This is a genomic window from Amycolatopsis sp. MJM2582 (genome assembly GCF_000754115.1).
GTDB lineage: Bacteria > Actinomycetota > Actinomycetes > Mycobacteriales > Pseudonocardiaceae > Amycolatopsis > Amycolatopsis japonica.
Genome location: NZ_JPLW01000010.1, coordinates 55,507 through 110,785, shown reverse-complemented (window position 1 = coordinate 110,785; position 55,279 = coordinate 55,507). Strand labels below are relative to the sequence as shown.

The following is a 55,279-nucleotide window of genomic DNA, read 5'->3' as shown; positions in this document are numbered from 1 at the left end:
GGTCTGCTGATCGGCGTCGCCGCGGCGATCAAGCTGACGCCCGCCTTCTTCATCCTGTTCTTCTTGTTCCGCAAGGACTTCCGGTCCGCGGGCCGGGTGGTGGCCGGTTTCCTCGGCGCGGGCGCGCTGATGTTCCTGACTGCGCCGGGCGCGTCGGCGAGGTTCTGGACGGACATCCTGTTCGACACCAGCCGCATCGGCGATCGCGGCTACGTCGGCAACCAGTCGCTGCGCGGGATGCTCGCGCGGTTCGGGTTCGGCTCGGCGGAAGACGTCGTCTGGGTGCTGGCCTCGATCGCCGTGGTCGCGCTGACCGCGTTCGTGATCGTGCGTGTCGCGGAGCCGGTGGTCGCGCTGACCGCGTGTGCCGTCGGCGGGCTGCTGGTGTCGCCGGTTTCGTGGACGCACCACTGGATCTGGTGCGTGCCGATCCTGGTGTTGCTGATCCGGGCGCGTTCGGTCGTTTCGTACGTGCTCGCCGTCGTGACGGTGGCGTTGTTCGTGATCGCGCCGATGTGGCTCGCGCCGCGGCCCGCCGGGAGCTTCGGCTGGTGGCTGGCGACGGAGTCCTACGTGCTGTACGGCCTGGTGCTCCTGCTGTATTTCGCCCTGATAGCGCGTGAAGGCCCCCTTCCCTCGGCTGAGCCGAGGGAAGGGGGCCTTCACGCGCGAAAAGAGTCCTAGCCCAGGCGCTCGACGACGTACTCGATGCTCTGGGTCAGCTTCGTGATGTCGTCCGGGTCGATGGCCGGGAACAGGCCGACGCGCAGCTGGTTGCGGCCCAGCTTCCGGTACGGCTCGGTGTCGACGATCCCGTTGGCGCGCAGCACCTTCGCCACCGCGGCGGCGTCCACCTCGTCGGCGAAGTCGATGGTGCCGACGACCTGCGAGCGCAGCGACGGGTCGCTGACGAACGGCGTCGTGTAGCCGGTCTTCTCGGCCCACTCGTACAGCCGGGTCGACGAGTCGCGGGTCCGCGAGGTCGTCCACTCCAGACCGCCGTTCGAGTTCATCCACTCGATCTGGTCGGCCAGCAGGAACAGCGTCGACACCGCCGGGGTGTTGTACGTCTGGTCCTTGCGGGAGTTGTCGAGAGCCGTGGTCAGCGACAGGAACTCGGGGATCCAGCGGTCGCTCGCGCCGATCTCGCCGATGCGTTCGACGGCCGCGGGCGAAGCCAGCGCGATCCAGAGGCCACCGTCGGAGGCGAAGGACTTCTGGGGTGCGAAGTAGTAGACGTCGAAGTCCTCGGCCTTGACCGGCAGACCGCCCGCGCCGGAGGTGGCGTCGATGGCGACGAGGGCGCCTTCGCTGCCTTCAGGGCGACGGACCGGCACCGCGACACCGGTCGACGTCTCGTTGTGCGCCCAGCCGACCAGGTCGGCGCCGGCTTCGTAGGCGATCTCGGGCGCGCTGCCCGGGTCGGCCTTCACGACGATCGGGTCGGCGAGGAACGGGGCGCCCTTGGTCACCGTGGCGAACTTCGAGGAGAACTCGCCGTAGGTGAAATGCTGCGCACGTTCCCGCACGAGTCCGAACGCGGCGGCGTCCCAGAATGCGGTCGTCCCGCCGTTGCCGAGGACCACTTCGTAGCCTTCGGGCAGGGAGAACAATTCGGACAGACCCGCACGCACGCGGCCGACGAGGGACTTCACCGGCTTCTGACGGTGCGAGGTGCCGAGGTAGGTGGCACCGGATTTCGCCAGGTTGGCGAGCTGCTCGTCACGGACCTTGGACGGTCCGCAGCCGAAGCGGCCATCGGCAGGCTTCAGGTCCGCGGGGAGGGTCAACTCAGGTGCGTCGGTCATGTGCCCAGTCTCTCAGGTCGGGATGACCCTGCTGAAAGTCGGTGTCGCGTGTCCGGTATGTGGGATCGGAGAACTCGCTCCCGCGGGTGCCCCTCGTCCGGGTAGCTTCTCGCCTCATGGCGACAGTGCACGAGCGATTCCCCCTGGCCCCCGAGGCGTTGTGGCAGGCCCTTCCGAACGGGGTCACGGCGGTCAAGGGGAAGAACCCTTTCTACGACGCGGCCGCGGGCTACGTCACCTTCTCCACCAGCATGGGCCTCTTCAGCTACGGGCAGACGGTCACCGTGAAGGTCGAGCGGACCTCCGAAGGCTCCGGGCTGGCGATCCAGACGAGCCTGAAGTTCGGCTTCGTCGATTGGGGTGAGGGCAAGCGCATCGCCCGCAAGTTCATCGCGGCCGTCGGCGCGGCGGTCGGGCACACCCCGGCGGTCTGATGCCCGAACCGTGGAGACCCCGATGGGGTTTCCTGTTCCTGTACTTCCTCGTCTTCGTCGTTCACGCGGTCTTCGCCGAGTGGGACGAGACGGCGGCGATCGGCGCACCGCTCGGTTTCGTGGCGACGCTCGTGCTCGTGTTCGTTCCCGGCCTGCCGCTCCGTCGAAGGTGGGCGGCGCTGCGGTTCACGATCCGGCGCCGGGCAGGTGTCCTCGACGTCGTGTTCGGCCCTTGGACGCTGGCCACCGCCACGCTGGATCCGGACGCCGGGACCACGCGCGGGTGGGTGGTGCTCGAAGGCGCCCCGGCGAAGTTCGTCATCGAGGACTGTCCTGACGAACTCGCCGAGTCACTGCGCGGTCCGCGCCGGATGTGGGTCGTCGGCGACGCTCACTACGGCGACGTCCCGGTGTGCGCGGACGGCGGCCGCGAGTTCACGACCGCCGCCGTCCGCTTCCGCTAGCGCCAGCCCTCGGGGTCGACGCCGCCCGGGATGGGCGCGGCCGGGTCGAACGGGGTGCGCGAGAAGATGAACGTCGCGAGGTCGAGGTGGTTCGGCTTGCCCGCCGAATCCCGTCCGACCCGCAGCGTCTCGCCCGCGTAGTAGGCGTCGAGACCGACCCAGGTGTCGTCGCCCACCGGCGCGAACCGCGACGCGCGGCCTGGTCCGTCGGTCGGCGCGAGGGAGAACAGGCCGCCCGGGAGCAGCCGCAGGTGGTACGGCGTCGGGCCCCAGTGCCACAACCCGGTCAGCTCCAGCAACTTCGGGTCCACAGTGGACGGTTGCCACTCGGCGGGCATGGACGGCTCGTGCTGTTCGGTCAGGTTCATCAGGTCGAGGCACAGCTGCGTGATGCCGACGCCCGCCGTCGAGTTCGTCAGCACCAGCGCGCCGATACCGGCGTTCGCGTCCACCAGCGAGCAGGCGAGGAAGCCCGGCATCGATCCGGTGTGCCCGGCCAGCCGCCTGCCCTCCGTGCGGACCAGCATGACGCCGAGGCCGAATCCGGTGGTCCAGGTGTCGCCGTCGTCCACGGTGACCATTTCGCGCATCTCCGCGACGGTCTGCTCGCTCAGGACGCCGCCGGTGTGCCCGCCGAGGAACGCCGTCCAGCGGGCGAGATCGGTGGCCGTCGACCACAGCTGGCCGGCGGGGGCCATCGCGCCCGCGTCCGGCGACGGTTCCGGCATGAGGAGATCGGCGAACGGATGCACGGCGAACCCGTCCGCGTGCGCGCCTTCCGGATGCGGCGAGGTCCGGTTCATGCCGAGCGGGCCGAGGATCTCGGCGCGGACGACGTCGAGCCACGACTGCCCGCGGTGCCGCGCGACCAGTTCGCCGAGCACGCCGTAACCGACGTTGCTGTAGTGGAACCGGCTGCCCGGCCGCAGCCGCGTCGCGCCGTCCTTGAGGCTCTCGACGAGCGCGTCCCAGTCCGCGCCCACGGTGCGCTCCCACCAGGAACCGGGCGATTCCGCGGTCAGCCCCGAGGTGTGCGACAGCAGCTGCGCGATGGTGGCCGAGCCGAACGAGGTGCCGGGCAGGTGCTGCTCCAGCGGGTCGTTCAGGTCGAGCTTGCCTTCGTCGCGCAGCCGCATGACGGCCGTCGCGACGAGTGTCTTGGTGATCGACCCGAGCCGGTACTGCGTGTCGGCGCCCGGTGTCTCGCCGTCGACGCGTCCGCGCCCTCCGGACCAGGCGATTTCCCCGTCGCGGACGACGGCGGCGACGATGGACGGGGTGCGGCACGAGGATTGCTCGTGCGCGAGGCGGCGAAGCAGCGCCATTTCGGTCGTGGCAAGCATGGGTCGCATTCTGCCTACCCGAGCAGCCCCAGTCGCATAGCGGTGGTCACAGCGGCCGTACGGTCCGAAACGTCCAGTTTCCCGAACACGCGCAGCAGATGCGTCTTGACCGTCGCCTCGCTGATGTGGAGCGTCCGGCCGATGTCGGCGTTCGTGCTTCCCCGCGCCACCAGCCGGAGTACCTCGATCTCGCGTGCCGACAAGGGCGACGCCGTCGGGTTGCGCACCCGGTTCACCAGTTTCCCGGCGACCGAAGGCGCCAAGACCGTCTCGCCGCGCGACGCGGCACGAATCGCACCAGCGAGCTCCGCGCGCGAAGCGTCTTTCAACAGGTAGCCGGAGGCGCCCGCTTCGACCGCGCGCAGGATGTCCGCGTCCGTCTCGTAGGTGGTGAGCACGACGACCCGCTGGCCCGGCCGGTCGGCGAGGATCTTCCGCGTCGCGCCGACGCCGTCGAGACCGGGCATCCGCAGGTCCATCAGGATCACGTCCGGCTGCTTGACCCGGCTCAGCGCGACGGCCTCGTCACCGGAGCCCGCTTCCCCGATGACGCTCAGGTCCGGCTCGGCCTCCAGCATGCCGCGCAGGCCTTCCCGCACCACGGGGTGGTCGTCGACCAGCATGATCGTGATCACGCGGGCACCTCCAGTTCCAGTGTCGTCCCCGCACCGGGTTCGCTCTTCAGCGTCACGATGCCACCGACCTGATCGGTACGCGTGCGCATCCCCGCCAGACCGAAGCCTCCGGTGGGTGCGGCGGGGTCGAATCCGATGCCGTCGTCCGTGACGTCGAGCCGGACACGTCCGTCCACAACGGACAGCCGAAGCGAGACGCGGGTGGCGCGGGAGTGCTTGCGGATGTTGCTCAGCGCCTCCTGCGCCGCGCGCAGAAGGACGACCTCCGTGGACATCGGGAGCGCGGGCAGCGGGCCGCCGATCTCGATCGACGCCTCGATCCCGGTCTCCTCGGTCAGCCGTTCCCCCTGGCGGCGCAAGGCTTCCTCCAGCGAAGCGGCGGCGAGTGCCGACGGTCCCTGCGCCGCGACCATCGCCCGCGCCTCGGCCAGGTTCTCCCGCGCCGTCCGTGCCGCGAGCTCCAGATGACGGCGGGCCGCCTTCGGATCGGTGTCCATTTCGGACTCGATGGCCTGGGTGAGCGTGACGATGCTGGTGAAGCCCTGCGCGAGCGTGTCGTGGATCTCGCGGGCCATGCGCTCGCGTTCGGCGGCCGTCCCCGCCTCCCGCGAGAGGCGGGCGACTTCCGCCTGGCTGGCTTGCAGTTGCTCGATCAACGCGGCCCTGCTCTTGCTCTGATCGATGATCTGGCTGGTGTAGCGGCCGGCGAGGATGCTGAAGACGATCAGGATCGCCGTCATCGGCAGCAGGATGCGCAGGGACGGCTGGTCGAAGCCACCCCGCGCGATCGACGACGCCGGTCCTAGCAGCACCCCGATCGTGGTGAAGACCGACGCCGTCTTCGTCGACAGCGTCATGTAGAGCACCGGGCACACGAAGAACAGGATGAAACTCGACGTGGTGCTGGCGAAGTTGGCGCCCGCCAGGAAAAGCATCACCACCCCGGTGTGCAGCCACGGTGTGTCTTCGTGGCCCGGGCCCTTGATGAGCCGGCGGCCCCGGACCAGGTACGCCACCGCGATACCGGTCAAGCACAGGATCGCGACCGTCTTGTCCGTGGTCGTCCCGTCGTCGAAGACCACCAGAACGATCGTCGCGGCGAAGGTGATCCCGAAGAGGACCTCCCACAGCCAGTAGAACCGCTCCCAGGCGTTCACTTGCCTTCGTTCGACCAGCGGAACGTCAGCTTCGCCAGCAGCAGCCCCGCGACGCACCACGCCGTCAGCACCAGTGCCACCATCGGAAGTTCCCATGTCCCCGCCATTTCCTGACTCGCGGCCTCGGCCGGCAGGAACACCGAGCGGAAGCCCTGGCAGATCCACTTCACCGGGAAGAACGAAGCGATGTCGACCATAACCTTCGGCAGGTTGGTGATCGGTGTGACGAACACCCCGGAGATGAACTGCAACGCGATGTAGATCAGATTGGCCACGGCGACCGCGCCGCTGACCGATTTGGTCACCGAGCCGAGCGCGATGCCCAGCAGGGTGCAGCTGGTGACGCCGAGCAGGAAGACCCACAGGGCGGTCAGCAGTTTCACCGGATCGGTGGGCAGGCTCAGGTCGAACAGCAGGACACCGACGACCGACATCAGCACGACCTGGGCGATACTCGTCGCGCCGACCAGGACGATCTTGCCGATGAAGTAGGACGCCGCGGGCATCGGCGTACCGCGAAGGCGTTTCAGCGCACCGGCTTCACGGTCTGCTGCCAAGCCGATACCGACGCTGTTGAACGACGTCGAGACGATGCCGGAGCCGATCATGCCCGCGGCCAGCACCTGGCCGGTGGTGATCGCCATGCCGGGCATCGAGGAGTTCAGCATCGAGCCGAGCAGGACCATCAGCAGGGACGGGAAGGCGAAGGTGAAGATCACCTGCTCCCGCAGACGGAAGAACTGCTTGATCTCCGCGGCGCCGCGGACGAGGCCGAGCGAGAAGGTGCCCGGGAGGGTCAGCGTGCTCATCGGGCTTCTCCGATCAGGTCGAGATAGGTCTCTTCGAGGGTGGGGCGGTGGACGGTCAGCTCCGACGGCTCGCGGCCGTCGGCGGAGAGCTCGCGGATCAGCTTGGCCGGGAAATGGGTGCGCTCCAGGTGGGCGCCGTGCTCGTCGGCCCAGCGGACGGTGGCCTCCGCGGTGGCGCGGCCGCCGAGCGTCTGCGGCGTCCCCTCGGCGACGATCGCACCGCGGGTGATGACCGCGACCCGGTCGGCCAGCGCCTCGGCCTCGTCCAGATAGTGCGTGGTGAGCAGGATCGTGGTGCCCTCGCGGGCGAGACTCCTGATCAGGTCCCAGAACTGGCGCCGGGCAGCCGGATCGAACCCGGTCGTGGGCTCGTCGAGGAACACCAGCTCGGGCCGCCCGATGATCCCGAGCGCGACGTCCACCCGACGCCGTTGCCCGCCGGACAGGCTTTTGACGCGGGCGCCTGCCTTCTCGGTCAGGCCGACCTTCTCGATCACTTCGTCGGTGTCACGAGGATTCGGGTAGTAGCGGGCGAAGTGCCGGACGGTCTCGGCGACGGTGAGCTCGGCGGCGTCGTTGGCCGTCTGCAACACGATCCCGAGCCTGGCCCGCCAGGCGCGGCCCGCCGTGCCGGGATCCTCGCCGAGGACTTCGACCTCGCCTTTGGTCCTTTGGCGATGGCCCTCCAGGATCTCGACCGTCGTCGTCTTGCCCGCGCCGTTGGGGCCGAGCAGCGCGAACACCTCGCCCTGCTCGATGTCGAGGTCGATCCCCCCGACCGCCGTGTGACCCGGGTACTCCTTGCGCAGGCCACGCACTTTCACCGCTTTGTTCATACGTCGATCGTGCTTCAGTGGGCCGCTGCCCCGGGACGACCGCTGGACTGAACCCGGCTGTCCACCGATCGATGGACACCGGTGTCACCCCGTCCCGCATTTAGTCCTCTGGATGCGGTCCTTGCGCGTGCAACTACCGCATCCAGAGGACTAAATGCAGGGCGTCCACAGGCGCGGGGGCGTTGTGGACAACTCGCGTGAAGATGATCTTGAAGCCGGGGTTCGCCCGTGAGCGGATGTCATCGTTCGGTCGTGCCCAGTAATAGTTACGCGACGACCGAGTTCTTCGGCCCCTTCGTCGGAAGCCGTGTCGTCAGCGAAGGAGACTTGACCCGCTCCCAGCTCCGCTCGGGGCCGTACAACCGGCTCTTCCAAGATGTCTATGCCCCCATCGGCATACCTCTGGATCACGAGCTGCGGTGCAAGGCCGCGATCCTCGTCGTACCCGACGGTGCGGTGCTGACCGGGTGCTCGGCCGCGACGGTCCGAGGGTTCCCGTTCTCGCTCGAGAACGATCCGGTCGAGTTCGTGGTGCCTGAGGCGAGGGGTTTTCACAGCCTGCGAGGAACACACTTCCGCCGGACCAGGCTGCTCGGGCGGGACTTCGTGCCATGGCGGGACGGCCTCATCGCGACGCCATTGCGGATCACCATGGACATTTTGACCGACACCCGTCTTCGCCGGTCCTTTCCCCGTGTCGTCGGCTTGCTGGACACGTTGCTCCGGGCCGGCTTCATCGACCGCGAAGCGCTCAAGGTGTACCTGGAACACCGGCACGACAACGGGATCGTCCGGGCTCGTCAGGCTTTGGCCTTCTCGGACGAGCGCGCGGAGTCCATTCCGGAGTCGGAGGTCAGAGTGTGGCTGAGGCTTCACGAGATCGAAGCGGAGCCCCAGGTCGAGGTCTACCGTGGCACCCGGTTCCTCGGCCGGCTCGACCTCGCGATCCGTGAGGCCAAGGTGGCCGTCGAGTACGACGGGGCCTGGCATCTCGAAGGTGAGCAACCGCGTTTGGACGCGCGTCGGCGAGCGATGATCGAGGCCGAGGGCTGGGAGTTCGTCGTCATCACCAAGGAAGAGCTCTATGCCGACCCGCGGGCGATGGTCCGCCGGGTCAAGGCCACCATCGCCTCCCGCATTTAGTCCTCTGGATGCGGTCCTTGCGCGTGCAACTACCGCATCCAGAGGACTAAATGCGGGGAGTCAGGAGCGTGCGGACGGAGGTTTCGAGGGACGGGAGGAGCGCGGCCGGGTCGGCGGAGGTGAGCATCCGGTTCGCGAAGCCGTCCGACAGGGCGAGGACGGCATCGGCCAGGTCGCTCGCCGCGAGGTCGTCCCGGACGTGGCCCTCGGACTGAGCTTTCGAGATGTATTGCGTCGTGATCTCCGCGAGCTCGTCGTAGCCGGTTCGGATGAACTCGGCCCAGGACGGCCGGACGGCGGCGCGGGCGGTGAAGGCGTTGATGACGATCACCTCCGCGCGGCGCTGCTCGTCGAGCGGCATCGCCTCGAAGAGCAGGCGCAGCAGCAGGTCCAGCAGGTCGCCGGACTGGTCGAGGGTGTTCCAGCGCTGTTCCAGGAACTCGCTCGTCATGTCGAGGGCGAACCGGAACAGGTCTTCCTTGGTGGAGAAGTACTTCTGCACCGCGCCCGCGGACACCCCGGCCTCGACGGCGACCGAGCGCACGCTGACGGCCTCGACGCCTTCACGCGCGACGATGCGCAGGAGGGCGCCGGCGATCTCCCGGCGGCGTTCGGCGCGGTCCACGATCTTCGGCACGGGCACATCCTCCCCTCTGTGCGTCGGATGGGCCGGGTGGGTCGTGAGTGGCGTTTCGGGTTAGAACCCGAAACGCCACTCACGACCACCTGGACCGACTCGGCTCCGGCGCCGCCTTGCCCGGCCGCCACTTTTTAGAATACAGTCGTATCCGAACAGGGGGTACCGGGGTGGACGAGGTAGCACACAAGAAACGCGCCGAGGAGAACCAGCTCGCCGCCGCGCTGACCAAAGGACCGGCGGAGGTGCTCGATTTCCTCCTGCCACTGTGGGTGGGGAGCCAGCTCGGCGCGTCGGCCGCCGAGGTCGGGGCGCTGACCGCGTTGGAGACGTTGGTGTCGTTCGTGGTCCGGCCGATCGCGGGCTCGCTCGCCGATCGGTTCGACCGGGGCCGGATCGCCGCGATCGGCGCTGTCCTCTATGGACTGTCCTTTGTGGTCTACGCGGTGACGCCGGGCATCGGGGTCGCCTACCTGGCCGCGGTTCTCGGCGGCGCGGGTGGCGCGCTGTTCTGGGTCGCGTTGCGGGCCCGGGTCGGAGAGGGGCTCGAGGCGGACGACGGCGCGTTCAGCAAGCTGTTCGCGGCCGAGGGCGGCGGCACTTGGATCGCCTTCGTGGTCGCGCTGACCGCGATCGCCTGGATCGACTACCGGGGTGTGTTCTGGCTCGGCGCCGCGGCCTGCGCGGTGGCCGCGGTGGTCCTGCTGAACGCGAAGGCCGCGCAGATGCGCGAGGTGGACGCGCCGCGGCTGCTGCAACTGGGCAAGAGGATGCGGCCGATGCTCGCGCTCGTCGCGTTGACCGCGATGGCCGAGGCCGGCGTCGCGCTGTTGCTCCTCATGCACCTGCAACGCGGGCATCTGCTCCAGCTCGGCGAGATCGCGGCGGTTTTCATTCCCGGCTTCATCGTCTACAGCCTGCTGCCGGACTACCTCCACGGCTTCGTCCGCAAGGTCGGCCGGACGCGGGTGCTCGCGCTGGCGATGGTGGCGAGCGCGATCTTCGCCGCCGGACTGTCCTTCGCGCCGAGCCCGCCGGTGCTCGCGGTCATGTGGGTCCTGTCCGCGGCGGCGTTCGCGGCGGCCATCCCGGTCGAGCAGGCGGTGGTCGCCGAGGCGGCCGGGCTGAGCCTCGGTCGGGCGATGGGGATCTACGAGAGTGCGACGCTACTGGGAGCGACGATCGGAACCTTCGTGGCGGGGCAGCTCTACGGCTCGGACGCAGGATGGAGTGTCGCCTGCTTCGGCGCGGCGGGGCTTCTGCTCTTCGGATCGTTCGTGGTTCGTGGCGCCGTACGGCGTGTCGGAGTTGCGGAGTTTCCCGTGGAACCACGAAAAACGGTGTCACAAAAGGGAAAGCGGGCACCCCGCACGATCGAGGACAGTCCACAAGCGGCCGAATCGGTGACGGAGGAGGCGAACAAGCGCGCGAACCCGCTCCGCAACTGGGCGATCCATGCCGGGGTCTACGTCGTCGCGCAGGCGGCTCTGGCGGTCGCCGGTTACAGCTGGCCCGTCGAAGCCTTGTTCGGCGAAGTGCACGAAGCCGGCTGGTACTGGAACTCCAGTGGTCACTGGCTGTTGAACCTCGGCCGCATCTGGACCTTCGTTCTCGTGATCGACACCGTGTGGACCTTCGGCCGCCAACTCCTCAAGAGGCGGCCTTATTGACAAGTTGTCTAACATGACAGGATGTCTCACAAGTGGGTGACGGCCAGCGACGGTGTCCGCCTTTCGGTCCGGGTGACCGGCGTCGACGACGCGCCCACGGTGGTGCTCGTCCACGGCTACCCGGACAACGGCTCCATGTGGGACGGCATCGCCGCCCTGCTGGAACGCCGCTACCGGGTGGTCGTCTACGACGTCCGCGGCGCGGGCCGCTCGGACAAGCCTTCGGGACGTACGTCCTACAAATTGGACCAGCTGTCCGATGACCTCGCCGCGATCGTCGACGAGGTCCAGCCCGAGGGCAAGGTCCACCTGCTCGCGCACGACTGGGGTTCCATCCAGACCTGGCATTCGGTCACCGGCGACCGGCTGCGCGGACGGCTCGCGTCGTTCACGTCGATCTCCGGGCCGAGCCTCGACCACGCGGGAGCGTGGTTCCGCGCGCAACTGCGCCCGAGCCCGAAAAGGCTCAAGAACGCGCTCGTCCAGTGGGCGCATTCGATGTACATCCTCGGCTTCCAGATCCCCCTGATCCCGCAGGTGCTCTGGCGCACCGGCGCGATGGGCGCGCTGATCGGCCGGATGGATCCGGCGGCCGGTGCGCCGTCCACTTCGGACGGCTTGTACGGCCTCAACCTGTATCGCGCCAACATGTTCACGCGCCTTTCCCGGCCGAAGCCGCGGCCCGCCGAGATCCCGGTGCAGGTGCTCGCCCCCACCGGCGACAAGTTCGTCACCACGCCGCTGCAGACCGAGATCGAACGCTGGGCACCGGACCTCCGGATCCGCCGGATCGTCGGCACGCACTGGGTGGTCCGCGAGAAGCCGCAGGTGATCGCCGACGCCACCGCCGAGCTGATCGACCACGTCGAAGGCGGCGAGGAGAGCCGCGCGCTCAAACATGCCAGGACGAAAGGCTTCGCGCACAAGCTGGTGGTGATCACCGGCGCCGGCAGCGGGATCGGCCGCGCGACGGCGCTCGCGTTCGCGGACAAGGGCGCGGACGTCGTCATCACCGACATCAACGGCTCCGCCGCCGACACCGCGAAACTGCTGCGGGACAAGGGCGCGACCGTCGGCGAGTACACAGTGGACTCTTCCGACGCCGAAGCGGTCGAGAAGTTCGCCCAGCGGGTCAAGGAGGAGTTCGGCGTCCCGGACATCGTCGTCAACAACGCGGGGATCGGCCTGTCCGGCCCGTTCCTCGACACGACGGTCAAGGACTGGGAACGTCTCATCGACGTGAACCTGTGGGGCGTCATCCACGGCTGCCGCGTCTTCGCCGAGCAGATGCGCGAACGGGCCGAAGGCGGCCAGATCGTCAACGTCGCCTCGGCCGCCGCGTACCTGCCGTCGAAAATCCTTTCCGCGTACGCCACCACGAAATCCGCCGTGCTGACCTTGAGCGTCTGCCTGCGGGCGGAGCTGGCAGCCGAGAACATCGGCGTCACCGCGATCTGCCCCGGCATCGTGAACACCAACATCACCAGCACCACCCGATTCGTCGGTGTCGACGACATCGAGCAGAAGCGGCGCCAGAAGTCGAGCAGCAAGCTGTACGCGAAACGCGGCTTCGGCCCGGAGAAGGTCGCCCGCGACATCCTGCGGGCCGTCGAGAAGGACAAGGCCATCCAGCCGTCGACGCCGGAGGCCAAGGCCGCGCTCGTCCTCTCCCGGCTCACCCCCGGACTGCTGCGGGCCGCGGCCAAACTGGACGTCACCCCGTGACCGGACGCCCACGCCGGATGTCGCCGGAAGCGCGCCGCGAGGACCTCATCCGCGCCGCGCTGGACCTGTTCGGCTCACGCGCGCCCGAACTCGTCACGGTCGACGACATCATCGCCCGCGCCGAGGTCTCCCGGCCGCTGTTCTACCGGTACTTCTCGAACTTGCGGGAACTGCAGGTCGAGGCGCTGAAAACGGTCACCGAAGGGCTCATCGACGGCCTGGCGGGACTCGAGGAAGGCCCGCCCGAAACCCGGCTGCGGGCCGCCGTCCGCGGGCTGATCGACGTCGCCGACCACTACCGGGCGGGGTATGTCGCGCTGTTGCGCAGCGGTTCGGTGATCGCGACGTCGGAGACGGACGCGGCGATCGACGAGGTCCGCAACCGCGCCGTCGAGCTCATCCTCGGCGCGCTGGGAGTGTCGGAGCCCTCACCTATGCTCCTGCTGACCTTGCGGTGCTGGACCGCGGTGGTGGAGGGCGCACTGCTGAGCTGGCTGCAGGAGCGTTCCGTGCCGCGTGAGGCGCTCGACGGGTGGCTGGTCGATCAGCTGACCGCCATGCTCTCGGCGACCGCGGTGCATGATTCTTCCGTCCCGCAGATGTCATGAAAGGGCCGTTCAGGACGAAAAACGTCAGGAACGGCCCTTTCATGACACGTGACGGTCAGGACTGCTTCGCGACCAGGTCCCAGCCTTCGACGTCTTCCGGCTTCCGCGGCTCCGGCCCGACGTACTTGGCCGACGGGCGCACGAGACGGCCGGTCTTCTTCTGCTCCAGGATGTGCGCGGCCCAGCCGGCGGTACGCGCCGAGCTGAACATCGCGGGCATCATGTGCGGCGGTACCTGGGCGAAGTCCAGGATCACGGCCGCCCAGAACTCGACGTTGGTCTCGATCGGGTGGTCCGGACGCCGCTCGCGCAGCTCCTTCAGCGCCACCTGCTCCAGCTCCGCGGCCGCCTCGTAGCGCGACGCGCCGAGCTCCTGGCAGGTCCGGCGCAGCACACGCGCCCGCGGGTCCTCCGCGCGGTACACGCGGTGCCCGAAGCCCATCATCCGTTCCTTGCGGTCCAGGATGCCCTTGACCAGGCCGACCGCGTCACCGGTCTTCTCGACCTCTTCGATCATCGGCAGCACCCGCGCCGGCGCGCCGCCGTGCAGCGGGCCGGACATCGCGCCGATCGCGCCGGACAGCGCCGCGGCGACGTCGGCACCGGTCGAGGCGATGACCCGGGCGGTGAAGGTCGAGGCGTTGAGACCGTGCTCGGCGGCCGAGACCCAGTAGGCGTCGATGGCCTTGACGTGGGCCGGGTCGGGCTCGCCGCGCCAGCGGACCATGAAGCGTTCGGTGATCGACTTCGCCTCGTCGACCCGGGTCTGGGGGACGGCGGGCTGCCCGATGCCGCGGGCGGACTGGGCGACGTACGAAAGCGCCATCACCGAGGCGCGGGCCAGCTGGTCGCGCGCCTCGTCGTCGGTGATGTCCAGCAGCGGCCGGTAGCCCCAAATGGGGGCGAGCATGGCCAGCGCGGCCTGGACGTCGACGCGGACGTCGCCGGTGTGGACCGGCAGCGGGAACGGCTCGGCGGGCGGTAGCCCATGGCCGAAGCGGCTGTCGACGAGAAGACCCCAGACGTCACCGAACGTCACCTTGCCGGCGAGATCCTCGATGTCGACACCGCGATAACGCAGCGCGCCGCCGTCACGGTCGGGCTCGGCGATTTCGGTCTTGAAGGCGACCACGCCTTCGAGACCCGGTCGGAAACCGTCGTCGACCTGCTCGGACGGCTGATTGGTGCTGATCGTGGAGGTACTCACTGTGGTGAAACCTTTCGATGCGCATTCCCCGGCTTTGTGTTCATGCGTGGACGGGATACACGCAGCGAAGGCGCGCCTCATCGCACGGATGGACAAACTTTGCTCCACGTCGCGGCCTGGGGCAATCGAAAGATGTGGTGCTTTCGGTCACGATTACGAGAACGATTCAGTGAAAAGCTCGTTCGTACGCGAAGAGTTACGGCGACGTTCACTTTGCGTGTACCGGGCGCCGAGGTAAATCCTGTGTTTCGAGAACCGGCGGCCGGCCGTTTCCGGTGATAGACCTTTCCCATGCACCTGAGCCCCCAGGAGCGGGACAAACTGCTCATCCACGTCGCGGCGGACGTAGCTCGCAAACGCCTGGAGCGCGGGGTCCTGCTGAACTACCCCGAGGCGGTCGCCCTGATCACCGATCACGTCCTCGAAGGCGCTCGCGACGGCCGGACGGTGAGCGAACTCGTCGCGAGCGGCCGGTCGGTCCTCGGCCGGGCGCAGGTGCTGGACGGAGTGCCGGAGATGGTCGATTCCGTGCAGGTCGAAGCCACTTTCCCGGACGGCACGAAGCTCGTCACCGTGCACGACCCGATCGTCTAGAAAGGGCCGCGAGTGCGACCAGGAGAGATCATCACCGGCGACGTGCCGGTCGAGCTGAACCCGGGCAGGCCGCGGGTGCGGCTGCTCGTGCGGAACCTCGGCGACCGGCCCGTCCAGGTCGGTTCGCACTACCATTTCGCGGCGGTCAATCCGGGGCTCGAATTCGATCGCGAAGCCGCCAGTGGACATCGGCTCGACGTGCCCGCGGGAACGTCGGTGCGTTTCGAGCCGGGGGTCGAACGCGAAGTCGACCTCGTCCCGCTGGCCGGGAATCGCTCGGTGCCCGGACTGCGGAAGGCGACCTGATGCCGTCGATCGATCGCGAGCGCTACGCCGAACTGTTCGGCCCGACCACCGGCGACCGGATCCGCCTCGCCGACACCGATCTGCTGATCGAAGTCACCGAAGACCGCAGCATGGGGCCGTCGGGCAGCGGTGACGAAGTGCTGTTCGGCGGCGGCAAGGTGATCCGCGAATCCATGGGCCAGGGGATGGCGACCCGGGCCGAAGGCGCGCCCGATCTGATCATCACCGGCGCGGTGATCCTGGACCACTGGGGGATCGTCAAGGCCGATGTCGGCGTCCGCGACGGCCGGATCGTCGGCATCGGCAAGGCGGGCAACCCGGACACGATGGACGGCGTCGACCCCGCGCTGGTCGTCGGACCGTCCACGGAGGTGCTGTCCGGCAACGGGAAGATCCTCACCGCGGGCGGCATCGACTGCCACGTCCACTTCATCTGCCCGCAGCTGACCGACACCGCGCTGGCGTCCGGGCTCACCACGCTCGTCGGCGGCGGGACCGGGCCGGTCGAGGGAAGCAAGGCCACCACCGTCACGCCCGGCGCGTGGAACCTCGGCCGGATGCTGCGGGCGATGGACGGTCAGCCGGTCAACGTCCTGTTGCTGGGCAAGGGGAACACCGTCCGGCACGAGGCGCTGCGCGAACAGCTCGCCGCCGGCGCGGGCGGGTTCAAACTGCACGAGGACTGGGGCAGCACCCCGGCGGCGATCGACGCCTGCCTGACCGTGGCGGGCGAATCCGGTGTCCAGGTCGCGATCCACACCGACACGCTGAACGAAGCGGGCTTCCTGGAGTCCACTGTGGACGCCATCGGCGGCCGGTCGATCAACGCGTACCACACCGAAGGCGCGGGCGGCGGGCACGCGCCGGACATCATCCAGGTCGCCGGGCTGCCCAACATCCTGCCGTCGTCGACGAACCCGACGCGCCCGCACACCGCGAACACCCTCGACGAACACCTCGACATGCTCGTCGTCTGCCATCACCTGAACCCGTCCGTACCCGAGGATCTGGCGTTCGCCGAAAGCCGGATCCGGCCGACGACCATCGCCGCCGAGGACGTCCTGCACGACCTCGGCGCGATCTCGATGATGAGCTCGGACTCGCAGGCGATGGGCCGCATCGGCGAGGTGATCATCCGGACCTGGCAGACCGCGCACGTCATGAAACGACGGCGTGGCGCGCTTCCTGGCGACGGCGCGGCCGACAACCTGCGGGCCCGTCGCTATGTCGCCAAATACACGATCAACCCCGCGATCGCGCACGGTATGGAGCGCGAGATCGGCTCGGTGGAGATCGGGAAACTCGCCGATCTCGTGCTGTGGGAGCCGAAGTTCTTCGGAGTGCGGCCGCATGTGGTGCTGAAGGGCGGATTCCCGGCGTGGGCGGCGATGGGCGACGCGAACGCTTCCATCCCGACGCCGCAGCCGGTGCTCGCGCGGCCGATGTTCGGCGCGGCACCGGCGATCGCCGCCGCGAGCAGCTTCCATTTCGTGGCCCCGGAAGCGCTGGAAAACGGGGTGGCGGAGCAGTTCGGCATCGCGCGGAAGCTCGTGCCGGTCGCGAACACCCGATCCCGGGGCAAGGCCGACATGGTGCTCAACGACGCGACGCCGGACATCCGGGTGGAGCCGGACAGTTTCGCCGTGCACGTCGACGGGGAGTTGATCGAGCCGCGGCCGGTGACCGAACTGCCCATGGCGCAACGATATTTCCTGTTCTGATGGAACTTTCAGCGGTCATCTTGGCCGATTCCAGGTTCCCCGGGGGCGGTCACGTCCACTCCGGCGGACTCGAAGAAGCCGTCACCCGGAAGCTGATCACGCATGAGCGCGATCTGCCGGGTTTCCTCTCCGGGCGCTTGCGCACGGCCGGTTCGCTGGCCGCGGTGTTCGCCGCGGCGTCGGCGCACGCGGCGGCGCGGGAAGTCCGAAGTGGACACTGGCGGCGGCTCGATTTCGAACTCGACGCCAGAACGCCTTCGCTCGCGCAGCGGGAGGCGTCTCGCGCGCAAGGGCGGGGAACGGCGCGGGCGGGAAAGGCGGCCTGGCCGTCGCCGGTGCTTTCCCAGCTGCTGAAGGAAACGCCGCGACCACATCATCCGGTGATCGTCGGCGCGCTGGTCGGGGTGCCTTTCGACGCCGCGATGGCGGTGGCCTACCTCGCGATCAGCGGTCCCGCGAGCGCGGCCGTGCGGCTGCTCGGTCTCGACCCGTTCGCCGTCAACGCCGTCGTGGCCCGCCTCGCGGATGAGGTCCGGGAGGTTTCCCGGCGGGCCGCCGACGTCGCGGGCGACGATCCGGCCGATCTCCCGGCGCCGGGTTCACCGGCGCTCGATCTGTTCGCCGAGGCACACGCCCGGCATCACCAGGAAGAGGTGCGTCTCTTTGCCAGCTGAGCATGGTCACGGTCACGGACATGTGCACCCGGTCAACTTCGACCCGACCGCCGCGGAACCCGACCACTACGAGCAGGCGCCGACCGCCGGGCGCGCGTACCGGATCGGGATCGGCGGGCCGGTGGGGAGCGGGAAGACCGCGCTCACCGCGGCGCTGTGCCGGGCGCTGGGCGACGAGGTGAACCTCGCCGTCGTCACCAACGACATCTACACCACCGAGGACGCCGACTTCCTGCGCAAGGCCGGGGTGCTCGACCCGGAGCGGATCGAGGCCGTGCAGACCGGCGCGTGCCCGCACACCGCGATCCGTGACGACATCACCGCGAACCTCGACGCGGTCGAACGGCTGGAGGAGCGGTTCCCCGGGCTGGATCTGGTGATCATCGAAAGCGGCGGGGACAACCTCACCGCGGTGTTCAGCCGGGGGCTCGCCGACAGCCAGGTGTTCGTGGTCGACGTCGCCGGTGGCGACAAGGTGCCGCGCAAGGGCGGGCCGGGCGTGACGACGGCGGATCTGCTGGTGATCAACAAGATCGACATCGCGCATCTGGTCGGGGCGGACATGGACGTGATGACCTCGGACGCGCACCGGATGCGGGGCGAATTGCCGGTGATCACCCAGTCCCTTGTGGACACTCCGAACGCGCCGGCCGTCGCGGACTGGGTCCGCTCGCTGCTCCCGGTCCGCGCGGGGTGAAGGCGCACGCGCGGCTGACCGCCTGTTTCGAGGGCGGCCGGACCGTACTGCGTGAGCTGCGCTCGATGGCGCCGCTCACGCTCCTTCCCAAGCGAGGCGCGGGTTCGACGGCGGTGGTGCACCTGGTCAATTCGGCGACCTCGCCTTTGGGCGGCGATGAGCTGAAGCTGACCATCCGGGTCGGTGCCGGTGCTTCGCTGCGGCTTTCCGGGGTGGCGGCGACGATCGCGCTGCCCGGGTTGCACGGTGAAGGTAGTTCGTCCCTTGTGGACATCGCCGTGGATGATGGTGGGTCATTGGAGTACCTGCCGGAGCCGACGGTGGTGACCGCGCGCGCTCGGCACACCGCCGTGTTCCGGGCCGCTTTGGCGTCTGGTGCTTTTTTGCACACGCGAGAGGTGCTGGTCCTGGGCCGGGCGGGGGAACGGCCTGGCTCCCTCGTGACGACGCAGCAGGTGACTCGGGGTGCCGTACCGGTCTTGCGGCAGACGTTGGAGATCGGTGACTCCACTTTGGACGCCAGTCTCGCGCATCTGGCCGGGCGGCGGGTGCTGGCGACCGATCTGGTCGTCGGTGGTCCCGTGGTGCCCGAGGCATCCGGCGAGTGGTGGTCGCGTACGTCGCTCGCCGCCGGTGGGACGCTCACGACTTCCTTGGCGCCGGACGCCGTGACCGCGCTCCGGGTGTTCGAAAATCCGTGAAGGCCCCCTTGCCTACCCTGAGGGTAGTGAAGGAGGCCTTCACGGACCGACTCCCCGTCAGAACTTCGTGCCCAGCCAGGTCATCGCGATCGGTCCGCCCGCCGAGACGCCACCGATGTGTTCCAGCAGTGGGAATTCCTGCCAGGTGACGTCGGCGCCGAGGGCGCGGTAGCGGTCGCGCAGGCCCTTGCCGACCGCGAGCGGGATCAGTTCGTCCAGCGACGCGTGGTACAGGAAGACCGGCGCGCCCGGTTTGGTCTTGCCCGCGAGGTTCTCGCCGAGCCGGGCCTGCCAGCGCGGGTCCGACGAAACGTTCGGAATGGTCGTGAAATCGTTCAGCCGGGCGAAAGGCGCCGCCGCGCCGAGTTCGACGGTGCACGCTTCCTTGACCTTCGCGACGGCCTTCTCGCCCTTCGCGTTGAGCACGTCGGTGAACGGCAGTTCCGGATACGCGGTCGCGTAACCGACGGCGGCGCCGAGCACCAGCCCGAAGGCCGGGCCGCCGTCGTTGAACTTCAGGACCGCGTTCAGATCCGCCGGGACCCCGCCTTCCGCGACGCCGACCAGGTTGACGTCGGGCGCGTAGGACGGTTGCAGTTCGCCGGCGAACGCCGCGGCCTGCCCTCCTTGCGAGTAACCGAAAACGCCGACCGGTCCGGTCTTGGACAGGCCCGCTTCGGGGACGTTCGACGCGGCGCGGGCGGCGTCGAGGACGGCCCGGCCTTCGGACTGGCCGACGGCGTAGGTGTGCGTGCCAGGGGTGCCGAGGCCTTCGTAGTCGGTCACGACGACCGCCCAGCCGCGCGAAAGTGCTTGGCTCATCAGGAGGACTTCGTTCTCGGACCCGTTCGTCAGCCGGGTCGACGGTGCGCAGCGGTCGCCGAGGCCGTGGGTGCCGACGGCGTAGCTGACCAGCGGCCGCGCGCCTTTCGTCCACGGCGTGTGCGGGACCAGCAGGATGCCCGACACCGTGTTCGGCTGCCCTGTCGCCGACGTGGAGCGGTAGTGGAGTTTCCAGGCCTTCGCCGGGGCGGTGGCGACGACCGGTTTGTAGTCGACCAGGTCCCCGGGCGCGCTCGGCGCGGCTTGCGCGGCGGGCGCGCCGATCAGGGTGGCTGCGAGGGCCGAGACCAGAACTGTCCGAAGCACCGTTGCCTCCAGTTTGGTAATCGAGATTTTCGCAATGTAGGCGCTGTTGCTAGCATCTGGCAATCCCTGTTACCGAATCGGGGGAGGACGAGTGGCCCGCACCTATGGCGGGGTCGCGCCCGAGCAACGGCGCGCCGAACGGCGTGAACGCCTGCTCCTGGCGGCCCTGGACCTGTTCACCTCGACGGGCTACCAGCAGGCGAAGATCACCGAGTTGTGCACCCGTGCGGGTGTCTCCACGCGGAACTTCTACGAGGAGTTCGAGAGCAAGGAGAAGGTGCTGCTCACCCTGCACGAGCGGATCAACGCGCTCGCGCTGGAGCAGGTCACCGGCACCCTGGAACGGCTGGAGGACGCCGACGCGGTCACCCGGATCGGGACGCTGCTGGACGTCTTCGTCAGCACGGTCACCTCGGATCCCCGGATGCCGCGGCTGAACTACGTCGAGGCCGTCGGGGTCAGCGCCGCTTTGGAGGCACAGCACCAGGAATGGGTCGACCGGTGGGCCGCGTTCATCGAGACCGAGGCCCGGCACGCCGCTGCCCACGGCGTGGCGCCCGATCGCGACTACCACCTGACGGCGATCGCGCTCGTCGGCGCGGCGACCGGTCTGCTGCGCGAGTGGCAGGCGCACACCCCGCCGCTGCCGGTCGCCGACGTCGCCGCCGAACTCCGGGCCCTGATGCTGGCCGCGATCACCCGGCCCGTCTGACCACCCCCGGCGTTTCGTCCTCTGAATGCGATCCTTGCACACGCAAGTACCGCATTCAGAGGACGAAACGCGTCAGGAGGCGGCGGAGGCGCGCCGGAAGGTGTTGTGCAGAACGGCCAACAGCGCGTCCCGCACCGAAAGGCGTTGCCGCGCGTCGAAGGTGATCAGCGGGACGTCCTCGCTCACCGCGAGCGCCCACCGCACGTCTTCGAGGTCGTGTTTGAGCGAGCCGTCGAAGACGTTCACCCCGACCACGAACGGCAACCCGGCCTTCTCGAAGTAGTCGACGGCCGGGTAGCAGTCGTCGAGCCGCCGGGTGTCGACGATGACGAGCGCGCCGAGGGCGCCCAGCACGAGGTCGTGCCACATGAACCCGAACCGGTCCTGCCCCGGCGTGCCGAAGAGGTACAGCTTCACCTCTTCGTCGATGGTGATGCAGCCGAAGTCCAGCGCCACCGTGGTGGTGGTCTTCGACGGCACCTCCCCGCCGGAGCCGTCGACGGCCGCGCCCGCCGAGGTCATGGCCGCCTCGGTGGTCAGCGGTTTGATCTCGGAGATCGCGCCGACGGTGGTCGTCTTGCCGACCCCGAACCCACCGGCGATGACGATCTTGACCGGTGTCGGCGGTTTGGCCGGCACCGGTTCAGCGAATTGCTTCGAGTCCACGAATGACCCTTTCGATCATGCCGAGGTCCTGGGTGAAGGCTCCCGCCGGGCGACGGAGCACGACGTAGCCGAGTGCGGCGAGATCCGCCACGAGCACCCTGGCCACGCCGATGTGCAGGCCGAGCATCGCCGCCACTTCGGCGACGGATTTCGTTTCCCGGCAAAGGGAAACGATCTCCCGTCGTTCGAAGGTCAGCCTCGCGTGCGACGCCGCGCCGAGCCTGCTCGTGAGCACCTGAGCCTCGATTTCGAGCGTGCCGTCCACCGGCTGCGCGCGGCCGGCGGTGAGCAGATACGGGCGTAGCGGCGAGATGCCCTGTTCGGCGCCTCGCGGCTGGGGTACCTGATCGTCGCTCATTCCCTTGTCCCCTCGTCAGTTCAGCTGCCGACGCTCTTCTTGAGTTCCTCGATCAGCGCGGGGGTGAGCACCTCGGTGGCGCGGTTGGCGAACATCGCCATCTCGTAGGCGATCGTGCCGAGACTGGCCTGCTTGGTGGCGAGCACGCCGAGCGAACAGCCGATGCTGATCGTGCAGACCAGCAGGTAGCCCTGCTCCAGCTCGATGATGATCTTGTCGGGCGAACCGAGCGGGTGGCTCTCGGAGACACCGTGCGCGAGGCCGAGCATCGCCGAGCAGATCGCGGCCAGCCGGTCGGCGTTGGCGCGTTCCAGCTCGGACGACATCGCGATCAGCAGGCCGTCGGCCGAGACGGCGATCGCGCCCATCGCGCTCGCCGTGTTCTGCGCGAAGCGCGTCACCAACCAGTTGAAGTTCCGGGCTTCGACGCTGACTCCGGTCGTCATCTCTTGCTCTTCTCTCTCTGTTGCATCTCCGGGTTGACGGCTTTCTCCAACCCGTCACTGAAGGCGTCGAACGCGGCACGCTCGGCCTCGGGGTCACGCATGCCCTTGGGCTTGGTGGTGTTCAGCGCCGCCCGCGCGGTCTGGTGTCGCGCGGCCGGACCTTTCGCCAGTCCCGGCGCCAGTTGCGCGCCGGGGACCCGCCGGGTGAGACCACCGCGGGAGGCGGCGGGCACCGGTGTCGGGGTCGGCATCGGCGCCGGGGCGGCGGCCGGTGGTGCTGGTGGTGCGGTGGCCTTCGCGAGTCCGGCCTCGAACCCGTCGAAGGCCGCTTTGGCGGCTTCTGGATCATGCCTGGACTTCTGCCGCGCCGGCGCTTCGGGGGCACCGGGAAGCTGCGCGCCCTTGACCCGCCGCCGCAGCCCGCCGCGGGTCTCTCCGGAGTCGGCGGCGGTGAGCGTCGGCGCGGGGGCCTGGTACACGGGCTCGGGCACCGGCGTAGGCAGGGGCGGTGGTTCCAAGATCTCTCCGTCGGTCTTGCGGAACCACCGGAAGTCCTTGGGCTGCCTGCCGTCGCGCGGGATCATCCCGGCGATCGCCAGCGTCGGCGGTTCGCTCGGAGCGGTCTTCTGCCGCGGCTCGGGCAGCGACGGCGGTGCGGGCTCGTCACCCGGTTCCGCCGTCGGCCACACCGGCGGCGCCGGGACGGATTTCGGCGCGGGCGGCCGGTAGGTCAGCAGATTCGGCGGGACGGTGAGCCGTGCGGTGATGCCCGCTCCCGGCTCGGTCTCGGTCAGTTCGACCTTGAGCCCGTGCCGCCGCGCGAGCCGTCCGACCACGAACAGCCCGAGCACACTGGTCGGCGCCAGTTCGAGCCGTTCGCGTTCGACCAGCCGCCGGTTCTCCTCGGCGAGCCGTTCCGCGGTCATGCCGATGCCCTGGTCCACGATCACGATCAGGCAGGAGCCGTCGGGCAGGATCTTCGTGCCGACGTCCACAAAGGACTCCGGCGGGGAGAACGACGTCGCGTTCTCCAGCAGCTCGGCGAAGATCAGCACCAGATCGGAGCCGAACGGCGACGACAGCAGGACGTCGCCCATCGAGCCGAGCCGCACGCGCTGGTAGTCCTCGATCTCCGCGAGCGCCGAACGCAACGCCGTCGAGAGTTCGATCGGGCCGGAAATCCTCGCCTCGTCCCGGTTTCCCGAGACGACGAGCAGATTGTCCGCGTTCCGGCGCAGACGGGTGGAGAGATGGTCGAGCCGGTAGAGGCTCGCCAGCAGGGCGACGTCCTGCTCGTTGCGCTCCAGTTCGTCGACCAGCGCCAGCTGCCTGCCCACCAGGTTCTGCGTGCGCTTCGCGACGTTGGCGAACATGAGGCCGACGTTGCGCCGCGTGACGGCCTGCCGTTCCACCAGTTCGGCCGCGGTGGCCTGCACCCGGTTGAACGCTTCGGCCAGCTTGCCGAGTTCGTCCTGCGAGGACACGTCGATGGTGGCCAGCCGCGGCGCGAGCTCTTCGGCCTGCTCGGTGTCGGTGACGCGGACGAGTTCGGTGCTCGCGAGGTCCGCGACCGACGTCGCCGCCGTGGTCAGCTTCCGCAGCGGATCCGCGATCGACCGGCTGACCGCGATCGCGAGCCCGCCGACCAGCAGGAACAGCACACCGGCGCCGACACCGATCGTCCACGCCAGGTTCTGCGCCGCGTCCGCTCGCGCGGTCGCCGCGTCGGTGATGCCGGTGGTGACCGCGTCCTGGGTGATCCGCCGCTGGTTCGACTGGGCGTCGACGGCGCCGAGGATGTCGGGCAGCAGATTCTGCACGGCCTGCGGGCCCTTGGCGTCGGAGAGCCTGGCTTCCAGCGCGTCGACCCGGCGGCCCGTCTCACCCTGCTCGACCGCGACGACCTGCGTGGCCTGGGTGACGTCGGCCTGCTGCACGAACCGTTCGAGGAACAGCGACGACTGCTGCTTCGCGTCGGCCAGCACCGGGGCGCCCGATTCGGGGGTGACCAGCACGATGATCAACGCCATGCCGCGCAACGAGTTCTCCTCGTTCGCGCGCAGCAGCGCGTCGAGCGCCGTCAGCTGCTGGGTGCCCGCCGCGTCACTGGTCTGCTGCGGGACGAGGCGGAGCGCGTTGATGACCGCGTCGATCACCGCGTGATACGTCCGCGCCACGCTGTCGAGTGAGGCACCGCGCCGGAGCGCGTTCTCCCGGATCTCGTTCAGCGACCCGATGCGCACCAGCGCCGCCGCGAGTTCTTCCGGCGCGTCGGCGCTCAGCCCCGACCGCACCTGGTTCACCGTTTCCGCGACCACGCCCTGCTGCTTCAGCATCGCCGAACTGCTCGCCGACGTGGACGCGATGTAGTGCGCCGTCAGCAGGCGCTCGCGCTGCAGTTCCCAGGCGAGCGTGCCGAGCGCGCGGGCCTGCGACGCGACGTCGGCGGTGGTGCGGGCGGACCGGGCGTCGTCGACTTCCCCGGCGACGTAAGGCACCGACACCAGGACCACGGCGGTCAGCGGCAGCATCAGGAGCAGGTTGAGCTTGCCCCGGATGCCGAGTCTGCCGAGCAACCCGGACCGTGCCGTGCGTTCCGGCCGGGACTTCCCGTGCCTCATGGTCACCTTTCTCCCCGGCTCCGCCCGAGGTGTCCGCGGTGCTGCTCCCGGACGAGGTCTTCGATGGACGCGCGCAACGAGACGAACCCGGGCGCGCGTTTGACCGCGAGGTCGCGTTCGGCGGGCAGGTCGACCGTGATGTCCGCGGCCACCCGGCCCGGGTCCGAGGCCAGCACCACGACGCGCCCGCCGAGGAACACGGCCTCCTCGACGTCGTGGGTCACCATCAGCACGGTGGTGTGCGTGTCCGTCCAGATCCGGCGGATCAGGACCTGCATGTCCTCTTTGGTCTGGACGTCCAGCGCGCCGAAAGGTTCGTCCAGCAGCAGCACGTCGGGCTCGCACACCAGCGCCCGCGCGATCGCGACCCGCTGCTTCTGCCCGCCGGAAAGCTGTTTGGGCAACGACTTCCGCAGGTGGCCGAGCCCGGTCTCGTCGAGATACCAGTCGATCCGGCGCGCCCGCTCGGCCTTGTCGAGGCTCAGCAGTTCGAGTCCGAATGCGACATTGCTCTCCACCGTGCGCCACGGGTACAGCGCGCCGTGCTGGAACACCAGCCCGCGCTCCGGGCCCGGCCCGGTCACGGCGTCGCCGTCGAGGGTGATCAGACCCTCGGTCGGTTCGGTCAGCCCGGCGATCAGCGACAGCAGGGTCGACTTGCCGGATCCGCTCGCGCCGACGACGCAGACGAAATCGCCGCGCGCGATGTCGAGGTCGATCCCGTCGAGCGCGCGGGTGGTCTCGCCGCGGACCGTGTAGTCCTTGGCGACCGCTTTCAGCTGAAGGGTCATGCCGCCCACTTCCCGACCCTGGCCCGCAGGAGCCGCAGCGCGATGTCGATCACCAGTCCGAGCAGGCCGATCACGATCAGCAGCGCGAAGATCCGGTCGGTCTGGGTGAACCGCTGCGCCCGCATGATCCGCAGGCCGAGCCCGGCGGTGGCGTTGATCAGTTCGGCGACCACCACGAAGTTCCACGCGGCCGCCGCGTTGACGCGGGTCGCGTCGATCATCCCGGGCAGCGCGTGCGGGACGATCACCTTCCGCAGCACTTCGCCGCGCCGCGCGCCGAGCGTGTAGGACACGTCGATCAGGGATCGCGGCACCCCGCGGACGGCGTCGGCGATCATCAGCGTGTTGAAGAAGACCGTGCCGAGGAACAGGACCGCGACCTTCGACGGTTCGCCGAGGCCGAGCCAGATCATCAGCAGCGGGATGAACGCGCTCGCCGGCAGATAACGCAGCATCGCGATGACCGGCTCGAACAGCGCCAGCCCCGCGTCGAACGTCCCCATCACGATGCCGAGCGGGACCGACACGAGGATCGCGAGCCCGAAGCCGAGCAGCACGCGCTGGGTGGTGGCCCAGAGGTCGCTGAACAGCTCACCCGACTCGATCATCTTCACCAGCGCGTCGAACACCGCGACCGGCGTCGGCAGGAACATCGGCTTGATCGTGCCCAGCGCGTTCAGCGTCACCCAGATGAGCAACGGGATGACGAACGAGGCCGCCGCCAGCGTCCATCGCCACCGGGCGGGGATCGGCGTCCGGAGTGAGAGCAGCGGGGAGGCGTTCGGCTTGAGGCCCGCCCGGCGGGGCAGCGGCGACCAGTCCGGTCGCGCGCCGCGCCGCTCTTCCTGCGCCTCGGCGAGCCGCTGCTCGTCTTCGATACGGCGCGCTTCGGCCTCGTCAGCGGCGTCCGTCCGCTGAGCGGCGCGGCCCGTCGCGTCGGTGGCGCTCACTTCACCGCCTTGACGTACTGGTCGTCGAACAGCCCGTCGAAGTTCGGGCGGCTCTGGGCGAGCCCGTTGGAGACGATGAAGTCGGCGATCTTGCCCGCCTGGAAGTTCAGGTGGGCCGGGGTGACGCCGGGGGTGAACGCGTCGAGGTTCTGCTGTTTGGTGAAGATCGTGGTGCCCGCGTCGTAGGACTTGTACTCGTCGATCGACACCGCGCCGCGTTTCGCCATGATCTTCACGGCCTCTTCGCGGTTCTGCTTGATCCAGTCGATCGTCTCGAACCAGGTGTTCACCAGCGCCTGGACCTCCTTCTTGCGCTCCTTCGACATCTGCTCGGAGACGACCAGGTGGTCCGGGATGGCGCCGGGGAACTCGGCCGACGTCGCGATCGCGCGGCTGCCGGGCCGTTCGAGCGCCTTCGAGGTGAAGGGGGCGAAGGCGGCGACGGCGTCGACCTGCTCGCCGACGAACGCGGCCGCGGCGGCGTCGGTCAGCAGCGGGACGATTTCGACGTCCTTCTCGGTCAGCTTGGCCTCCTGCAGCGCGAGCAGCAGCAGGTAGTGGTCGACGGTGCCCTGCTCGACGGCGATCTTCTTGCCCTTGAGGTCGGCGACGCCGGTGATGCCCTGGCGGGCGATGATCTTGTCGTTGCCGGTCGAGTTGTCGTTGACCAGCACCACCGACAGCTTCGCGCCACCGCTGACCGAGGCGAGGGTGTCGTTCAGGGTCTGGCTGTTGGCGTCGATCGCGCCCGAGGAGAGGGCGTTGATGCTCTCGGTGTAGCTGTCGAACCACTTCAGGTCGACGTTCACGCCGTTCTTCTCGAAGAGGCCCTTCTCCTGAGCGACCGCCCACGGGAACCACCCCGGCCAGGCGCTGTAACCGATCGTGACCTTGGTGCCGGAGGCGGCCGTGCTGTCGGAACAAGCCGAAAGGGCGGTCACGCCCGCCAGCGAAAGGGCGCACAACAACGCCGTCATCAGACGGCGGGAACGGGAAATCACAACGCACTCCTGGGGAAGGGGAGTAACTCGGGCGTGGAAAGTTCCGGCTGTTCGAGCGCAGGACTGATCGACCGGTGCGGCCGCACACCCGGCCGTCCCGTCCTAACCTCTGAACCCTGGGTATATCCGGATAGAGGTGATCACCCCGTTGCTCTCGGCGGCGATCCTATCGAGTGGCGCAAGGTCTACCTAGTGTGATCGTCGGCTCTTGCACGATTCGCTGTCACATTCTGCTAAATCCGGCCGTTCGCCCCAATGGGCGGAGTCTCGGTGGATGGACAACCCAGCCCCGGACGTCGTACGTGCATCGGGTGGCGGGTGAATCTCCGCCCGCCCTTCGGGAGGGAGCAGAGGATGAAAATTCGTTGGGCCGCGTTGGGTGTCGCGGGGGCGGCGATCTTGTCCACTTTGATCGGCGCGGGACCGGCGAACGCGACCAGACCGTCCAGTCTGGTCATCAGCCCGAGCGCCGTTGCCGCAGGTGGGACGGTTACCGCGGATATCTACTGCCTGCGCCCGTCCGGTGCGGGCGAGCTCGCGACGTCCCTCGTCGCGGACGGTCTCGCCGCCCCGATCCCGTTGCGGGTGGTGGGCGACGGCGGCACCGGCGGCATCGGTGTCGCGTTGCGCGGCGACGGTCCGGTGGGGACGGTGCCGGGGCGCTACACGGCGGCTTACGACTGCTGGGGCTGGATCGTCCGCGCGGAGTTCACTGTCACGAACTGACAGAAGCGAGGCCGGTTTCGGGACGCGAATTGCCGTCCCGGAGCCGGCCTTCGCTGACACATCCGGGGGAGATGTTCCGGGCGGTAATTTCTGTCAATCGACAGAATTGACTCCGGGCGACGCGGGCGCCTTCGTGAAATCCGGAAGAATTGTTCGCGGAGTGCCGAAATACCGGTGAAACAAAAGTGGAAAGAATTCCGCGCCGATCCGCGCGGACCCGGTCTGTCCAGGGCATTTCCGCCGTTTGCGGAGACGGACGCGATTTCGCGGGACCGACGTTCGACCTTGATCGATCAGGTCCGCCCAGGTAACGGGGAGGTGACGGCTTGCGGTCCGGCGGCTACACACAGATGATCCAGCAGGGGTGGCGGGTGTCACCGTTCAGTGGGTTTCGCCGCCGCGTCGGAGGCAATACCGTCGGCGGCAAAGCCGAAGTCACAGATGCCCCGACCGGGTACGGAGGTTTGGCGGATGATGCCGGAGATCAAGGAAGGCGCTGCCGGGAACGGCGACGCCGTCGTGCGCCTGCCCGGGATGCGGGTGGCCTACGAAGGCGCGGCCTTCGACGAATCCGCGCTGGCGGAGACCTGGACCGATCAGCTGCAGGACTGGCTGAACCAGGCCGTCTCCGCCGGGATCGCCGAACCGAACGCGATGGTGCTCGCCACAGCGGACCCGGAGGGCAGGCCGTCCTCCCGGACCGTCCTGTGCAAGGGCCTCGACGAGCGTGGGGTCGTGTTCTACACGAACTACACCTCCACCAAGAGCCACGACCTCACCGCGACGCGCTACGCGTCGGTCACCTTCCCGTGGTACCCCCTGCAGCGGCAGGTCCACGTGCGCGGCGAGGTGGAGAAGGTCAACGTCGCCGAGACCGCCGAGTACTGGGCGTCCCGCCCGCGGGGCTCGCAGCTCGGGGCCTGGGCCTCGCCGCAATCCCGCGTCGTCGACGGCCGCCGCGCCCTCGAGACCGCGCTGCACGGCATCGAGCGCCGCTTCGCCGACGTCGAGAACATCCCGTTCCCGCCGCACTGGGGCGGGTGGCGCATCCGGCCTGACGTCGTCGAGTTCTGGCAGGGCCGCGAGGACCGCATGCACGACAGGCTCCGCTACGTGCGGACCGACGACGGCTGGCAGATCGAGCGCGTCGCGCCGTAATTTTTGCCAGCGCGCTTCCGCAAACGCGCCGAAGGGGCGTCGTTCCGCTTCAACGTCACGTTGAGCGGAGAGGCGCCCCTTCATCGCGTTTCCGGGGGCCTTCGGCCCAAAAGAGGGCGCGCGGCGGTGAAGTCTCCCCGTCGCGCTGGCGCGCTCCCGGGAGACCGTTGGGTCACCGAGGCCGCGGCTGGCCGAGGGGAAGGGTGATCCCGGCGGCGCCGGGTGACCTAAATCGCGCGCGGATGGTTAGTTAGCGCGGCTAAGCTGTCTGGTTGTGAGTGACGACGTGGGGGTTGAGCAGCGCAAAGGTGTCCGCAAGCTGTTCGGCTCGATCGTCGTCGACACCCGGCCGCTCAAGATCCCCGCGTTCCGCCGCCTCTGGCTCTCGACCGCGGTCACCGCGATCGGCAGCCAGCTCACCGCCGTCGCGGTCCCCAAACAGGTCTTCGACCTCACCGGATCGTCCGCGTACGTCGGCCTGACCGGCCTGGTCGCCCTGATCCCGCTGCTCGTCTTCGGGCTCTGGGGCGGCGCCATCGCGGACGCCGTCGACCGCCGCAAGCTGCTCCTCGTCACCAACGTCGGGGTCACGCTCACGTCGGTGGTCCTGTGGCTCCAAGCTTTCCTGAACGTCGGCTCCGTCTGGCTCGTGCTGGGCCTGCTCGCGGTCAACCAGGCGTTCTTCGCGGTCAACATGCCGACCCGCAGCGCCGTCGTCGCCCGGCTGGTCCCGGACAACCTGATCGCGCCCGCGACCGCGCTGAGCAGCACGATGGCCACCTTCGGCGCGGTCTTCGGCCCGCTGCTCGCCGGATCGCTGATCCCGATCCTCGGCCTCTCGACGCTCTACCTGATCGACGTCATCGCGCTGACTCTGACCCTTGTCGCGGTCTACAAGCTTCCCCCGATCCCGCCGCTCGGCGAGATCGCGCGCCGGGCCGGGATCCGCGACATCATCGACGGCTTCAAATACCTGGCCACCCAGAAGATCCTGCTGGCCTCGTTCCTCGTCGACATCATCGCGATGGTCGCGGGGATGCCGCGCGCGCTGATCCCGGAGATGGCGGAGCGCACCTTCGGCGACCCGCCCGGCGGCGGTCCGGCGCTGGGCTGGCTGTACGCCGCGCTCCCCGCGGGCGCGATGCTGATCGGCCTCTTCTCCGGCTGGCTGACCAGGATTCGCAACCAGGGCGCGGGCGTGATCGTCTCGGTCTGCGTCTGGGGCGCCGCGGTCGCCGGTTTCGGGCTCGCCAACTCGCTGTGGCTCGCGGTGTTCTTCATGGCGCTCGCCGGCGCGGCCGACATGGTCAGCGCGATCTACCGGATGTCGATCCTGCAGGTCGCCACCACCGACGAGATGCGCGGACGGCTCCAGGGCGTGTTCACCGTCGTCGTCGCGGGCGGCCCGCGGATCGCCGACCTCACCCACGGCTGGGCCGCGGCCGGTGTCGGCACGGCGGCCGCGGCCTCCGGCGGCGGGGTCCTGGTCATCGTGCTGGTCGTCGGCGCGGCGCTGCTGATCCCGTCCTTCTGGCGGTACCGGGCCCCGGTGGACTGAGCCGTTCGGTCTATCGTCGGGCCCATGCGTATTTCACGGGCGATCGTCCTGTTCGCCGCTGTCATCGCGACCCTTTCCGCCTGCTCGTCCGGCGGCGAAAAGACGGACAACGCGGCCAAGCCGTCGAGCCAGGCCCCCTCGGCCGCGCCGAGTTCCTCGTCCGCTCCCACCGGTGGCGCCGGTGCGAAGGAGCCGTGCGCGCTGCTGCCCGCCGAGGCCGTCGGCAAGGCCGTCTCCATTCAGGGCGTGACGTCGGCGCCGGGCCCGGTGCAGGACAACGCCGCCAACGGGGGCAAGGCCAAGAGCTGCGTCTACTCGGCCGCCGGCAAGCAGATCGGCGCGCTCGCCGTCACCCGCTTCGAAGGCAACAAGATCAAGCCCGCCGAGATGGTCGCGGCGCTGAAGAAGGCGAAGCAGAACGCGAAGGACGTCGCCGGTGTCGGCGAGGGCGCCATCTACTACACCGACGAGAACAAGACCGCGACGCTGGCGGCCGCCGAACTCGTGGACAACGTCCCGGTGCTGGTCAACTACACCGGTCCGGCCAAGATGACGCAGGACATGATGACCCCGTTGGTGAAGACCGCGGTCGACGCCAACTGAGCGATTTACCCAGAAGCGGCCTTCGTCAACCCGTGACGAAGAACTGACCAAATCGGACTGTCGGCCACAGACGTGATGCGGCACACTCTTGCCGCATGGCGGACACGACGACAACAGAACAGACCGGTCCGGCCGGTCAGCCGAGCCTCAAACGGGTCATGGGTTCCAAGCTCCTGCTGTTCTTCGTGGTGGGGGACATCATCGGGACGGGCGTCTACGCGCTCACCGGGCAGGTGGCGGGCCGGGTGGGCGGCGCGCTCTGGTTGCCGTTCCTGATCGCGTTCGTGGTCGCGTTCATGACCGCGTTCAGCTATCTGGAACTGGTCGGGAAGTACCCGCAGGCGGCGGGGGCCGCGCTCTACACGCACAAGGCGTTCAAGATCCGCTTCCTCACCTTCATGGTGGCGTTCGCGGTGATGTGCTCCGGGATCACGTCGGCCTCGTCGGCGGCGAAGGCGTTCGGGGACACGTATCTCAAGGAGTTCATCACCGCGCCGATGCCGCTGGTGGCGATCCTGTTCGTGATCGGTCTCGCGCTGATCAACTTCCGTGGGGTCTCCGAATCGGTGAAGACCAACGTGGTGCTGACCTGCATCGAGATCGGCGGTCTGCTGATCATCATCGGGGTCGGCGTGTGGGCGGTGCTGAACGGCAACGGGGACGCCTCGCGGCTGGTCGAGTTCGACACCGAGAACCAGACGATGCTGGTGGCGATCACCTCGGCGACGTCGCTCGCGTTCTTCGCGATGGTCGGTTTCGAGGACTCGGTGAACATGGCCGAGGAGTGCAAGGATCCGATCCGGATCTTCCCGAAGGCGATGCTGTGGGGCATGGTCATCGCCGCGACCATCTACATCATGGTGTCGGTGACCTCTTCGCTGCTGGTGCCCGCGGACGAGCTGGCGGCGGCCAAGAGCAGCGCGCTGCTGAAGGTGCTCGACGTCGGGGCGCCCGGCTTCCCGCGCGAGGTGTTCTCCGCGATCGGTCTCTTCGCGGTCATCAACTCGGCGCTGATCAACATGCTGATGGCCAGCCGTCTGCTCTACGGCATGGCGAACCAGCGGATCATCCCGAAGCAGCTGGGCACCGTGCACCCGTTCCGCCGCAGCCCGTGGGTGGCGATCGTGTTCACCAGCCTGATCGCGATCGCCCTGGTGTCCTTTGTGGACATCGGCGTGCTCGGCGGCACCACGGCGTTGCTGCTGCTGGCGGTGTTCGCCATCGTCAACGTCGCGGTGCTGGTGCTGCGCAAGGAAAAGGTTTCGCACAAGCATTTCCGCGCGCCGACGATCGTCCCGGTGCTGGCCGCGATCTTCTGCGTCTACCTGGTGACGCCGTTGTCCGGAAGGCCCGCGCGCGACTACAAGGTCGCCGCGATCCTGCTCGGCGTCGGTGTCCTGCTGTGGGGGATCAACTGGCTCGTCATGCGGGCCACGCACAGTGAAGAAGACCGGCGGCCCATCGAGCCGCCGGTCGGCTAGCCGCGACTGAGCGCCTGGTACTCCACCGGGCTGTGAGCCGAGAACACGGTGACGTCGTCGGCGTGTTCTCGGCTCAGCTCGCGCAGCCGCTCGACGTTCTCCAGCCGCGGCTTGCGCAGCGTCTGCACCATGTTCTGGAACGCGGTCATCCCCGGCGGGCAATGCGGTTTCACCGGATCCATCTGCCCGTGGAAGAAATACGCGTCGCCCGCGTGCAGCAGCCAGCCGTCGCCGGTGTCGACCGCGACGCCGGTGTGGCCCTTGGTGTGTCCCGCGAGCGGCACCAGCAGGATTTCCGGCGGCAGGCCCTTCAGCTCGCGGACGGCCTGGAAGCCGAACCACTCGTCGCCGGCCTCGTCGTACATGCTCCACAGTGGACGGTGGGCGAACTGGTTGGCGCGGAAGCGGAGCTTCTCGCTCTGGTTGGACGGCGCCGTCGCCGCGTCGTGCTCCGCGGTGCGGACGTGCACGACGGCGTTCGGGAAGTCCGCGAGCCCGCCCGCGTGGTCGACGTCGAGATGGGTGCAGATGATGTGCCGGACGTCTTCGAGCTTGTGGCCGAGTGCCTCGACGTGGTGGGCCGCCGTCTCCGTCTCGACGGGCTTCGCGCCGACCATGATCGTGAACGGCGTGCCGAGCCAGGCGCCGGGGTTCGCGACGCCCTTGCGGCCGAAGCCGGTGTCCACCAGCACGAGGCCGTCGCCGGTCTCGATGAGCAGGCAGTGCGCCACCAGCTCCGAGCGGCGCAGCAGCCCGGGCTGGCCGTCGAGCAGCTTGCCTCCCGGTGCGCGCATCGTGCCGCAGTTCAGGTGGTGCACCTTCATAGCCTGCTCCTCTGGCTGAGCCGTTCGAATGCGGTGGCGTCGTGTGCGGCGAAGACCGTCACTTCGGCACCGTTGTTACTGACAAGTTCGCGCAGCCGGCGCTGGTTGTCCAGTCGTGCCGTCTTCTCCGTCTGCATGTACGACTCGAAGAAGCCCAAAGCGGCGGGGATGTGCGGCTTTCGCTCCAGCTCGCCGCCGTGGAAGACGGCGTCGCCCGCGTTGAGGAGCCAGCCGTCACCCGTGTCGATCGCGATCCCGGCGTGGCCGCGGGTGTGCCCGGCGAGGGGGATGAGCAGGACGTCCGGGACGCCTTCGAGCTCGCGGACCGCGTCGAAACCGAACCACGGCTCGCCGTCGGCGCGGTACGAGCGCCAGATCGGCCCGTGGGCGAACTGGACCTTGCGGTAGCGGCTCGCCTCCTTGCGGTCGATCGGCTTCTCCAGTGCCTGGAGCTCGCGGGCGTGGACGTGGACCCGCGCCTGGGGGAAGTCGACGAGCCCGCCCGCGTGGTCGAGGTCGAGGTGGGTGAGCACGATGTCGCGCACGTCGGCCGGGTCGAAGCCGAGTTCGCGGATCTGGGTGGTGGCGCTGAGGTCGTCGTCGCTGTCGGGGTGCACCAGCCGGACGAAACCGGCGCCGAGCCATTCGACCGGCCGGGAGACGGTGGGCGTGCCGACGCCGGTTTCGATGAGCACGAGCCCGTTGTCGGTCTCCAGCAGAAGGCAGTGACAGATCAGCTCGGCGCGGCGGAAGAGCCCGGGCTTGCCGTCGACGAGTTTGCCGCCGATCGGCCGCATGGTTCCGCAGTTCAGGTGATGGACACGCATCAGGAGAGCTCCCGTTCGAGTGTGGCGCGGAGGTGGGGGGCGATCGCGCGCAGTGGCGCGGTGTCGTGCAACGTCTTGGCCAGCAGCAAGCCGCCCTCGATGGCGGCGAGGACGACCGTCGCAAGGTGGTCCGCCTTGGCGGTGTCCAGCGCGTCGGCGATGACGGTGTGCCAGGACTTGTAGCCGTCGGCGCAGGCCTGGCGGATCGCCTCGCTGTCACCCGACGCGTCGAGCGCGACCGTCGCGAGCGGGCAGCCGCGCTGGAAATCGGACTCCTCCAGCGAGGTCGCCAGCGCGTCGACCACGTTCTCGATGCCGGTGACGATGTCGGGCGCGTTCGCGGCGATCGTGCGCAGCTGGTCGCAGAGCCGGTCGGCGGACTGGCGGATGGCCTCGGCGGCCAGCTGCTCCTTGCCGCCGGGGAAGTGGAAGTAGAGCGAGCCCTTGGGCGCGCCGACGGCGGCGACGAGCTGGTTGAGCCCGGTGGCGTGGTAACCCTGCTGGTGGAAGAGGTCGGCGGCGGAGTCGAGCATGCGCTGCCGGGTGTCGGTGCGGCGGACCATGCGGCCGACTGTAGCTCAAACTATGACGACCGGTCTAGTAAATCTTGATTTACACAAACCCTCTTGTTTACGAATGTTTGTGTAAACTGGTGGAGAACCGGTCGGCGAGCGAAGGGGGCGGACATGGTCGACTCGGCCCAGTTGCTCCCGGTCGCGCAGGCGGCCCGAGCTCTGGATGTCTCGCGAGAGCGTGTCCGTGAACTCGTGCACGGCGGCAGGCTCGACGCCGTCCGGATAGGCCGTGAGCTGCTGGTCGACGCCCGATCGGTCGAGCATCGGAAGAGCGTGGTGAAGCCCGCGGCCGGCCGGCCGCTCTCCGCCCGGATGGCGTGGGGTTTCCTGTGGTCGTTGAGCGGCTACCAGCCGTCGTGGATCTCGCCGTCGGAGCGGGTCAGGCTCAAGCGCTACGCGCGGGAACGCGTGCCCGCCCAGTGGCCACGCCTGCTCTCCGCTCGTGCGCGTGTGCACCGTGTGCGAATGCTGCCCGGACCGCTCGCGCGGCTGCGGGAAGATCCGCACGCCATCGTCAGCGGCCCTGTCGCCGCAGGGCGCCACGGCGCCGACCTGATGGCGGGCAGCGCCGATGAAGAGTTCTACGTGGAGGGGGCGCGGTTCGACGAACTCGCGCGCTCACGGCGGTTCCGCCTGGACAGCGCGGAACCCAACGCGGTGATTCGTGTTCCCGCCCTATCCGGCGTTCTGCGTCCGCCGGGGGCGGGCGGCCTGGCGATCCCGGCGGCTGTCGCGGCGGACCTCCTCGACGCGGGGGACGAGCGTTCTGTCCTTGCGGCACAACAACTTCTCACTCGTTTGGGCGAGGTCGGCGGATGAGGCATGGGAACACTGGTAGTGCCGCCGACTGTGTGGATTTTGTGGCGTTAGATGACCAGAAATCCACACGGTCGGTCGTGATCGGACCGGTCAGGACGGTCACCGCTCACAAGGCCCGGTAGCGTCCGGCCGGTGTACACGCCCTACGCCGAACTCGACCAGGTCCTCACCGGCCTGGTCGCTTCAGCCCGCGAGATCCTCGGCGACACCTACGTCGGCGCGTACGTCCAGGGCTCCTTCGCGCTCGGCGCCGGTGACCTCCACAGCGACTGCGACTTCATCATCGCGACCACCGAACCGCCGAGCGGCCGGGTCGAAGCCGACCTCCGCGTGCTCCATGACGAACTCCCCACCGGAGAAGGCTTCTGGTGCAAGGAAATCGAGGGCTCGTACGCGGACATCGGGTCACTGAAGACCAGCCAGGGGCTCGGCACCCCGTGGCTGTACTGCGACCACGGCCATCGCGTCCTGATCTGGGACACCCACTGCAACAGCCTCCACACGCGCTGGATCCTGCGCCACAAGGGCATCGTGCTCGACGGCCCGCCGATCGCGAGCCTGGTCGACGAGCCGCCGCCGGACGCGATGCGCGCGGCGATGCGCGAGGAGCTGCACGGCTTGGTCGACGGCGTCCGGACCTGAGCGCCCTTCGACATCGCCTGGACGCAGCGCTACATCGTGTCGACTTGTTGCCGCGTGCTCTACACGTTGCGCACGGCCGAGGTCGAGTCGAAAAGAGGCGCGCTCGAATGGGCGCGCGAGCGGCTCGATCCGCGCTGGCGCCCGTTGCTCACGCAGGTGCTCCAAGATCGCGAACTCGGCTGGGATCCCGGCGATCCGCCGCGTCCGGGCAGCCTCGAAGCGGCCTGCGAATTCGCCGCGTACGCCGAGTCGTTAGACGCCGATCGCCGACGCTGACCCGCCGAACTGTTGCCGCAGCTCGCGTTTGAGCAGCTTCCCGGACGCGTTCTTCGGCAGTTCGCCGACGAAATGCACCGACTTCGGCACCTTGTGCGCCGCGAGCGACTTCTTGGCGAACTCGATCAGTTCCGCTTCATCGACGGGTTCCTTCACCACGACCACCGCGGCGATCGCCTCGATCCACCGTTCGTGCGGCAGGCCGACGACGGCGACCTCGGCGACGGCGGGATGCGCGTACAGTGCGTCTTCCACTTCGCGCGACGCGACGAGCACGCCACCGGTGTTGACGACGTCCTTGATCCGGTCGACGACGAACAGATAGCCCTCTTCGTCCTGCCGCACCAGATCACCGGAATGGAACCAGCCGCCCGCGAACGCCTCCACCGACTCCTCGGGCTTGCCCCAGTAACCGGTGCACAGCTGCGGAGAACGGTAGACGACCTCGCCGAGTTCGCCCGGCGGGAGATCGTTCATGTCGGCGTCCACCACGCGCGTCTCGACGAAAAGGATCGGGCGGCCGACGGAATCCGGTCGTGCGTCGTGCTCTTCGGGCCGCAGGACCGTCGCGAGTGGACCGATCTCCGATTGCCCGAAGCAGTTGTAGAACCCGACTTCCGGCAGCCGGGCGCGGAGCGCGTTCAGCACCGGGACGGGCATGATCGACGCGCCGTAGTACGCCTTGGTGAGGCAGCTCAGATCCGCGTCCGCGAGGCCGGGATGGTTCGCGAGCCCCACCCAGACGGTCGGCGGGAAGAACAGGGAAGTGATGCCCTGGCGGGGAATCCGCGCCAGGATGTCGTCGAGGTCGGGCCCTTCGACGAGATGGTTCGTCGCGCCGACGGCCAGCCCGGGCATGAGGAACACGTGCATCTGCGCCGAGTGGTACAGCGGCAGCGCGTGCAGCGGCACGTCGCGGTCGCTCAGGTCGAGCGCGGCGATGCAGGACGAGTACTCGTGCACCAGCGCGCGGTGGGTGAGCATCGCGCCCTTCGGCCGCGAGGTCGTCCCTGACGTGTAGAGCAGCTGGACGAGGTCGTCGTCCGAGACCCCGGATTCCTCGTGCGGCACGACGGCTTCGTCCAGCGCCCACTCCAGAACGTCCACTGTGGACACCTGCTCCACGTTGACGTGCTCTGCCAGTGCGGGGTCGACGAAGGCGACGGCGGGCTCGGACTGCGTGAGCAGGTATTCGAGTTCCTCGCCGCGGGCGTTGAAGTTCACCGGCACGTGCACCAGGCCCGCCCGTGCGCAACCGAGGTACAGCAACAGATACGCGTCGGAATTCTTGCCGAAGGCCGCGACCCGGTCACCGTGGACGAGCCCGCGATCGAGCAGCTTCGCCGCGACCCGGCCCGCCGCGCGGTCGAGCTCCGCGTACGTCCACACGCGATCGGCGAAGGTGAGGGCGACCCGGCCCGGGACGCGGCGCGCGCTCCGTTCCAGGACACGGCCGACGGTGCTGGGGTAGCCGGGAACGGTCATCGCGGCGGTCTCCTTCGTCCGGGCGTGGCGTTCTCACAGTAACCTCGTCGGCATGGCCAATCCCACCGGAGAGCAGTTCGAGATCACCCGCGGCAACGCGCGAGCCGTCATCACCGAGATCGGTGCCGGGCTGCGCGCGTTCGAGGTCGGCGGAGTGCCCTACGTCGAGGCGTTCGCCGAGGACGAGAAGCCGCCGAAGGGCGCCGGGCAGGTACTGCTGCCCTGGCCGAACCGCACCAAGGGCGGCCAGTGGGACTACCAGGGCGAGAAGCAGCAGCTCCCGATCACCGAAGAGGCGCGCGGCAACGCGATCCACGGCCTGACCAGGCACGAGGAGTGGGAGCTCCTCGAACACGCGGAGTCGTCGATCACCCTGGCCATCGACGTCCCGGCGCAGGAAGGCTGGCCGGTGCCGCTGCGCGCGACGATCACCTACGAGATCTCGCCGCGCGAGCTGGTCGTCACGCACGAGATCCGCAACGAGGGCGAGAGCCCGATCGGTGTCGGGCTCGGTACGCACCCGTACTTCCGCATCGGCGACGTGCCCACCGACGAGCTGACCCTGACGCTGCCCGCGAGTCGGGTCCGGCCGTATCTCGGCGACGAGCAGATGCCGTACGCCGACGAGCAGGACGTCGAGGGGACCGAGTACGACTTCCGGTCCGGCAAGCTGCTCGAAGGCGTCGACCTGGACACGGCGTTCGGCGGGCTGACCATCGCCGAGGACGGCAACCACCATCACGTCCTCTCGCACGAGGACCGGGAGCTGCTGGTCTGGGCAGGCCCGGATTTCCGCTGGGCACAGGTCTTCACCCCGGACGACCTGGTCGGCCGCGGCCGGGCGGTGGCGATCGAGCCGATGACCTGCCCCGCCGACGCGCTCAACACCGGCACCGATCTGATCGAGCTGGAGCCCGCGTCGTCGTGGACGGGGAGCTGGGGAATCCGGGTGCGCTGAGATGTCGCTGCTCCGCCTGGGGCCCGCCGACGCGGGCGAGGTGCTCACGCTGCAGCGCGCGGCGTACGTCCCGGAGGCCAGGGCGCACGAGAACATCGACCTCCCGCCGCTGACGGAGACCTTGGAGCAGGCCGAAGCGGTTCTGGGTGATCCCGCGTGTTCCACCTGGGGCATCAGGGAATCCGGGCGGCTGGTGGCGAGTGTGCGGATCGTCGTGGACGGCGGCGCCGGTCTCGTCGGCAGGCTCATCGTCGCCCCGGACAGGCAGGGACACGGGCTCGGCAGCTCCTTGCTGCTCGCCGCCGAGGACGCGGCGCCGCCTTCGGTGACCGTGTTCCGCCTGTTCACCGGGGAACGGAGCGCGGGGCCGCTGCGGATGTACCGGAAGCTCGGCTACGTCGAGACGCACCGCACGCGCGAGAAGCACTACGAACTGATCCATTTCGAAAAGCCCCGCGTGCGGACCGGCGGCCCAGTTCGTTAGCGTGTCAAAGTATGTCTGACAAAGCACAGGTCAAGGCCATCGTCGGTGGTTACGTCGTCCCGGTCGACGGTGATCCCATCGACGGCGGCACGGTCCTCATCGAGAACGGGAAGATCGCCGCGGTCGGCACGGCCGCCGACGTCGACATCCCCGACGACGCCGAACTGATCGACGCCGCGGGCAGCTGGGTGCTGCCCGGGTTCATCGACGCGCACGCCCACCTCGGCGTGCACGAAGACGGCGAAGGCTGGTCCGGGAACGACACCAACGAGATGACCGACCCCAACGGCGCGCGGTTCCGCGCGATCGACGGGATCGACCCGTACGAGCCCGGTTTCGACGACGCGCTCGCGGGCGGCGTCACCAGCGTCGTCATCAAACCCGGCTCGGGCAACCCCATCGGCGGGCAGACGATCGGCGTCAAGACCTGGGGCCGGACCGTGCTCGACATGATCTTCGCCGAGGGCGTCAGCGTGAAGAGCGCGCTCGGCGAGAACCCGAAGCGTGTGTACGGCGAGAAGAAGCAGACGCCGTCGACCAGGCTTGGCGTCGCGTCGACCATCCGCGACGCCTTCACCGCCGCGCGCAACTACGCCGCCCAGCGCGAGCACGCCGCCGGCGAGGGCAAGCCGTTCGACGTCGACCTCACCAAGGAGACGCTGGCCAAGGTCCTCGACGGGGAGCTGTACTGGGACCAGCACGTCCACCGCGCCGACGACATGGTCACCGCGATCCGGCTGGCCGACGAGTTCGGCTACAAACTGGTGATCAACCACGGCACCGAAGGCCACCTGATCGCGGACCTGCTCGCCGAGCGGGAGGTGCCGGTGATCCTCGGGCCGCTGTTCACCACCAAGTCCAAAGTGGAGCTGCGCAACCGCACCCTGCGCGCGCCCGGCATCCTCGCCAGGGCGGGGGTGAAGATCGCGATCACCACGGACCACCCGGTCGTGCCGATCAACTTCCTGGTGTACCAGGCTGCGCTGTCGGTGAAGGACGGGCTCGACCCGGAGACCGCGCTCAAGGCGCTGACCGTCAACCCGGCCGCGATGCTGGACCTCGACGACCAGGTCGGCTCGCTGAAGCCGGGCCTCGACGCCGACGTGGTCATCTGGTCGGGTGACCCGCTGGACGTGATGAACCGGGCGATGCGCGTGTTCGTGCGCGGTCGCGAGGTCTACCACTTCGACGAGGAGACCGGGGTCGGCGTCGCCGAAGACCGGCGTTACCGCGAGGGCTGACCGGTCGGCTCGTGCTTGGCGCGTGATGTGAAAGCCACTTTCGCAACCTTCAACGTTGCGAAAGTGGCTTTCACATCATGGAGCAGGGGTGTTGTGCGAGTTGCGAGAGCGGTCAGCCTTTCCGCAGTTCCCGCGCGATGACCATGCGCTGGATCTGGTTCGTGCCCTCGAAGATCTGCGGCACCTTCGCCTCCCGCATGTACCGCTCCACCGGGAAGTCCTTCGTGTAGCCGGCACCGCCGAGGACCTGCACGGCGTCGGTCGTCACCTTCATCGCGCCGTCGGTCGCGACGAGTTTCGCGATGGACGCCTGCCGCTGGAACGGCAGCCCGCGGTCGCGGCGGCGGGCCGCGTCGAGGTACATCGCGCGGGACGTCTCGACGGTCGCGGCCATGTCGGCCAGCAGGAACTCCAGGCCCTGGAACTCGATGATCGGCCGCCCGAACTGCGTGCGGCCCTTCGCGTACTCGAGCGCCTCGTCCAGCGCGGCCTGCGCGAGCCCGACGGCGCACGCGGCGATGCCCAGCCGTCCGGAGCTGAGCGACGACAGCGCGATCTTCAGCCCCTGACCCTCTTCGCCGATCCGGCGTTCGGCGTCGACGGCGGCGTCTTCGAACATCAGCTGTGCCGTGGTCGATCCGGTGAGACCCATCTTCCGTTCGGGCGGCGCGGCTGAGAGGCCCGGCGTCGCCGCGTCGACGAGCAGGCAGCTGATGCCCTGCCCGCCCTCGTCGCTGGTGCGCACCATCGTCGTGTAGAAGTCGGCCTCACCCGCGTGGGTGATCCACGCCTTCGTGCCGTTCACGACGTACTGGTCGCCGTCGAGCCGTGCGCGCGTGGACAACGCGGCCGCGTCGGAGCCGGCATGGGTCTCCGAGAGCGCGTACGCGCCCAGCAGGCCGCCTTCGAGCATCGCGGGCAGCCAGCGGTCACGCTGTTCGTCGGTGCCGTGGTGCGCCAGCGCGAAGCAGGACATCGTGTGCACGGAGAGCCCGACGCCCACCGACATCCACGCCGCGGCGATCTCCTCCAGAACCTGCAGGTAGACCTCGTACGGCAGCTCGCCGCCGCCCCACCGCTCCGCGTACGGCAGGCCGAGGAGCCCCGCCTGCCCGAGCAGCCGGAACTGCTCGCGCGGGAAGTGCGCGGTCTCTTCGTACTTGCTCGCGATCGGGGCGAGTTCCTCGCGCGCGATCTCCTTGGCCAGGTCGATCAGGTCCTGGGCCTCGGTGCTGGGCAGCAGACGGTCCGCCGGCATGGCTCCTCCGAGCTGAACGGTACTAAAAACAGTACTGTGGGCTGATTCAGCGTACAGTAGACGGCGCTGGGGGGACACCGTTCGCGTAGGGGATAGTGATCCGATGACCTCGCGCCGCCAGCCCACCGCGCGTCAGAGAGCACTGCTCTCGGAACTCGAAGCGCTCTTCCTCGCCGAGGGGTTCTCCCAGTTCACGCTGGACGACCTGGCGGCGAGGCTCCGCTGCTCGAAGTCGACGCTCTACGCGCTCGCTCCCAGCAAGGAGCAACTCGCGGTGAAGGTCGTCACCCACTTTTTCAAGGGCGCCGCCGAGCTGCTGGAGGAGCGGATCGCCGGGATCGACGACGCCCGCAAGATCCTCGGGGAGTATCTCGCCGGTATCTCCGAATACCTGAATCGCGCCTCGGCCGCTTTCATGACCGACATCGCCGAATTCGCGCCGGCGCGGGACGCCTATCAGCTCAACAGCCGCGCCGCGGCCGCCCGGATCCGGTCGTTCATCGACCGCGGTGTCACCGACGGTGTTTTCCGTGAGGTGCACGCGCGGCTGATCGCGGAAATGGCGGGGCTGATCATCGAGGGAATCCAGACCGGCGTGATCGGGCAGCGCACCGGGGTGACCGACGCCGAAGCGTTCACGGCGTTGTCCGAACTGCTTCTTGGCGGTATCGCGACAAAAAATGTCCTGAACTGACAATTCTGGTGGTGGAACCACCGCCTCGGCTAGCATCGCGCCCGTGATCGTGGTGGGTGGAGAGGCGCTGGTCGACCTCGTTCCTGGTGAACCGTTGGATTCCACTGTGGACGGTGGGTTGCGCGCGCTGCTGCCCCGGATGGGTGGTGGTCCCTACAACGTCGCGCTCGCCGCCGGACGGCTCGGCGTCCCGACGGGTTTCCTCTCGCGCGTCTCGAACGACCGTTTCGGCGTCGCGCTGGTGGACCGGCTGCACGCCTCCGGCGTCGACACCGCGTTGCTGCAGCGGGGAAACGAGCCGACGACGCTCGCCGTGGTCGCGCTCGACGAGAAGGGTTCCGCCCGGTACACCTTCTACACCGAGGGCACCGCGGACCGGCTCGTCGCCGACCCCGGCCCGCTCCCCGAAGATGTGACGGCGCTCTCCCTCGGCACCCTGGGCATGGTCCTGGAGCCGGGCGCGAGCACCTACGAAACGCTGTTGCGCCGCGAATCCGCGCGCGGCGTGCTGACTGTGCTCGATCCGAACATCCGTGCGGCGCTGATCGAGGATCCGGCCGCGTACCGTGCGCGGTTCGAGTCCTGGCTGCCGCATGTCCGCCTGCTCAAGATCTCCGACGACGACACGGAATGGCTCGCCGAAGGCGCCGACCCGGTCGACGCGGCAAAGGTCTGGACCTCTTGCGGAGTCGATGCCGTCGTGCTCACCCGCGGCGCGCAGGGGTTGTCCGTCATCACACGAGCGGGCGAAATCGCGCGGGTCCCGTCACGCCGGGTCGACGTCGTCGACACGATCGGCGCCGGTGACACCGTGCAAGGCGCCCTCCTGGCGTGGCTGTACTCGAACAGCGTGCGCGACGTGTCCACTCTCGACGCCGACGGCTGGCGTACGGCGCTCGAATTCGCGGCGAAAGCGGCGTCGATCACCGTCTCGCGGAGTGGGGCGGAACCGCCGACGGCCGAAGATATGGCATCCGCCGTGTGAACCTGGTCCCAAAGGGGCTGTTGTGAGCAACTCACCCGCTGCGCGTTGACCCCATTCTCGACTAGCGTGGAGGGGAATTCATACCCCAGCGGGGCGGTGTGCAGCGAGGCCGTGGGTCACGCGCGTGAAAGAGGGCGTACCTGTGGAACCTACAGGCGCCGCCGGCCCGTGCTGAACGTGAGAGGGACTTACATGTCCGACGCGACGACGGCTGCGGGGCAGTCCGGCGAGACCGCGACGCTGCGCCTGCCCAACGGCGAGCACGAGTTCAAGGTGATCCACCCGGTGGAGGGTGCGCCTGGGATCGAGCTGGGGAAGCTGCTGGCGACGACCGGGTACATCACCCACGACCCGGGGTTCGTGAACACCGGCGCCGCGTCCTCGGCCATCACCTACATCGACGGTGACGCCGGCATCCTGCGCTACCGCGGGTACCCGATCGAGCAGCTGGCCGAGAAGTCGACCTTCATCGAGGTCTCGTACCTGCTCATCTACGGCGAGCTGCCCACCCAGACGCAGCTGTCGGAGTTCACCGAGAAGATCCAGCGCCACACCCTGCTGCACGAGGACCTGAAGGCCTTCTTCAGCGGCTTCCCGCGTGACGCGCACCCGATGCCGGTGCTGTCCAGCGCCGTATCCGCGCTGTCGACCTTCTACCAGGACTCGCTCAACCCGTTCGACGAACCGAACGTCGAGCTGTCCACCATCCGCCTGCTGGCCAAGGTCCCGACCCTGGCCGCGTACGCGTACAAGAAGTCCGTCGGCCAGCCGCTGCTGTACCCGGACAACTCGCTCGGCCTGGTCGAGAACTTCCTGCGGATGACCTTCGGCTTCCCGGCCGAGCCCTACGAGGTCGACCCGGACGTCGCCAAGGCGCTCGACCTGCTGTTCATCCTGCACGCCGACCACGAGCAGAACTGCTCCACCTCGACCGTGCGCCTCGTCGGCTCCTCCGAGGCGAACCTGTTCGCCTCGATCTCGGCCGGCATCAACGCCCTGTTCGGCCCGCTGCACGGTGGCGCCAACAGCGCGGTCCTGGACATGCTCGAGGGCATCCAGGCCGAGGGCGGCGACGTCGCGAACTTCGTCCAGCGCGTGAAGAACAAGGAAAAGGGTGTCCGCCTGATGGGCTTCGGGCACCGGGTCTACAAGAACTACGACCCGCGCGCGAAGATCATCAAGAACACCGCGGACGAGATCCTCTCCAAGCTCAAGGGCGGCGACCAGCTGCTCGACATCGCGAAGAAGCTGGAAGAGACCGCGCTCTCGGACGACTACTTCATCGAGCGCAAGCTGTACCCGAACGTCGACTTCTACACCGGCCTGATCTACCGGGCGCTCGGCTTCCCGACGAAGTACTTCACCGTGCTGTTCGCGCTCGGCCGCCTGCCGGGCTGGATCGCGCACTGGCGCGAGATGATCCAGGACCCGGCCACCAAGATCGGCCGCCCGCGGCAGATCTACACCGGCTACGCGTCGCGGGACTACGCGCCCATCTCGGAGCGCTGATCCCCCCTCCCGCAAGTGTCATGAAAGGGCCGTTCCTGACGTTTTTCGTCAGGAACGGCCCTTTCATGACATCCGGGCGTGCGAGCGCAAGGGACCGGCCTTAGGGTTTCCGGAGTGACCAGAGAAGCCCCGGTAGTCCTGTGGTTCCGCCGCGACCTCCGCCTGGGAGACCACGCCGCCCTGCTGGAGGCCTCGAGGCACAGCAAGCACGTCCTCGCGCTGTACGTCCTCGACGACGCGCTCCTCAAACCCTCCGGCGCCCCGCGCGTCGCGTTCCTGCACGGCTGCCTGAAAGCGCTGGACGACCAGCTCGGCGGACGCCTCATGCTGGTCAAGGGAGACCCGGTCAAGGAGGTCGTCAAGGCCGCTCGCGAGGTCGGCGCCGCGGCCGTGCACGTCAGCACCGACACCGGCCCGTACGGCCGCCGCCGCGACGACGAGGTCGAGAAGGCGTTGGCGGAGCACGACATCGCCTGGGTCGAGACGGGTTCGCCGTACGCCATCACGCCTGGCCGCATCACCAAACCCGACGGCGACCCGTACCGCGTCTTCACCCCGTTCTACCGTGCGTGGGTGCGGCACGGCTGGCCGCGCCCCGCCGACACCGGGAAGTCCATTGTGGACTGGGTGGAGCCGCCGCGATCGGTCAAGCTTCCGAAATCCCCTTCCCTCAAAGGGATGGAGCTGCCCGAGCCTGGCGAGAAGGCGGCGCTGGAGCGCTGGCACGAGTTCCTGGACGACGGCCTCGAAACCTACGACGAGGATCGCGACCGTCCCGATCGTCCCGGTACGACAAGGCTTTCGCCGTATCTCCGCTGGGGTTGCGTCCACCCGCGCACCCTGCTGGCCGACCTCGCCGGGAACGAGGGCTCCGGCGCCAAGGCGCTGCGCGGCGAGTTCGCCTGGCGCGAGTTCCACGCCGACGTCCTGTGGCACCGCCCCGAAACCGCGCGGAAGAACTACGATTCCCGGTTCGACGCCATGGAACACGAGAGCGACGACGAAGCCTTCCAGCGGTGGTGCGAGGGGCGCACCGGGTTCCCGATCGTCGACGCCGGGATGCGTCAGCTGCTCGCCGAGGGCTGGATGCACAACCGCGTCCGGATGATCGTGGCGAGCTTCCTGGTCAAGGATCTGCATCTGCCGTGGTGGCTCGGCGCGCGGCACTTCATGAAGCATCTGGTCGACGGCGACCTCGCGTCGAACCAGCTGAACTGGCAGTGGGTCGCGGGCAGCGGCACCGACGCCGCGCCGTATTTCCGGATCTTCAACCCGACGACGCAGGGGGAGAAGTTCGACCCCGCCGGTGACTACGTCCGGCGCTACGTCCCCGAACTCCGGTCCGTGCGGGGCAAGGCCGTGCACAAACCGGAGAACGTCGAGGACTACCCGGCACCGATGGTCGACCACGCGCACGAACGCCAGGTCGCTCTGGAGCGTTACGGCGCCATCAAGGGTTAGCCGCGCAGGGCTTCCGAAAGCTTGATCCGGCTGCCGACCCGCAGGACGCTGTTCTGGTAGATGCGCGCGCCCAGCCAGGTGAACAGGGCGATGGCGCCCACGGTCAGGCCCAGCGACGCCACGATCTCCCACACCTCGACGGTGCCCGCCGCGATCCGCGCGGGCATCAGCACCGGGGAAAGCAGCGGCACCAGGGAAAGCACCTTGGTGGCCGTGCCTTCCGGCGCCTGGGCCAGCAGGTTGAACCCGACGACGAAGCCGAGGATCAGCACGATGTTGACCGGCCCGATCACCGACTGGGTGTCCTCCTGCCGGGAGACCAGCGAACCCATGGCGCCGTAGACGGTGGCGTACAGCAGGAACCCGAGCAGGTACCACACGACACCCCACAGCAGGGCGCTCGTCGCGACACCGGACAGCGTCAGCACGTCGGTCGCCGAAGCGACGATGAACCCGGCGCCACCGATGATCACCAGCTGCGTCAGCCCGACCAGCCCGAGCCCGATCACCTTGCCCAGCAACAGATGCCACGGCCGCACCGTGGACAGCAGGATCTCCACCACCCGGCTGGACTTCTCTTCGACCACACCCTGCGCGACCAGCGTCCCGTAGGTCACGATGCTCATGTACAGCAGCACCGCCACGATCAGCCCGATGACCATCCGCTGCGATTTCTCGGGGTCCGGCGGTTTGATCGAGTCGACCTCGACCTGCGTCTGATGGACCGTGCGCATCACCTGCTCAGGGGATTCCTGGGCTTCGGAAAGGATGCCGTTCAACACCTCCTGCTGGGAAACGCCGTTCAGCAGCGCACGCAGTTTGGTGTCCAATTCGGACTTGACGAGCACCTTCAGCTCGGTGGCGTTGCCGGACAGCAACGCGTCGAGATCACCGTTCTCGACCTGCGAGCGGCCCTGCGCCGGATCGGCGACGGTGACGGTCTCGATCTTCTCGCCGATCGCCTCGCCCGCGGTCTTGAGCTGCTGCGCGATCCCGGCGGTCTGACCGGTGAGGCCGACCTTGCTCTTGTCCTCGTTGCTGATCAGCGTGGACTGCAGCAGGACGTAGCCCATCAGCATGACCAGCAGGACGGCGGTGCCGACCACGAAGGACCTGGTGCGCAGCCGGGTGTTCAGCTCGCGTGTGGCGATGAGCCGGACCGCGCGCCATGAGGAAACGGTGTTCATGCGGAAACTCCCTGTGCCGCCGGCTTTTCGGCGACCGCGTCGCGGAAGAGCTCGGTCAGCGAACGCCTGCGTTTGGTGAATTCGGTGACCGGCCCGGTGGCCAGCGCCGCGGCGAGCACGGCCTGATCGTCGGCACCCGTCTCGAGTTCGAGGATCGTCGTCGGGCCGTTCTGCTCGATCGTCCGGACCCCGGGGACGGCCGAAGCCCAGCCGGGAACGGCGCCGGGCGCGGTGACGACGAGCCCGTTGCCCGCGCCGGCGGTCAGCTCCCCGACGGTGCCGGAGGCGACCATCCGTCCACTTCGGATGATGCCGACGCGGTCGCACAGCCGCTCGACCAGATCCAGCTGGTGACTGGAGAACACGACCGGCACCCCGGTGGCGGCCGTCTCCCGCAGCACTCCGCTCATCACGTCCACGGCCAGCGGGTCGAGGCCGGAGAACGGCTCGTCCAGCACGAGGACCTTCGGATCGTGCACCAGCGCGGCGGCGAGCTGCACGCGCTGCTGGTTGCCGAGGCTCAGCTTCTGGACCTCGTCCTTGCGCCGTTCGGTCAGCCCGAGCCGGGCGATCCAGTTCTCGGCGCTGCGGTGGGCGTCGTTGGCCGACATCCCGTGCAGCTCGGCGAGATAGACCAGCTGCTCCAGCACCTTCATCTTCGGGTACAGCCCGCGTTCCTCCGGCATGTACCCGATATGCGTGCGGGTCTCGTGGGTGATCGGGGCGCCGCCGAAGCGCACCTGGCCGGAGTCGGCCGCCAGCACCCCGAGCACGATCCGCATCGTGGTGGTCTTGCCCGCGCCGTTGCTGCCGACGAAGCCGAACAGCTCACCGGGCTGGACCTCGAAGCTCACCTCGTCCAGCGCCACCTTGGCGCCGTAGCGTTTGGAGACCTTGTCGATCTCCAGCTTCCCCTCGCTCATTTCCACTTCCCCTCTTCGAAATACCGCACCAGCGCCGCGAATCCCCGATGGACGCCGGAAACCGTGCGGTTCCGTTCGATCAGCCCGTCCAGCTTGACGTTGCTCACCACCGAGGTGGCCCGGTAGACCAGGACCGCCCTCCCCGCGTCGGCGAGGACCCCACCCGCCACCAGCACGACGGCGACCACGCCGATGGACATCTTGTGCCGCTTCTTGTCCCCGGTCATGCCGGAGCCACCCCCTCGAAGTCTTCGGGATCGTCGTCCGGCAGCCGCCACGCGAGCCACAGCGCCGGTAGCGACGTCCCGAAGACGAACAACGCCGCTGTCATCGCGGCCAGCAGCGAACCGGAATCCGGTTGCCCCGCCGCGTAAAGCCCGTACCCGAGATCCACCAGCATGAGCACGCAGATCCCCTGGAACGCAGCGTAGTGCGCGCGGTTTCGCAGCAGCAGTTCGCGTTCGTCGAGATCCTTCGCCGCGGAGCCCGGCCTGCCGACGGCCTTGCGCAGCACCGTCGCCGTGCCGACGCAGAGACACAGCCCCGGTCCCATCAGGCCCACGGCGAACCACAAGGTCGGCTCGCGCAGCAACGCGGCACCGGCGATCACGACCAGATGGCCGATCACGGCGGCGACGGCGAGACGGCGGCGATCCGCGCGCGTCCGGGTGGTGGTCATGCCGGGCTCACCCCTTCGAAGTCTTCGGGGTCGTCGTCCGGCAGCGACCAGCCCAGGATGACGCCGGAGAGCGTGGTCCCGGTGACCAGCAGCGCGCAGGCCATCATCGCGCCGCGCGCGCCACCGTCTTCGGTACCGGCGACGATCAGGCCGTAGAACACCGCGATCAGCATCAGCGCGACCAGCACCTGATAGCTGACGAAAGTGACACGATGACGCCATTCCCGCTCGCGTTCGTCGAGACGGCTGGAGAACCCGTTGCTCATCTTGCCGGTCAGGATCCGCAGCAGATAGTGCGCCCCGCCCGCGATGAAGCAGCCGCCGAACCAGCACACCAGGAAGGCGGGGGTGTGGCCGGTGTGGAACAAGGCGGCACCGGCGATCAGGATCAGATCGCCCGTCACCACCAATACACTCAGCGTCCGCCGCCGTTTCCTCGTACGCCACGACGGAAGCCGGAGGGCGCGTTTGCGTTCCAGCTCCTCCCATCGTTCCTGCTGACGTTCCCAGTACGCCGCGAGACGGCCTCGTTCCTCGCTCATGTTCCCCCCTCCCGGTAGACCTGAGTGGACAGCGGCGTGAACGGTTCGCGGCTGAACACGGCTTCGACCGGGAGGTCGAACACCGCGCAGATGCGGAACGCCAGGTCCAGGCTCGGGTAGTGGTCTCCCCGTTCGAGCGCGCCGATGGTCTGCGGATTGACCTCGACGGCCGTCGCGAGGGCGGCCCTGCTCAGTCCACGCTCGGCCCGGAGCACGGGAAGCCGGTTGTAGATCGGCAGCTCTTTGCCGCGTCTTACCGGGCTCATGGAACATACTGTTGCAAAAACCCAACGACTCGTCAAGCTGAGGGCATGACTCACCGCATTTAGAGGACTAAATGCGGTGAGGGGTCAGGCGAGGCCGGCGAGCGATTTGTCGACAAGTTCCTGGACGCGGGCGCGGGCGGCGGTGGCGTCGGGGGCGACCAGGCCGAGCCGGGTGCGGCGGTCCAGGACGTCCTCGACGTCGAGGGCGCCCTCGTGCCGCACGGCCCAGACGACCTCCGCCGCGCTGATGTCGGTCCCGTCGAACAGGGGGAGCCCCAGTTCCGGGTCGACCTCGCCGAGCGCCGCGACCCGCGGCGCCTCGGTGCCGTACTTCGCGACGAGCCGAGGTGGCGCGTCCACAGTGGACAGGCGGTGGCGCGGTGTCGCGCCGAGCAACGGGAGCCGGGACGTCGTCGACGGTCCGGCGAGGAGCCCGGACCGCTTCAGCGCGGCATCGACGGCGTCTTCGGCCATCTTCCGGTACGTCGTCAGCTTGCCGCCGACGACGGTGAGCACGCCGTCGGCTCCGGTCACCACCGCGTGCTTGCGGGAAAGATCCGCGCTGCGTCCGCCACCACCTTCGACCAGCGGCCGAAGACCGGCGAACGAGCCCGCTACATCGGCGCGAGTCAGCGGGCGGGTGAACGCCGTCGACGCCACTTCGAGCAGGAAGTCCACATCGGACTCCGGCACGGCCGGCACCCGCGGCACCGGCCCGTCGGTCGGTTCATCGGTGACCCCGACGAACACCCGGCCGTCCGGTTGCGGCAGCAGGAAGACGAAGCGGTTGTTCTCGCCGGGGACGGGCACGTTGACCGACGTCGCGCCGATCCGCGCCGCCCCCGAGGCCAGGATGAGGTGCGAGCCGCGCGACGGCCGCAGCCGGACCGACTCCGCCAGCTCGCCCGCCCAGACACCCGTCGCGTTGATCACCTGCCGGGCGTGGATCTCGATCTCCTGCCCGGTGAGCCTGTCCCGCGCCAGCACCGATTCCGCGTCGAGCCGGAGCGCCTCGACCCTCGTCAGGATCTTCGCGCCGCGTGCCGCGGCCGTGCGGGCGAGGCTCACCACCAGGCGCGCGTCGTCGGTCAGCGCGCCGTCGTAGGCCAGCAGTGCCCCGCGCAGGCCTTGCGGGGAAAGGCCGGGTGCGAGCGCCAGTGCCTCCGCGGCCGGGATCGACCTCGGCCGGGGCAGTACCGACGCCGGGGTGCCCGCCGCGCGGCGAAGGCCGTCACCGGCCAGGAGACCGGTCATGATGAAGGCCTGCTGGCCGCGTGAGGTCTTGCGGTACATGGGGAACAGCTGCGGGATGGCCCTGGTGAGATGCGGGGCGGTGCGGGTCATCAGGATTCCGCGTTCGACGGCGCTTTCGTGCGCCAGCGCCAGATCGCCCTTGGCGAGATACCGGAGCCCGCCGTGGACGAGCTTACTCGACCAGCGCGACGTCCCGTACGCCAGGTCGTACGCCTCGATCAGGGCGACCGACAGCCCGCGCGCGGCCGCGTCCAGCGCGATCCCGGTGCCGGTGACACCGCCGCCGACCACCACCAGGTCGACCCGCTCCCCGCCGGCCAGCGCCGTGAGTTCCCGGTCGCGCCGCAGAGCGTTGAGCGAGCCCGGCGTCACGGGCGCAGCGCCGCGTCGAGCACGTGGGCGAACTCCGTCATCAGCGCCTTCTCGTCCACGTCCGCGATGGCGGGACGGTACGAGAACGCGAACGACTGGATGAGCAGCAGCAAGGTGCGAGCCTGCGCGGCCAGATCACCTTTGCGGATCGAGCCGTCCTCGTGGCCCGACTTCAGCAGGTGCAGGATCACACCTTCGGCGAAGCGCTGGGTCTTCCCGAATCGCTCGACGATGTAGGGCAGGACCAGTTCCGAATCGAGGTCCAGCAAGGTGCGGAACAGCGGGTCGCCCGACAGCGCGGCGACGGCGGCCGAAGAGCTCTGGACGAGCTTCTCGCGGAAGTGGGCGGGCTCGACCTCGGGTTCCGCGGCGCCCTGCAGCAGGCCGCCGAACTCGCGGGTCATGAGGGTCGCGAGCACACTGCGCACGTCCGGGAACCGGCGGTAGACGGTCATCCGGCTGACCTTGGCGGTCCGGGCGATCTCGGCGAGGGTGGTCCGCCGCACACCGACGGCGAGCACGCACTTCTTCGCGGCGTCGAGCAGAACGTCGTCGGACACACGTGTCGAGGCCTGGCGGGATCGGGTGTCCGCCAGTGCCGAAACGCCTGTTTCCGCAGGTGAGTGACGTTTTACGTCCATATGTAACACTGTAGTCGTGACCGAGCTTATTGACCACCGGTTAAGACGATCCTGGACGCCCGAGGCCGGTGACGCCGCCCACCTTCCGGCCAAGGCCCTGAGGTGGCTCGTCCAGCGTATCGGGCCGTTGGGCTCCGCGGCGCCCTTCGCGCCCGATTCGGCGCTGTCCGTTCCCGAACCGGTGCTGGACGAGCGGCCCAAGCGAGACCTCGAAGAACTCGTCGGCGCCGAGCACGTCCTGACGGCGCCGGGGGAACGGCTCGCACGGGCCAGTGGTCTGTCCTATCTGGACTTGATACGGCGCCGGGGGTTCGGTGATTTTCCGGTGCCGGACGCCGTCGTCCTGCCGGAGAATCCCGCCGAAGTCCAGGCGGTACTGGAAATCTGCGCACGGTACGACGTCGGCGTCGTCCCGTTCGGCGGCGGGACGTCGGTGGTCGGCGGGGTCGCCGCACTGCGCGGTGACAAGACCTCGGTGGTCGCACTCGACCTCACCCGGCTCGGCGAACTGGTCTCGGTCGATCCCGTTTCCCGGATCGCGGTCCTGCAGGCGGGGGTCACCGGCCCGGAGGCCGACCGGCTGCTCGCCGCGCACGGTTTCACCCTCGGGCACGTGCCGCAGTCCTACGAACGCGCCACCATCGGCGGATTCGCCGCGACCCGGTCCGCCGGGCAGGCCTCGTCGGGCTACGGCCGGTTCGAGGACATGGTCAAGGGCGTCCGGCTCGCGACCCCGCGCGGGGAATGGAAACTCGGCGTCGCGCCGGCTTCGGCCGCGGGACCGGACCTGCGGCAGCTCGCCGTCGGCAGCGAAGGCGCGCTCGGCGTGATCACCGAGGTCGCCCTCCGCGTCCGTCCGGTGCCGGAAGTCCGCCGTTACGAGGGTTTCGTCCTCGATGGCTGGGAGAAGGGCACCGACGCGGTCCGCGAACTCGCCCAGCGGCACGTGCTCGCGGGCGTCACGCGACTGTCCGATGTGGACGAGAGCGAGGTTTCGCTCGCGCTCAACGACAGTGTGAAGACCAAGGCGCTGCGCCGGTATCTCAAGGCGCGGGGAGTGCACGCGCCGTGCCTGCTGATCGTCGGCTGGGAAGGCGCGTCGAAACGCGAGGTCGCCCGGCGACGGCAGGAGACCGTCGGCGTGCTGAAGGAGTTCGGCGCCGTCCGGATCGGGGCCGCGCTCGGCGAGTCCTGGCGCCGCGGCCGGTTCTCCGGTCCTCGGCAGCGGGACGCCTTGATGGACAACGGTGTCTGCGTCGAAACCCTGGAAACCGCCGCGTACTGGGCGGAACTGAGCGACCTGCGGGACGCCGTCCGCGCCGCGCTCACCGCGACCCTCGGCAACGCCATCATCATGTGCCACGTCTCACACGCCTACGAAACGGGCGCGTCGCTGTACTTCACGGTGCTCACGCCACGCGACGAGGCCGACCCGATCGCCCAATGGCAGCGGGCGAAGGCGGCCGCTTCGGAGGCGATCACCGGCATCGGCACGATCTCGCATCACCACGCCGTCGGCGCCGACCACGCGCGTTATCTGGCGGCGGAGATCGGCGAGATCGGCGTCGAAGTGTTGCGAGCGGCGAAGAAGGCCGTCGATCCGAGCGGGATCCTCAATCCGGGGAAGCTGGTCTGATCAGCGTCCCGGCCTCGACCAGCGTGCAGTCCAGACCGTGCGTTTCGGCGGGGATCCCGTCCAGCGCGGCGGCCCGGCGCTGTTCGAGGTCGGCGACGCGGATATGCCTGCCGTCCACCAGGATCGGCAGGCGGATGTCCGCGGCGCCGACGTACGCCACCACGTCGTCGAGCACGGTTCCGTCGTCGAGCGTGATGGCCGGGGCGGTCAGCCGCACCAGGTTGTAGCGCATGCCGTTGCCCTCGCATTTGTCGAGCACGGCCAGCTGTTCGGGCGTCGCGAACCACACGGCGTGCTCCTCGACGACACCCGGCGCGGCGGCCAGCGTCGCGGGGCGCTGCCCGTCACGGAA

60 protein-coding genes (2 of these 60 running past the window's edge) are annotated in these 55,279 nt (G+C 68.9%); 30 read left to right on the top strand and 30 right to left on the bottom strand.

Annotated elements, in window-relative coordinates:
* Nucleotides 1-684, top strand: the 3' portion of a protein-coding gene (locus ED92_RS40280) for a glycosyltransferase 87 family protein (protein WP_152611169.1). The gene continues 519 nt to the left of window position 1, outside the view; the window shows 684 of its 1,203 coding nt (coding positions 520-1,203); its start codon lies off the left edge, out of view; it ends in the stop codon at nt 682-684.
* Here ED92_RS40280 and serC read toward each other — a convergent pair.
* A complete protein-coding gene (serC, locus tag ED92_RS40275; protein WP_016337521.1) occupies nt 681-1,808 on the bottom strand; it encodes a phosphoserine transaminase in 1,128 nt (375 codons plus the stop codon). The genes ED92_RS40280 and serC overlap by 4 nt on opposite strands.
* A gap of 116 nt (nt 1,809-1,924) precedes the next feature.
* Between serC and ED92_RS40270 the strand changes: the two genes are divergently transcribed.
* Together ED92_RS40270 and ED92_RS40265 are read left to right on the top strand one after the other, a co-directional pair.
* On the top strand, nt 1,925-2,242 hold the full coding sequence (locus ED92_RS40270) for a hypothetical protein (protein WP_037348049.1): 318 nt from the start codon (nt 1,925-1,927) through the stop codon (nt 2,240-2,242).
* Nucleotides 2,242-2,706: a hypothetical protein gene (locus tag ED92_RS40265; RefSeq protein ID WP_037348047.1), complete on the top strand. Its 465-nt coding sequence runs from the start codon at nt 2,242-2,244 to the stop codon at nt 2,704-2,706. Before ED92_RS40270 ends, ED92_RS40265 begins: the two co-directional genes overlap by 1 nt.
* Here the strand turns inward: ED92_RS40265 and ED92_RS40260 are convergent.
* From ED92_RS40260 to ED92_RS40240, 5 genes are read right to left on the bottom strand one after another with little or no spacing between them, the layout of a single operon-like run.
* Entirely contained in the window at nt 2,703-4,049 is a 1,347-nt protein-coding gene (locus ED92_RS40260; RefSeq protein WP_037348046.1) for a serine hydrolase, read from the bottom strand. The two genes, ED92_RS40265 and ED92_RS40260, sit on opposite strands and share 4 nt — an antisense overlap.
* A gap of 14 nt (nt 4,050-4,063) precedes the next feature.
* On the bottom strand, nt 4,064-4,684 hold the full coding sequence (locus ED92_RS40255; protein WP_037348043.1) for a response regulator transcription factor: 621 nt from the start codon (nt 4,682-4,684) through the stop codon (nt 4,064-4,066).
* Nucleotides 4,681-5,841: a sensor histidine kinase gene (locus ED92_RS40250; protein ID WP_037348041.1), complete on the bottom strand. Its 1,161-nt coding sequence runs from the start codon at nt 5,839-5,841 to the stop codon at nt 4,681-4,683. Before ED92_RS40250 ends, ED92_RS40255 begins: the two co-directional genes overlap by 4 nt.
* Nucleotides 5,838-6,650: an ABC transporter permease gene (locus ED92_RS40245; protein ID WP_037348039.1), complete on the bottom strand. Its 813-nt coding sequence runs from the start codon at nt 6,648-6,650 to the stop codon at nt 5,838-5,840. The genes ED92_RS40250 and ED92_RS40245 overlap by 4 nt, the downstream gene beginning before the upstream one ends.
* Complete coding sequence (locus ED92_RS40240; protein WP_152611168.1) at nt 6,647-7,486, bottom strand: ABC transporter ATP-binding protein; 840 nt, start codon at nt 7,484-7,486, stop codon at nt 6,647-6,649. Before ED92_RS40240 ends, ED92_RS40245 begins: the two co-directional genes overlap by 4 nt.
* A 252-nt stretch (nt 7,487-7,738) precedes the next feature.
* Between ED92_RS40240 and ED92_RS40235 the strand changes: the two genes are divergently transcribed.
* A complete protein-coding gene (locus ED92_RS40235; RefSeq protein ID WP_037348037.1) occupies nt 7,739-8,629 on the top strand; it encodes an endonuclease domain-containing protein in 891 nt (296 codons plus the stop codon).
* Between the two features lie 46 nt (nt 8,630-8,675).
* Here the strand turns inward: ED92_RS40235 and ED92_RS40230 are convergent, their stop codons facing one another.
* Entirely contained in the window at nt 8,676-9,266 is a 591-nt protein-coding gene (locus ED92_RS40230; protein WP_037348036.1) for a TetR/AcrR family transcriptional regulator, read from the bottom strand.
* A 170-nt stretch (nt 9,267-9,436) separates the two neighbouring features.
* Here ED92_RS40230 and ED92_RS40225 point away from each other — a divergent pair, with 170 nt between their 5' ends.
* Genes ED92_RS40225 through ED92_RS40215 form a run of 3 tightly spaced genes read left to right on the top strand, consistent with a single transcriptional unit; the run spans nt 9,437 to nt 13,269 of the window.
* Nucleotides 9,437-10,936: an MFS transporter gene (locus ED92_RS40225; RefSeq protein ID WP_037348035.1), complete on the top strand. Its 1,500-nt coding sequence runs from the start codon at nt 9,437-9,439 to the stop codon at nt 10,934-10,936.
* A 36-nt stretch (nt 10,937-10,972) separates the two neighbouring features.
* Nucleotides 10,973-12,661 (top strand): SDR family oxidoreductase, encoded by a 1,689-nt coding sequence (locus tag ED92_RS40220; protein WP_037348032.1) that lies wholly within the window; start codon nt 10,973-10,975, stop codon nt 12,659-12,661.
* A 17-nt stretch (nt 12,662-12,678) separates the two neighbouring features.
* Nucleotides 12,679-13,269: a TetR/AcrR family transcriptional regulator gene (locus ED92_RS40215; protein ID WP_037348030.1), complete on the top strand. Its 591-nt coding sequence runs from the start codon at nt 12,679-12,681 to the stop codon at nt 13,267-13,269.
* Nucleotides 13,270-13,324: 55 nt separating this feature from the next.
* Here ED92_RS40215 and ED92_RS40210 read toward each other — a convergent pair whose 3' ends face one another.
* Nucleotides 13,325-14,476: a citrate synthase 2 gene (locus ED92_RS40210; RefSeq protein WP_037348027.1), complete on the bottom strand. Its 1,152-nt coding sequence runs from the start codon at nt 14,474-14,476 to the stop codon at nt 13,325-13,327.
* A gap of 291 nt (nt 14,477-14,767) precedes the next feature.
* On the opposite strand from ED92_RS40210, the gene ED92_RS40205 reads away from it, so the two are divergent.
* Genes ED92_RS40205 through ED92_RS40180 form a run of 6 tightly spaced genes read left to right on the top strand, consistent with a single transcriptional unit; the run spans nt 14,768 to nt 19,169 of the window.
* The gene (locus ED92_RS40205; protein WP_016337506.1) at nt 14,768-15,070 is read left to right on the top strand and encodes an urease subunit gamma; all 303 of its coding nucleotides are present in this window, start codon (nt 14,768-14,770) and stop codon (nt 15,068-15,070) included.
* A 12-nt stretch (nt 15,071-15,082) separates the two neighbouring features.
* Nucleotides 15,083-15,376 (top strand): urease subunit beta, encoded by a 294-nt coding sequence (locus ED92_RS40200; RefSeq protein ID WP_037348024.1) that lies wholly within the window; start codon nt 15,083-15,085, stop codon nt 15,374-15,376.
* Nucleotides 15,376-17,097, top strand: coding sequence for an urease subunit alpha (locus ED92_RS40195; RefSeq protein ID WP_037348022.1), 1,722 nt, complete (start codon nt 15,376-15,378; stop codon nt 17,095-17,097). Before ED92_RS40200 ends, ED92_RS40195 begins: the two co-directional genes overlap by 1 nt.
* The gene (locus ED92_RS40190; protein ID WP_037348021.1) at nt 17,097-17,771 is read left to right on the top strand and encodes an urease accessory protein UreF; all 675 of its coding nucleotides are present in this window, start codon (nt 17,097-17,099) and stop codon (nt 17,769-17,771) included. The genes ED92_RS40195 and ED92_RS40190 overlap by 1 nt, the downstream gene beginning before the upstream one ends.
* Nucleotides 17,761-18,468 (top strand): urease accessory protein UreG, encoded by a 708-nt coding sequence (ureG, locus tag ED92_RS40185; RefSeq protein ID WP_037348019.1) that lies wholly within the window; start codon nt 17,761-17,763, stop codon nt 18,466-18,468. Before ED92_RS40190 ends, ureG begins: the two co-directional genes overlap by 11 nt.
* Entirely contained in the window at nt 18,465-19,169 is a 705-nt protein-coding gene (locus ED92_RS40180; protein WP_037348017.1) for an urease accessory protein UreD, read from the top strand. The genes ureG and ED92_RS40180 overlap by 4 nt, the downstream gene beginning before the upstream one ends.
* A gap of 57 nt (nt 19,170-19,226) precedes the next feature.
* Here the strand turns inward: ED92_RS40180 and ED92_RS40175 are convergent, their stop codons facing one another.
* Entirely contained in the window at nt 19,227-20,318 is a 1,092-nt protein-coding gene (locus ED92_RS40175) for a lipase family protein (protein WP_037348016.1), read from the bottom strand.
* A gap of 91 nt (nt 20,319-20,409) precedes the next feature.
* Between ED92_RS40175 and ED92_RS40170 the strand changes: the two genes are divergently transcribed.
* Nucleotides 20,410-21,030, top strand: a complete 621-nt coding sequence (locus ED92_RS40170) for a TetR/AcrR family transcriptional regulator (protein WP_037348014.1) — start codon at nt 20,410-20,412, stop codon at nt 21,028-21,030.
* A 72-nt stretch (nt 21,031-21,102) separates the two neighbouring features.
* Here the strand turns inward: ED92_RS40170 and ED92_RS40165 are convergent, their stop codons facing one another.
* Genes ED92_RS40165 through ED92_RS40135 form a run of 7 tightly spaced genes read right to left on the bottom strand, consistent with a single transcriptional unit; the run spans nt 21,103 to nt 27,863 of the window.
* Nucleotides 21,103-21,696 carry an ATP/GTP-binding protein gene (locus tag ED92_RS40165; protein ID WP_037348013.1) on the bottom strand — a complete coding sequence of 198 codons (594 nt, stop codon included), beginning with the start codon at nt 21,694-21,696 and terminating at the stop codon, nt 21,103-21,105.
* Nucleotides 21,674-22,054 carry a DUF742 domain-containing protein gene (locus tag ED92_RS40160; RefSeq protein WP_034308529.1) on the bottom strand — a complete coding sequence of 127 codons (381 nt, stop codon included), beginning with the start codon at nt 22,052-22,054 and terminating at the stop codon, nt 21,674-21,676. Before ED92_RS40160 ends, ED92_RS40165 begins: the two co-directional genes overlap by 23 nt.
* Nucleotides 22,055-22,074: 20 nt before the next feature.
* The gene (locus ED92_RS40155; protein ID WP_005156032.1) at nt 22,075-22,500 is read right to left on the bottom strand and encodes a roadblock/LC7 domain-containing protein; all 426 of its coding nucleotides are present in this window, start codon (nt 22,498-22,500) and stop codon (nt 22,075-22,077) included.
* Nucleotides 22,497-25,121, bottom strand: coding sequence for a nitrate- and nitrite sensing domain-containing protein (locus tag ED92_RS40150; RefSeq protein ID WP_037348010.1), 2,625 nt, complete (start codon nt 25,119-25,121; stop codon nt 22,497-22,499). Before ED92_RS40150 ends, ED92_RS40155 begins: the two co-directional genes overlap by 4 nt.
* 2 nt (nt 25,122-25,123) lie before the next feature.
* A complete protein-coding gene (locus tag ED92_RS40145) occupies nt 25,124-25,912 on the bottom strand; it encodes an ABC transporter ATP-binding protein (RefSeq protein WP_037348100.1) in 789 nt (262 codons plus the stop codon).
* A complete protein-coding gene (locus ED92_RS40140; protein WP_037348009.1) occupies nt 25,909-26,862 on the bottom strand; it encodes an ABC transporter permease in 954 nt (317 codons plus the stop codon). Before ED92_RS40140 ends, ED92_RS40145 begins: the two co-directional genes overlap by 4 nt.
* Nucleotides 26,859-27,863: an ABC transporter substrate-binding protein gene (locus ED92_RS40135; RefSeq protein ID WP_037348008.1), complete on the bottom strand. Its 1,005-nt coding sequence runs from the start codon at nt 27,861-27,863 to the stop codon at nt 26,859-26,861. Before ED92_RS40135 ends, ED92_RS40140 begins: the two co-directional genes overlap by 4 nt.
* 354 nt (nt 27,864-28,217) lie before the next feature.
* On the opposite strand from ED92_RS40135, the gene ED92_RS40130 reads away from it, so the two are divergent.
* The 5 genes from ED92_RS40130 (at nt 28,218) to ED92_RS40110 (ending at nt 33,389) form a co-directional block, all read left to right on the top strand.
* The gene (locus ED92_RS40130; RefSeq protein ID WP_037348007.1) at nt 28,218-28,589 is read left to right on the top strand and encodes a hypothetical protein; all 372 of its coding nucleotides are present in this window, start codon (nt 28,218-28,220) and stop codon (nt 28,587-28,589) included.
* Between the two features lie 471 nt (nt 28,590-29,060).
* On the top strand, nt 29,061-29,747 hold the full coding sequence (gene pdxH / locus ED92_RS40125; RefSeq protein WP_037348006.1) for a pyridoxamine 5'-phosphate oxidase: 687 nt from the start codon (nt 29,061-29,063) through the stop codon (nt 29,745-29,747).
* Nucleotides 29,748-30,021: 274 nt separating this feature from the next.
* Nucleotides 30,022-31,305, top strand: a complete 1,284-nt coding sequence (locus ED92_RS40120; protein WP_037348004.1) for an MFS transporter — start codon at nt 30,022-30,024, stop codon at nt 31,303-31,305.
* A 24-nt stretch (nt 31,306-31,329) separates the two neighbouring features.
* Entirely contained in the window at nt 31,330-31,908 is a 579-nt protein-coding gene (locus ED92_RS40115) for a DUF3558 family protein (protein WP_037348003.1), read from the top strand.
* 95 nt (nt 31,909-32,003) lie between these two features.
* Nucleotides 32,004-33,389 (top strand): APC family permease, encoded by a 1,386-nt coding sequence (locus tag ED92_RS40110; protein WP_037348001.1) that lies wholly within the window; start codon nt 32,004-32,006, stop codon nt 33,387-33,389.
* Here the strand turns inward: ED92_RS40110 and ED92_RS40105 are convergent.
* From ED92_RS40105 to ED92_RS40095, 3 genes are read right to left on the bottom strand one after another with little or no spacing between them, the layout of a single operon-like run.
* Nucleotides 33,386-34,213, bottom strand: a complete 828-nt coding sequence (locus ED92_RS40105) for an MBL fold metallo-hydrolase (RefSeq protein WP_037347999.1) — start codon at nt 34,211-34,213, stop codon at nt 33,386-33,388. The genes ED92_RS40110 and ED92_RS40105 overlap by 4 nt on opposite strands.
* Complete coding sequence (locus ED92_RS40100) at nt 34,210-35,040, bottom strand: MBL fold metallo-hydrolase (RefSeq protein WP_037347998.1); 831 nt, start codon at nt 35,038-35,040, stop codon at nt 34,210-34,212. The genes ED92_RS40105 and ED92_RS40100 overlap by 4 nt, the downstream gene beginning before the upstream one ends.
* Entirely contained in the window at nt 35,040-35,603 is a 564-nt protein-coding gene (locus ED92_RS40095) for a TetR/AcrR family transcriptional regulator (protein WP_037347997.1), read from the bottom strand. Before ED92_RS40095 ends, ED92_RS40100 begins: the two co-directional genes overlap by 1 nt.
* A 123-nt stretch (nt 35,604-35,726) precedes the next feature.
* Here ED92_RS40095 and ED92_RS40090 point away from each other — a divergent pair, with 123 nt between their 5' ends.
* The 3 genes from ED92_RS40090 (at nt 35,727) to ED92_RS43605 (ending at nt 37,352) form a co-directional block, all read left to right on the top strand.
* On the top strand, nt 35,727-36,434 hold the full coding sequence (locus ED92_RS40090; RefSeq protein ID WP_037347995.1) for a helix-turn-helix domain-containing protein: 708 nt from the start codon (nt 35,727-35,729) through the stop codon (nt 36,432-36,434).
* A gap of 132 nt (nt 36,435-36,566) precedes the next feature.
* The gene (locus ED92_RS43610) at nt 36,567-37,076 is read left to right on the top strand and encodes a hypothetical protein (RefSeq protein WP_235213516.1); all 510 of its coding nucleotides are present in this window, start codon (nt 36,567-36,569) and stop codon (nt 37,074-37,076) included.
* A 12-nt stretch (nt 37,077-37,088) separates the two neighbouring features.
* Complete coding sequence (locus ED92_RS43605; protein ID WP_255355423.1) at nt 37,089-37,352, top strand: aminoglycoside adenylyltransferase domain-containing protein; 264 nt, start codon at nt 37,089-37,091, stop codon at nt 37,350-37,352.
* Here the strand turns inward: ED92_RS43605 and ED92_RS40080 are convergent.
* Nucleotides 37,329-38,837, bottom strand: a complete 1,509-nt coding sequence (locus ED92_RS40080) for a fatty acyl-CoA synthetase (RefSeq protein ID WP_037347993.1) — start codon at nt 38,835-38,837, stop codon at nt 37,329-37,331. The two genes, ED92_RS43605 and ED92_RS40080, sit on opposite strands and share 24 nt — an antisense overlap.
* Nucleotides 38,838-38,889: 52 nt before the next feature.
* On the opposite strand from ED92_RS40080, the gene ED92_RS40075 reads away from it, so the two are divergent.
* The 3 genes from ED92_RS40075 to ED92_RS40065 are packed head-to-tail and all read left to right on the top strand — an operon-like array spanning nt 38,890 to nt 41,520.
* Entirely contained in the window at nt 38,890-39,795 is a 906-nt protein-coding gene (locus tag ED92_RS40075; RefSeq protein ID WP_037347991.1) for an aldose 1-epimerase family protein, read from the top strand.
* A gap of 1 nt (nt 39,796) precedes the next feature.
* Nucleotides 39,797-40,279: a GNAT family N-acetyltransferase gene (locus tag ED92_RS40070; RefSeq protein ID WP_037347990.1), complete on the top strand. Its 483-nt coding sequence runs from the start codon at nt 39,797-39,799 to the stop codon at nt 40,277-40,279.
* Nucleotides 40,280-40,290: 11 nt separating this feature from the next.
* On the top strand, nt 40,291-41,520 hold the full coding sequence (locus ED92_RS40065) for an amidohydrolase (RefSeq protein WP_037347988.1): 1,230 nt from the start codon (nt 40,291-40,293) through the stop codon (nt 41,518-41,520).
* 112 nt (nt 41,521-41,632) lie between these two features.
* On the opposite strand, the gene ED92_RS40060 is transcribed toward ED92_RS40065, so the two are convergent.
* Entirely contained in the window at nt 41,633-42,778 is a 1,146-nt protein-coding gene (locus tag ED92_RS40060) for an acyl-CoA dehydrogenase family protein (RefSeq protein ID WP_037347987.1), read from the bottom strand.
* A 103-nt stretch (nt 42,779-42,881) separates the two neighbouring features.
* Here ED92_RS40060 and ED92_RS40055 point away from each other — a divergent pair, with 103 nt between their 5' ends.
* The 4 genes from ED92_RS40055 (at nt 42,882) to ED92_RS40040 (ending at nt 47,427) form a co-directional block, all read left to right on the top strand.
* Complete coding sequence (locus tag ED92_RS40055; RefSeq protein ID WP_037347986.1) at nt 42,882-43,472, top strand: TetR/AcrR family transcriptional regulator; 591 nt, start codon at nt 42,882-42,884, stop codon at nt 43,470-43,472.
* A 43-nt stretch (nt 43,473-43,515) separates the two neighbouring features.
* A complete protein-coding gene (locus ED92_RS40050; RefSeq protein ID WP_037347984.1) occupies nt 43,516-44,457 on the top strand; it encodes a carbohydrate kinase in 942 nt (313 codons plus the stop codon).
* Nucleotides 44,458-44,649: 192 nt separating this feature from the next.
* Entirely contained in the window at nt 44,650-45,966 is a 1,317-nt protein-coding gene (locus ED92_RS40045; RefSeq protein WP_051972324.1) for a citrate synthase, read from the top strand.
* Between the two features lie 114 nt (nt 45,967-46,080).
* Nucleotides 46,081-47,427 carry a deoxyribodipyrimidine photo-lyase gene (locus ED92_RS40040; RefSeq protein ID WP_037347983.1) on the top strand — a complete coding sequence of 449 codons (1,347 nt, stop codon included), beginning with the start codon at nt 46,081-46,083 and terminating at the stop codon, nt 47,425-47,427.
* Here ED92_RS40040 and ED92_RS40035 read toward each other — a convergent pair.
* The 8 genes from ED92_RS40035 to ED92_RS40000 form a co-directional block, all read right to left on the bottom strand.
* On the bottom strand, nt 47,424-48,614 hold the full coding sequence (locus tag ED92_RS40035; protein WP_037347982.1) for an ABC transporter permease: 1,191 nt from the start codon (nt 48,612-48,614) through the stop codon (nt 47,424-47,426). The two genes, ED92_RS40040 and ED92_RS40035, sit on opposite strands and share 4 nt — an antisense overlap.
* Nucleotides 48,611-49,537: an ABC transporter ATP-binding protein gene (locus ED92_RS40030; protein ID WP_037347981.1), complete on the bottom strand. Its 927-nt coding sequence runs from the start codon at nt 49,535-49,537 to the stop codon at nt 48,611-48,613. The genes ED92_RS40035 and ED92_RS40030 overlap by 4 nt, the downstream gene beginning before the upstream one ends.
* Complete coding sequence (locus ED92_RS40025) at nt 49,534-49,764, bottom strand: hypothetical protein (protein ID WP_037347980.1); 231 nt, start codon at nt 49,762-49,764, stop codon at nt 49,534-49,536. The genes ED92_RS40030 and ED92_RS40025 overlap by 4 nt, the downstream gene beginning before the upstream one ends.
* Entirely contained in the window at nt 49,761-50,216 is a 456-nt protein-coding gene (locus tag ED92_RS40020) for a hypothetical protein (RefSeq protein ID WP_037347977.1), read from the bottom strand. Before ED92_RS40020 ends, ED92_RS40025 begins: the two co-directional genes overlap by 4 nt.
* The gene (locus ED92_RS40015) at nt 50,213-50,758 is read right to left on the bottom strand and encodes a hypothetical protein (protein WP_037347975.1); all 546 of its coding nucleotides are present in this window, start codon (nt 50,756-50,758) and stop codon (nt 50,213-50,215) included. The genes ED92_RS40020 and ED92_RS40015 overlap by 4 nt, the downstream gene beginning before the upstream one ends.
* On the bottom strand, nt 50,755-51,024 hold the full coding sequence (locus tag ED92_RS40010) for a helix-turn-helix transcriptional regulator (protein ID WP_005155992.1): 270 nt from the start codon (nt 51,022-51,024) through the stop codon (nt 50,755-50,757). Before ED92_RS40010 ends, ED92_RS40015 begins: the two co-directional genes overlap by 4 nt.
* An 84-nt stretch (nt 51,025-51,108) precedes the next feature.
* Nucleotides 51,109-52,650, bottom strand: a complete 1,542-nt coding sequence (locus tag ED92_RS40005; protein WP_037347974.1) for a glycerol-3-phosphate dehydrogenase/oxidase — start codon at nt 52,648-52,650, stop codon at nt 51,109-51,111.
* Nucleotides 52,647-53,210, bottom strand: coding sequence for a TetR/AcrR family transcriptional regulator (locus tag ED92_RS40000; RefSeq protein ID WP_037347972.1), 564 nt, complete (start codon nt 53,208-53,210; stop codon nt 52,647-52,649). Before ED92_RS40000 ends, ED92_RS40005 begins: the two co-directional genes overlap by 4 nt.
* A gap of 97 nt (nt 53,211-53,307) precedes the next feature.
* Between ED92_RS40000 and ED92_RS39995 the strand changes: the two genes are divergently transcribed.
* Entirely contained in the window at nt 53,308-54,927 is a 1,620-nt protein-coding gene (locus ED92_RS39995; protein WP_081976084.1) for an FAD-binding oxidoreductase, read from the top strand.
* Here ED92_RS39995 and ED92_RS39990 read toward each other — a convergent pair.
* A protein-coding gene (locus tag ED92_RS39990; protein ID WP_037347971.1) for a gamma-glutamylcyclotransferase family protein crosses the window boundary here: on the bottom strand, nt 54,905-55,279 show its 3' portion. It continues 273 nt past the right edge of the window; only the last 375 of its 648 coding nucleotides appear in the window; its start codon lies off the right edge, out of view — the gene reads right to left on this strand; its stop codon occupies nt 54,905-54,907. The genes ED92_RS39995 and ED92_RS39990 overlap by 23 nt on opposite strands.

Excerpts from the sequence above, each read along its gene's own strand:
- ED92_RS40010 (WP_005155992.1), bottom strand. The coding sequence starts at position 51,024 with ATGAGCCCGGTAAGACGCGGCAAAGAGCTGCCGATCTACAACCGGCTT.
- ED92_RS40090 (WP_037347995.1), top strand. The coding sequence starts at position 35,727 with ATGGTCGACTCGGCCCAGTTGCTCCCGGTCGCGCAGGCGGCCCGAGCT.
- ED92_RS40145 (WP_037348100.1), bottom strand. The coding sequence starts at position 25,912 with ATGACCCTTCAGCTGAAAGCGGTCGCCAAGGACTACACGGTCCGCGGC.
- ED92_RS40030 (WP_037347981.1), bottom strand. The coding sequence starts at position 49,537 with ATGAGCGAGGGGAAGCTGGAGATCGACAAGGTCTCCAAACGCTACGGC.
- ED92_RS40015 (WP_037347975.1), bottom strand. The coding sequence starts at position 50,758 with ATGAGCGAGGAACGAGGCCGTCTCGCGGCGTACTGGGAACGTCAGCAG.
- ED92_RS40245 (WP_037348039.1), bottom strand. The coding sequence starts at position 6,650 with ATGAGCACGCTGACCCTCCCGGGCACCTTCTCGCTCGGCCTCGTCCGC.
- ED92_RS40240 (WP_152611168.1), bottom strand. The coding sequence starts at position 7,486 with ATGAACAAAGCGGTGAAAGTGCGTGGCCTGCGCAAGGAGTACCCGGGT.
- ED92_RS40100 (WP_037347998.1), bottom strand. The coding sequence starts at position 35,040 with ATGCGTGTCCATCACCTGAACTGCGGAACCATGCGGCCGATCGGCGGC.
- ED92_RS40025 (WP_037347980.1), bottom strand. The coding sequence starts at position 49,764 with ATGACCGGGGACAAGAAGCGGCACAAGATGTCCATCGGCGTGGTCGCC.
- ED92_RS40150 (WP_037348010.1), bottom strand. The coding sequence starts at position 25,121 with ATGAGGCACGGGAAGTCCCGGCCGGAACGCACGGCACGGTCCGGGTTG.
- ED92_RS40075 (WP_037347991.1), top strand. The coding sequence starts at position 38,890 with ATGGCCAATCCCACCGGAGAGCAGTTCGAGATCACCCGCGGCAACGCG.
- ED92_RS40215 (WP_037348030.1), top strand. The coding sequence starts at position 12,679 with ATGTCGCCGGAAGCGCGCCGCGAGGACCTCATCCGCGCCGCGCTGGAC.
- ED92_RS40105 (WP_037347999.1), bottom strand. The coding sequence starts at position 34,213 with ATGAAGGTGCACCACCTGAACTGCGGCACGATGCGCGCACCGGGAGGC.
- ED92_RS40045 (WP_051972324.1), top strand. The coding sequence starts at position 44,650 with ATGTCCGACGCGACGACGGCTGCGGGGCAGTCCGGCGAGACCGCGACG.
- ED92_RS40130 (WP_037348007.1), top strand. The coding sequence starts at position 28,218 with ATGAAAATTCGTTGGGCCGCGTTGGGTGTCGCGGGGGCGGCGATCTTG.
- pdxH (WP_037348006.1), top strand. The coding sequence starts at position 29,061 with ATGATGCCGGAGATCAAGGAAGGCGCTGCCGGGAACGGCGACGCCGTC.
- ED92_RS40080 (WP_037347993.1), bottom strand. The coding sequence starts at position 38,837 with ATGACCGTTCCCGGCTACCCCAGCACCGTCGGCCGTGTCCTGGAACGG.
- ED92_RS40065 (WP_037347988.1), top strand. The coding sequence starts at position 40,291 with ATGTCTGACAAAGCACAGGTCAAGGCCATCGTCGGTGGTTACGTCGTC.
- ED92_RS40060 (WP_037347987.1), bottom strand. The coding sequence starts at position 42,778 with ATGCCGGCGGACCGTCTGCTGCCCAGCACCGAGGCCCAGGACCTGATC.
- ED92_RS40155 (WP_005156032.1), bottom strand. The coding sequence starts at position 22,500 with ATGACGACCGGAGTCAGCGTCGAAGCCCGGAACTTCAACTGGTTGGTG.
- ED92_RS40190 (WP_037348021.1), top strand. The coding sequence starts at position 17,097 with ATGGAACTTTCAGCGGTCATCTTGGCCGATTCCAGGTTCCCCGGGGGC.
- serC (WP_016337521.1), bottom strand. The coding sequence starts at position 1,808 with ATGACCGACGCACCTGAGTTGACCCTCCCCGCGGACCTGAAGCCTGCC.
- ED92_RS40205 (WP_016337506.1), top strand. The coding sequence starts at position 14,768 with ATGCACCTGAGCCCCCAGGAGCGGGACAAACTGCTCATCCACGTCGCG.
- ED92_RS40070 (WP_037347990.1), top strand. The coding sequence starts at position 39,797 with ATGTCGCTGCTCCGCCTGGGGCCCGCCGACGCGGGCGAGGTGCTCACG.
- ED92_RS40195 (WP_037348022.1), top strand. The coding sequence starts at position 15,376 with ATGCCGTCGATCGATCGCGAGCGCTACGCCGAACTGTTCGGCCCGACC.
- ED92_RS40055 (WP_037347986.1), top strand. The coding sequence starts at position 42,882 with ATGACCTCGCGCCGCCAGCCCACCGCGCGTCAGAGAGCACTGCTCTCG.
- ED92_RS40035 (WP_037347982.1), bottom strand. The coding sequence starts at position 48,614 with ATGAACACCGTTTCCTCATGGCGCGCGGTCCGGCTCATCGCCACACGC.
- ED92_RS40095 (WP_037347997.1), bottom strand. The coding sequence starts at position 35,603 with ATGGTCCGCCGCACCGACACCCGGCAGCGCATGCTCGACTCCGCCGCC.
- ED92_RS40160 (WP_034308529.1), bottom strand. The coding sequence starts at position 22,054 with ATGAGCGACGATCAGGTACCCCAGCCGCGAGGCGCCGAACAGGGCATC.
- ED92_RS40110 (WP_037348001.1), top strand. The coding sequence starts at position 32,004 with ATGGCGGACACGACGACAACAGAACAGACCGGTCCGGCCGGTCAGCCG.
- ED92_RS40115 (WP_037348003.1), top strand. The coding sequence starts at position 31,330 with ATGCGTATTTCACGGGCGATCGTCCTGTTCGCCGCTGTCATCGCGACC.
- ED92_RS40260 (WP_037348046.1), bottom strand. The coding sequence starts at position 4,049 with ATGCTTGCCACGACCGAAATGGCGCTGCTTCGCCGCCTCGCGCACGAG.
- ED92_RS40020 (WP_037347977.1), bottom strand. The coding sequence starts at position 50,216 with ATGACCACCACCCGGACGCGCGCGGATCGCCGCCGTCTCGCCGTCGCC.
- ED92_RS40270 (WP_037348049.1), top strand. The coding sequence starts at position 1,925 with ATGGCGACAGTGCACGAGCGATTCCCCCTGGCCCCCGAGGCGTTGTGG.
- ED92_RS40265 (WP_037348047.1), top strand. The coding sequence starts at position 2,242 with ATGCCCGAACCGTGGAGACCCCGATGGGGTTTCCTGTTCCTGTACTTC.